Origin of the sequence: Pseudomonas sp. Leaf15 (genome assembly GCF_001421425.1) — a bacterium.
Lineage (GTDB): Bacteria > Pseudomonadota > Gammaproteobacteria > Pseudomonadales > Pseudomonadaceae > Aquipseudomonas > Aquipseudomonas salomonii.
The window spans coordinates 285375-341977 of record NZ_LMKI01000035.1 but is presented as its reverse complement, the minus strand read 5'-3'; the positions used below and the strand labels follow the sequence as shown (position 1 = coordinate 341977).

At 59.2% G+C, this 56603-nt stretch carries 52 protein-coding genes, 4 tRNA genes and 1 riboswitch (2 of these 57 cut by a window edge); of the genes, 40 read left to right on the top strand and 16 right to left on the bottom strand.

What is annotated here, in order from left to right:
* Both ASE80_RS27410 and ASE80_RS27405 read right to left on the bottom strand, forming a co-directional pair.
* On the bottom strand, nucleotides 1-1217 hold the 5' portion of the coding sequence (locus ASE80_RS27410) for a M91 family zinc metallopeptidase (protein ID WP_056861673.1). 265 nt of this gene lie to the left of the window's left edge; 1217 of the gene's 1482 nt are visible here — the first part of the coding sequence; it begins with the start codon at nucleotides 1215-1217; its stop codon lies beyond the left edge, outside the window.
* Nucleotides 1218-1363: 146 nt separating this feature from the next.
* Entirely contained in the window at nucleotides 1364-1870 is a 507-nt protein-coding gene (locus tag ASE80_RS27405) for a 6,7-dimethyl-8-ribityllumazine synthase (protein ID WP_056861672.1), read from the bottom strand.
* Between the two features lie 114 nt (nucleotides 1871-1984).
* A riboswitch (FMN riboswitch) is annotated at nucleotides 1985-2154 on the bottom strand.
* A 182-nt stretch (nucleotides 2155-2336) separates the two neighbouring features.
* On the opposite strand from ASE80_RS27405, the gene ltaE reads away from it, so the two are divergent.
* The 8 genes from ltaE to mgtE all read left to right on the top strand — a co-directional run bounded on the left by ltaE (nucleotide 2337) and on the right by mgtE (nucleotide 10078).
* Nucleotides 2337-3341, top strand: a complete 1005-nt coding sequence (ltaE, locus tag ASE80_RS27400) for a low-specificity L-threonine aldolase (protein ID WP_056861671.1) — start codon at nucleotides 2337-2339, stop codon at nucleotides 3339-3341.
* A 146-nt stretch (nucleotides 3342-3487) separates the two neighbouring features.
* On the top strand, nucleotides 3488-6106 hold the full coding sequence (alaS, locus tag ASE80_RS27395; RefSeq protein WP_056861670.1) for an alanine--tRNA ligase: 2619 nt from the start codon (nucleotides 3488-3490) through the stop codon (nucleotides 6104-6106).
* 97 nt (nucleotides 6107-6203) lie between these two features.
* A complete protein-coding gene (locus ASE80_RS27390; RefSeq protein WP_056861669.1) occupies nucleotides 6204-7445 on the top strand; it encodes an aspartate kinase in 1242 nt (413 codons plus the stop codon).
* Nucleotides 7446-7620: 175 nt separating this feature from the next.
* Nucleotides 7621-7809: a carbon storage regulator CsrA gene (gene csrA, locus ASE80_RS27385; RefSeq protein ID WP_003175645.1), complete on the top strand. Its 189-nt coding sequence runs from the start codon at nucleotides 7621-7623 to the stop codon at nucleotides 7807-7809.
* Nucleotides 7810-7871: 62 nt separating this feature from the next.
* Nucleotides 7872-7962: transfer RNA gene (locus ASE80_RS27380), tRNA-Ser, on the top strand.
* Nucleotides 7963-8069: 107 nt separating this feature from the next.
* Nucleotides 8070-8146, top strand: a tRNA-Arg gene (locus ASE80_RS27375).
* A gap of 72 nt (nucleotides 8147-8218) precedes the next feature.
* Nucleotides 8219-8295: transfer RNA gene (locus ASE80_RS27370), tRNA-Arg, on the top strand.
* A gap of 340 nt (nucleotides 8296-8635) precedes the next feature.
* Nucleotides 8636-10078 carry a magnesium transporter gene (gene mgtE / locus ASE80_RS27365; protein ID WP_017138415.1) on the top strand — a complete coding sequence of 481 codons (1443 nt, stop codon included), beginning with the start codon at nucleotides 8636-8638 and terminating at the stop codon, nucleotides 10076-10078.
* A 109-nt stretch (nucleotides 10079-10187) separates the two neighbouring features.
* Here mgtE and ASE80_RS27360 read toward each other — a convergent pair whose 3' ends face one another.
* The 3 genes from ASE80_RS27360 to ASE80_RS27350 form a co-directional block, all read right to left on the bottom strand.
* On the bottom strand, nucleotides 10188-10514 hold the full coding sequence (locus tag ASE80_RS27360; protein ID WP_003193592.1) for an Arc family DNA-binding protein: 327 nt from the start codon (nucleotides 10512-10514) through the stop codon (nucleotides 10188-10190).
* Between the two features lie 393 nt (nucleotides 10515-10907).
* Nucleotides 10908-11087, bottom strand: a complete 180-nt coding sequence (locus tag ASE80_RS27355; protein ID WP_056861668.1) for a PA3371 family protein — start codon at nucleotides 11085-11087, stop codon at nucleotides 10908-10910.
* An 11-nt stretch (nucleotides 11088-11098) separates the two neighbouring features.
* Nucleotides 11099-11326, bottom strand: a complete 228-nt coding sequence (locus tag ASE80_RS27350; protein WP_056861667.1) for a hypothetical protein — start codon at nucleotides 11324-11326, stop codon at nucleotides 11099-11101.
* Nucleotides 11327-11651: 325 nt separating this feature from the next.
* Here ASE80_RS27350 and ASE80_RS27345 point away from each other — a divergent pair.
* Together ASE80_RS27345 and ASE80_RS27340 are read left to right on the top strand one after the other, a co-directional pair.
* Nucleotides 11652-11728: transfer RNA gene (locus ASE80_RS27345), tRNA-Arg, on the top strand.
* Nucleotides 11729-12010: 282 nt separating this feature from the next.
* Complete coding sequence (locus ASE80_RS27340; protein ID WP_056861666.1) at nucleotides 12011-13402, top strand: MFS transporter; 1392 nt, start codon at nucleotides 12011-12013, stop codon at nucleotides 13400-13402.
* Nucleotides 13403-13463: 61 nt separating this feature from the next.
* Here the strand turns inward: ASE80_RS27340 and ASE80_RS27335 are convergent, their stop codons facing one another.
* From ASE80_RS27335 to flgA, 4 genes are all read right to left on the bottom strand, one after another.
* Nucleotides 13464-14213: a flagellar brake protein gene (locus ASE80_RS27335; protein ID WP_056861665.1), complete on the bottom strand. Its 750-nt coding sequence runs from the start codon at nucleotides 14211-14213 to the stop codon at nucleotides 13464-13466.
* Between the two features lie 96 nt (nucleotides 14214-14309).
* Nucleotides 14310-14780 (bottom strand): flagella synthesis protein FlgN, encoded by a 471-nt coding sequence (locus tag ASE80_RS27330; protein ID WP_017138391.1) that lies wholly within the window; start codon nucleotides 14778-14780, stop codon nucleotides 14310-14312.
* A 48-nt stretch (nucleotides 14781-14828) separates the two neighbouring features.
* The gene (gene flgM, locus ASE80_RS27325) at nucleotides 14829-15155 is read right to left on the bottom strand and encodes a flagellar biosynthesis anti-sigma factor FlgM (protein ID WP_017138390.1); all 327 of its coding nucleotides are present in this window, start codon (nucleotides 15153-15155) and stop codon (nucleotides 14829-14831) included.
* Nucleotides 15156-15311: 156 nt separating this feature from the next.
* The gene (flgA, locus tag ASE80_RS27320; RefSeq protein ID WP_056861664.1) at nucleotides 15312-16070 is read right to left on the bottom strand and encodes a flagellar basal body P-ring formation chaperone FlgA; all 759 of its coding nucleotides are present in this window, start codon (nucleotides 16068-16070) and stop codon (nucleotides 15312-15314) included.
* 95 nt (nucleotides 16071-16165) lie between these two features.
* Between flgA and ASE80_RS27315 the strand changes: the two genes are divergently transcribed.
* Together ASE80_RS27315 and cheR are read left to right on the top strand one after the other, a co-directional pair.
* Nucleotides 16166-17098, top strand: coding sequence for a chemotaxis protein CheV (locus ASE80_RS27315; protein ID WP_017138388.1), 933 nt, complete (start codon nucleotides 16166-16168; stop codon nucleotides 17096-17098).
* 44 nt (nucleotides 17099-17142) lie between these two features.
* Nucleotides 17143-17970 carry a protein-glutamate O-methyltransferase CheR gene (gene cheR / locus ASE80_RS27310; protein ID WP_017138387.1) on the top strand — a complete coding sequence of 276 codons (828 nt, stop codon included), beginning with the start codon at nucleotides 17143-17145 and terminating at the stop codon, nucleotides 17968-17970.
* Nucleotides 17971-18031: 61 nt separating this feature from the next.
* Here cheR and ASE80_RS27305 read toward each other — a convergent pair whose 3' ends face one another.
* On the bottom strand, nucleotides 18032-18814 hold the full coding sequence (locus tag ASE80_RS27305) for a hypothetical protein (RefSeq protein ID WP_133257311.1): 783 nt from the start codon (nucleotides 18812-18814) through the stop codon (nucleotides 18032-18034).
* A gap of 329 nt (nucleotides 18815-19143) precedes the next feature.
* On the opposite strand from ASE80_RS27305, the gene flgB reads away from it, so the two are divergent.
* From flgB to ASE80_RS27280, 5 genes are all read left to right on the top strand, one after another.
* The gene (gene flgB / locus ASE80_RS27300) at nucleotides 19144-19551 is read left to right on the top strand and encodes a flagellar basal body rod protein FlgB (RefSeq protein ID WP_003214246.1); all 408 of its coding nucleotides are present in this window, start codon (nucleotides 19144-19146) and stop codon (nucleotides 19549-19551) included.
* A gap of 3 nt (nucleotides 19552-19554) precedes the next feature.
* On the top strand, nucleotides 19555-20007 hold the full coding sequence (gene flgC / locus ASE80_RS27295) for a flagellar basal body rod protein FlgC (RefSeq protein WP_017138385.1): 453 nt from the start codon (nucleotides 19555-19557) through the stop codon (nucleotides 20005-20007).
* Between the two features lie 16 nt (nucleotides 20008-20023).
* On the top strand, nucleotides 20024-20755 hold the full coding sequence (gene flgD, locus ASE80_RS27290; RefSeq protein ID WP_056861662.1) for a flagellar hook assembly protein FlgD: 732 nt from the start codon (nucleotides 20024-20026) through the stop codon (nucleotides 20753-20755).
* Nucleotides 20756-20786: 31 nt separating this feature from the next.
* Nucleotides 20787-22097, top strand: coding sequence for a flagellar hook protein FlgE (gene flgE, locus ASE80_RS27285; RefSeq protein WP_056861661.1), 1311 nt, complete (start codon nucleotides 20787-20789; stop codon nucleotides 22095-22097).
* 173 nt (nucleotides 22098-22270) lie between these two features.
* Nucleotides 22271-23362: a hypothetical protein gene (locus tag ASE80_RS27280; RefSeq protein WP_056861660.1), complete on the top strand. Its 1092-nt coding sequence runs from the start codon at nucleotides 22271-22273 to the stop codon at nucleotides 23360-23362.
* Nucleotides 23363-23444: 82 nt separating this feature from the next.
* Here ASE80_RS27280 and ASE80_RS27275 read toward each other — a convergent pair whose 3' ends face one another.
* Complete coding sequence (locus ASE80_RS27275; protein WP_056861659.1) at nucleotides 23445-26339, bottom strand: ribonucleoside-diphosphate reductase subunit alpha; 2895 nt, start codon at nucleotides 26337-26339, stop codon at nucleotides 23445-23447.
* Nucleotides 26340-27059: 720 nt separating this feature from the next.
* Here ASE80_RS27275 and ASE80_RS27270 point away from each other — a divergent pair.
* Nucleotides 27060-27785, top strand: coding sequence for a response regulator (locus ASE80_RS27270; RefSeq protein WP_056861658.1), 726 nt, complete (start codon nucleotides 27060-27062; stop codon nucleotides 27783-27785).
* Nucleotides 27782-29392 carry an ATP-binding protein gene (locus ASE80_RS27265; protein ID WP_056861657.1) on the top strand — a complete coding sequence of 537 codons (1611 nt, stop codon included), beginning with the start codon at nucleotides 27782-27784 and terminating at the stop codon, nucleotides 29390-29392. Before ASE80_RS27270 ends, ASE80_RS27265 begins: the two co-directional genes overlap by 4 nt.
* An 89-nt stretch (nucleotides 29393-29481) precedes the next feature.
* On the opposite strand, the gene ASE80_RS27260 is transcribed toward ASE80_RS27265, so the two are convergent.
* Nucleotides 29482-30198 carry a 4'-phosphopantetheinyl transferase family protein gene (locus tag ASE80_RS27260; RefSeq protein WP_056861656.1) on the bottom strand — a complete coding sequence of 239 codons (717 nt, stop codon included), beginning with the start codon at nucleotides 30196-30198 and terminating at the stop codon, nucleotides 29482-29484.
* Nucleotides 30199-30336: 138 nt separating this feature from the next.
* Here ASE80_RS27260 and ASE80_RS27255 point away from each other — a divergent pair, with 138 nt between their 5' ends.
* Genes ASE80_RS27255 through ASE80_RS27245 form a run of 3 tightly spaced genes read left to right on the top strand, consistent with a single transcriptional unit; the run spans nucleotide 30337 to nucleotide 32684 of the window.
* Nucleotides 30337-30645: a hypothetical protein gene (locus ASE80_RS27255; RefSeq protein ID WP_056861655.1), complete on the top strand. Its 309-nt coding sequence runs from the start codon at nucleotides 30337-30339 to the stop codon at nucleotides 30643-30645.
* Nucleotides 30646-30663: 18 nt separating this feature from the next.
* Nucleotides 30664-31341 (top strand): response regulator, encoded by a 678-nt coding sequence (locus ASE80_RS27250; RefSeq protein ID WP_017138377.1) that lies wholly within the window; start codon nucleotides 30664-30666, stop codon nucleotides 31339-31341.
* Entirely contained in the window at nucleotides 31338-32684 is a 1347-nt protein-coding gene (locus ASE80_RS27245) for an ATP-binding protein (protein ID WP_056861654.1), read from the top strand. The genes ASE80_RS27250 and ASE80_RS27245 overlap by 4 nt, the downstream gene beginning before the upstream one ends.
* A gap of 122 nt (nucleotides 32685-32806) precedes the next feature.
* Here the strand turns inward: ASE80_RS27245 and ASE80_RS27240 are convergent, their stop codons facing one another.
* Entirely contained in the window at nucleotides 32807-33805 is a 999-nt protein-coding gene (locus ASE80_RS27240; protein ID WP_056861653.1) for an AraC family transcriptional regulator, read from the bottom strand.
* Between the two features lie 340 nt (nucleotides 33806-34145).
* On the opposite strand from ASE80_RS27240, the gene ASE80_RS27235 reads away from it, so the two are divergent.
* The 3 genes from ASE80_RS27235 (at nucleotide 34146) to ASE80_RS27225 (ending at nucleotide 37186) form a co-directional block, all read left to right on the top strand.
* On the top strand, nucleotides 34146-35477 hold the full coding sequence (locus tag ASE80_RS27235) for a dicarboxylate/amino acid:cation symporter (RefSeq protein WP_017138374.1): 1332 nt from the start codon (nucleotides 34146-34148) through the stop codon (nucleotides 35475-35477).
* A gap of 135 nt (nucleotides 35478-35612) precedes the next feature.
* Nucleotides 35613-36599 (top strand): XdhC family protein, encoded by a 987-nt coding sequence (locus ASE80_RS27230; RefSeq protein WP_056861652.1) that lies wholly within the window; start codon nucleotides 35613-35615, stop codon nucleotides 36597-36599.
* Complete coding sequence (locus ASE80_RS27225; protein WP_056861651.1) at nucleotides 36599-37186, top strand: nucleotidyltransferase family protein; 588 nt, start codon at nucleotides 36599-36601, stop codon at nucleotides 37184-37186. The genes ASE80_RS27230 and ASE80_RS27225 overlap by 1 nt, the downstream gene beginning before the upstream one ends.
* A 172-nt stretch (nucleotides 37187-37358) precedes the next feature.
* Here the strand turns inward: ASE80_RS27225 and rne are convergent, their stop codons facing one another.
* Nucleotides 37359-40574: a ribonuclease E gene (gene rne / locus ASE80_RS27220; RefSeq protein WP_056861650.1), complete on the bottom strand. Its 3216-nt coding sequence runs from the start codon at nucleotides 40572-40574 to the stop codon at nucleotides 37359-37361.
* Nucleotides 40575-41330: 756 nt separating this feature from the next.
* On the opposite strand from rne, the gene rluC reads away from it, so the two are divergent.
* Genes rluC through ASE80_RS27205 form a run of 3 tightly spaced genes read left to right on the top strand, consistent with a single transcriptional unit; the run spans nucleotide 41331 to nucleotide 43944 of the window.
* Complete coding sequence (gene rluC / locus ASE80_RS27215) at nucleotides 41331-42290, top strand: 23S rRNA pseudouridine(955/2504/2580) synthase RluC (RefSeq protein ID WP_056861649.1); 960 nt, start codon at nucleotides 41331-41333, stop codon at nucleotides 42288-42290.
* Entirely contained in the window at nucleotides 42277-42936 is a 660-nt protein-coding gene (locus ASE80_RS27210) for an HAD-IA family hydrolase (protein WP_056861648.1), read from the top strand. The genes rluC and ASE80_RS27210 overlap by 14 nt, the downstream gene beginning before the upstream one ends.
* 24 nt (nucleotides 42937-42960) lie before the next feature.
* Entirely contained in the window at nucleotides 42961-43944 is a 984-nt protein-coding gene (locus tag ASE80_RS27205) for a S49 family peptidase (protein WP_056861647.1), read from the top strand.
* Between the two features lie 135 nt (nucleotides 43945-44079).
* Here ASE80_RS27205 and ASE80_RS27200 read toward each other — a convergent pair whose 3' ends face one another.
* Complete coding sequence (locus tag ASE80_RS27200; protein ID WP_056861646.1) at nucleotides 44080-44658, bottom strand: Maf family protein; 579 nt, start codon at nucleotides 44656-44658, stop codon at nucleotides 44080-44082.
* Nucleotides 44659-44763: 105 nt separating this feature from the next.
* Between ASE80_RS27200 and ASE80_RS27195 the strand changes: the two genes are divergently transcribed.
* From ASE80_RS27195 to ASE80_RS27145, 11 genes are all read left to right on the top strand, one after another.
* Nucleotides 44764-45294, top strand: a complete 531-nt coding sequence (locus ASE80_RS27195; RefSeq protein ID WP_005790551.1) for a YceD family protein — start codon at nucleotides 44764-44766, stop codon at nucleotides 45292-45294.
* A 13-nt stretch (nucleotides 45295-45307) separates the two neighbouring features.
* Complete coding sequence (gene rpmF, locus ASE80_RS27190; RefSeq protein WP_008152339.1) at nucleotides 45308-45490, top strand: 50S ribosomal protein L32; 183 nt, start codon at nucleotides 45308-45310, stop codon at nucleotides 45488-45490.
* A gap of 4 nt (nucleotides 45491-45494) precedes the next feature.
* Nucleotides 45495-46505 carry a phosphate acyltransferase PlsX gene (gene plsX, locus ASE80_RS27185; protein WP_082463689.1) on the top strand — a complete coding sequence of 337 codons (1011 nt, stop codon included), beginning with the start codon at nucleotides 45495-45497 and terminating at the stop codon, nucleotides 46503-46505.
* Between the two features lie 126 nt (nucleotides 46506-46631).
* Nucleotides 46632-47570: an ACP S-malonyltransferase gene (gene fabD, locus ASE80_RS27180; protein ID WP_056861644.1), complete on the top strand. Its 939-nt coding sequence runs from the start codon at nucleotides 46632-46634 to the stop codon at nucleotides 47568-47570.
* Nucleotides 47571-47591: 21 nt separating this feature from the next.
* On the top strand, nucleotides 47592-48335 hold the full coding sequence (gene fabG / locus ASE80_RS27175; RefSeq protein WP_015885432.1) for a 3-oxoacyl-ACP reductase FabG: 744 nt from the start codon (nucleotides 47592-47594) through the stop codon (nucleotides 48333-48335).
* A 192-nt stretch (nucleotides 48336-48527) separates the two neighbouring features.
* On the top strand, nucleotides 48528-48764 hold the full coding sequence (acpP, locus tag ASE80_RS27170) for an acyl carrier protein (protein WP_016973676.1): 237 nt from the start codon (nucleotides 48528-48530) through the stop codon (nucleotides 48762-48764).
* A gap of 128 nt (nucleotides 48765-48892) precedes the next feature.
* Nucleotides 48893-50137, top strand: coding sequence for a beta-ketoacyl-ACP synthase II (fabF, locus tag ASE80_RS27165; RefSeq protein WP_056861643.1), 1245 nt, complete (start codon nucleotides 48893-48895; stop codon nucleotides 50135-50137).
* Nucleotides 50137-50952 carry an aminodeoxychorismate lyase gene (pabC, locus tag ASE80_RS27160; protein WP_056861642.1) on the top strand — a complete coding sequence of 272 codons (816 nt, stop codon included), beginning with the start codon at nucleotides 50137-50139 and terminating at the stop codon, nucleotides 50950-50952. The genes fabF and pabC overlap by 1 nt, the downstream gene beginning before the upstream one ends.
* A 1-nt stretch (nucleotide 50953) precedes the next feature.
* Nucleotides 50954-52090, top strand: coding sequence for an endolytic transglycosylase MltG (mltG, locus tag ASE80_RS27155; protein WP_056861641.1), 1137 nt, complete (start codon nucleotides 50954-50956; stop codon nucleotides 52088-52090).
* Between the two features lie 245 nt (nucleotides 52091-52335).
* Complete coding sequence (locus ASE80_RS27150; protein ID WP_082463688.1) at nucleotides 52336-53853, top strand: AAA family ATPase; 1518 nt, start codon at nucleotides 52336-52338, stop codon at nucleotides 53851-53853.
* A complete protein-coding gene (locus tag ASE80_RS27145) occupies nucleotides 53853-54722 on the top strand; it encodes an HNH endonuclease (RefSeq protein WP_056861639.1) in 870 nt (289 codons plus the stop codon). Before ASE80_RS27150 ends, ASE80_RS27145 begins: the two co-directional genes overlap by 1 nt.
* Nucleotides 54723-54769: 47 nt before the next feature.
* On the opposite strand, the gene ASE80_RS27140 is transcribed toward ASE80_RS27145, so the two are convergent.
* Nucleotides 54770-55546 (bottom strand): deoxynucleotide monophosphate kinase family protein, encoded by a 777-nt coding sequence (locus ASE80_RS27140; protein ID WP_056861638.1) that lies wholly within the window; start codon nucleotides 55544-55546, stop codon nucleotides 54770-54772.
* A gap of 230 nt (nucleotides 55547-55776) precedes the next feature.
* Between ASE80_RS27140 and ASE80_RS27135 the strand changes: the two genes are divergently transcribed.
* Nucleotides 55777-56603, top strand: partial view of a DNA polymerase III subunit delta' gene (locus tag ASE80_RS27135; protein WP_056861637.1) — the 5' portion only. It continues 163 nt past the right edge of the window; the window shows 827 of its 990 coding nt (coding positions 1-827); it begins with the start codon at nucleotides 55777-55779; its stop codon lies beyond the right edge, outside the window.

Below are 56603 nucleotides of genomic sequence, written 5' to 3'. Positions count from 1 at the left end.
TGGAACAGGTTAATGACACTGGGCGTGCCAGGGCGAATGTCGGTGGTGTTGTACCAGATTTTCCCACCGTAGGAAGGTCGCCCAGCTTGACCATTGTCGATAAAAGGCCAGTCGGCGCTGGCAGGGTCTGGAATGAACAGGCCGTTAGGTGCGGGATAGAACTCATGGATCGTGACCGGTAGCCCGCTGATTTTGGCGGCGCGTTCCAGTTCGGCCAGCACGCGTTGGCCGGTGGGAGAACTGAGCAGAAAGCGCAAATCGTCGTTGACCCGCTCAATGAATTGTTCGCTGCCCTGGACGCTAAGGCCGCTGTGTTCCAGTGCTTCAGGCTCCAGGTGGATGGCGTGGGACGCCAGCTCTCCGGGCGGCCAGTCGGTGGGCGTATCCGCGTGCAAGGCCAGGGCGCAATCCACCGTCAGGTCGCTTTTAAAGTTGAAATAGGTGATGTCGTTGGCTTTTAGCCCGGTGACATTCTTGCGCCCATCGCCGGTGTAAATGACGTTGCCGGCCGGCCCGGCCTTGATCCGATCATCGCCGGGGCCGCCGTTGATGACGTTGTGGCCAAGCCCGCCGTCGATACGATCATCGCCTGTGCCACCGTCGATATAGCTTGAACCATTGCCGCCGCTGATGATGTCGTTGCCCGGGCCGCCATACACGGTCATATGAATGTCCTGGTAGCCATGCACCTCATCCTCGCCTTCGCCCGCGTCAACGTGGCACGAGCCGCCGATGGCGGCGATGAAGTCGTTGCCCGCTCCGGTGTAGAGGCTCGCGTGTCTGGCGGCGCTCACCACTCGGTCTTCACCATCGCCGCTGAGGACAAACACCTGCACAATCACATCCTCTTCGATATGGATGCGATCAGCGCCGCCCTGGGTGTTCAAGACCAATGTCTGGGTGCGCCAGTTCAGAGTGACTTCGTAGCGAGACTGATTGATTTGAATACTCAGTGTCGAAAGCGCCCCGGCCGGCGGGTGGGCGGCAAAGATGTTGACCGTGTCTTGCCCGTCAAAGGTGGTCATGCACAGCTGGTCGATGGATTCATCCTTGAATAGTCTGCGCTCGATGCGCACGTTTTCGTTCTCAAGGATCAGGTGGAGTTCGATGAAGCCAGGGCCGCCAGGCCGTTCATTGGTAGGCACCCGCCCTGGGTTGGGGGTGAGTGTGTTGGCATCGATGACGTAGACGCCGTCGGCATTTGTGCTTGTATCCATGTCGCGGTTACTCCGTGTTCAAGTAAAGGAATTACCGCCTTACTTGACCGCAGGAGCGTGATGTTGAAACGGTAGATATGCACGCATCAAGCAAAACGCCCCGGCAAGCGAACTTGCCGGGGCGTTTTTGAGTGTGGCTGGATGTATCAGACAGCCAGTTTTTGCTCGCTGCGACGGATCGCACGCACCTTGTGCAGGGTGTCGGCGCAGGTGCGCGCGGCTTCCTGGCCTTTGTGCACGAAGTGCTCATAGAAGAAGGTGTGGTGCTCGCTGCCCGCGTGGAAGTGGTGCGGGGTCAGGGACACGGAGAATACCGGCACTTCGGTTTCCAGCTGAACCTGCATCAGGCCGCTGACCACCGATTGGGCGACGAATTCATGGCGGTAGATGCCACCGTCCACCACCAGCGCGGCGGCGACGATGCCGGCGTAACGGCCGGTCTTGGCCAGCAGCTTGGCGTGCAGGGGCATTTCAAAGGCGCCGCCGACTTCGAAGAAATCGATGTCCGATTCCTGGTAGCCCTGGGCGATCATTTCGGCGAGGAAGCCTTTGCGCGATTGGTCGACAATATCCTTGTGCCAGCAGGCCTGGATAAACGCGACGCGCTCGCCGTGGTGGTTTTTGCTTTTGCTGTCGATTGCGGTGGGTTGCATGTTCTGACTCCTGTTTAAGAAAAAAACAGGGCGTTATGAATCGAATGGGATTTCAAGGGTACGAACAGCGGCGTCATGCAGGCATGAGTTCAGCGCGCGGCCCTTGGGTGCCAATCCCGTTCTCTCTTCATCCGGACTATGACCGTCGGCCCCGGGATCACACCGGGTCTGCTGACCTTGTCGCCGTCCTGCGTGAGCAGTTCGAGGCGCCAAGCGCTCGCGGGCTATGCACATTGCGTGCAATTACCGCCGGTGGGGAATTGCACCCCGCCCTGAGAACGTTGCCACCAGAACCCTGGCGGCGGAGAGTTTTTAACATGCTTTTTCAGAAACTGCACGATCGCCGTATCGATAACCTATATCGGTTTGTTTGGTTGGTATTCGATTGAATGCACGTGGGGCTTGATATTGCGTGGCTTTGCCCGCAGTAATCGTCAATACGACAACAAAGTTCAGAGGCCCCCGGATGACCGTCATAGACCTGCGCAGCGACACCGTGACCCAACCCACCGCCGGCATGCTCGATGCGATGGCCACTGCCGTCAGTGGCGATGACGTCTACGGCGAAGACCCGAGCGTCAACCTCCTGGAGGCCGAGCTGGCCAAGCGCCTGGGCTTCGCTGCGGCGTTGTTTGTGCCAACGGGCACCATGAGCAACCTGCTTGCCTTGATGGCTCACTGTGAGCGCGGCGAGGAATACATCGTCGGCCAGCAGGCCCATACCTACAAATACGAAGGCGGTGGCGCGGCGGTACTCGGCTCGATCCAGCCGCAGCCGCTGGAGGTGCAAGCCGACGGTTCGCTGGACCTGGACCACGTACTGGCGGCGATCAAGCCGGATGACTTCCACTTCGCCCGCACCCGCCTGTTGGCGTTGGAGAACACCATGCAGGGCAAGGTGCTGCCGCTGGCTTACCTGGCCAAAGCGCGGGCGTTCACCCGTGAACACGGCCTGGCGTTGCACCTGGACGGCGCGCGGCTCTACAACGCGGCGGTCAAGCTCGGCGTGGATGCACGGGAGATTGCCCAGCATTTCGACTCGGTATCGGTGTGCCTGTCCAAAGGCCTAGGTGCGCCGATCGGCTCGGTGCTGTGCGGCTCCACGGCGTTGATCGCCAAGGCGCGGCGCCTGCGCAAGATGGTCGGTGGCGGCATGCGCCAAGCCGGCTCGCTGGCAGCGGCGGGCCTGTATGCCCTGGATCATCAGGTGCAGCGTCTGGCGGACGACCACGCCAACGCCCAATGGCTGGGGGATGCGCTGCGCGACGCCGGGTTTGAGGTGGAGCCGGTACAAACCAATATGGTGTACGTGCAGATTGGCGATCAGGCCCAGACGCTGAAGGCCTTTGCCGCCGAACGCGGGATCAAGTTGAGCGCCGCGCCGCGTCTGCGCATGGTCACTCACCTGGACGTCAGCCGGGCGCAGATGGAGCACGTGGTGCAGACATTTGTCGAGTTTTCCCGAAAATGATCGTGCAGACCGTCTAATTGACTGTTTCTATCACATAAACACGCTGTACCACCGGCAAAGGGCCGATATAATGCGGCCCTTTGCCGTCGCTCCGTCTGATGATGTTGCGCACTGGCCTTTGGCCGCAGACTCCGTGGAAGAACCTAATGAAAAGCGCAGAAATCCGTGAAGCCTTCCTTCGCTTCTTCGAAGAGCAAGGCCACACCCGTGTAGCCTCCAGCTCCTTGATCCCAGGCAATGACCCAACCCTGCTGTTCACCAACGCGGGGATGAACCAGTTCAAGGACTGCTTCCTGGGCCAGGAAAAGCGCGCCTACACCCGCGCCACCAGCAGCCAGAAGTGCGTACGCGCCGGCGGCAAGAACAGCGACCTGGAAAACGTCGGTTATACCGCCCGCCACCACACCTTCTTCGAGATGCTGGGTAACTTCAGCTTCGGCGACTATTTCAAGAAAGATGCGATTACCTTCGCCTGGACCTTCCTGACCGGCGTGCTGAAGCTGCCCAAGGAAAAGCTCTGGGTTACGGTCTATGCGACCGACGACGAAGCCTATGACATCTGGACCCAGCAAATCGGTGTGCCCGTCGAGCGCATGATTCGCATCGGCGACAACAAAGGCGCGCCTTACGCTTCCGACAACTTCTGGACCATGGGCGATACCGGCCCGTGCGGCCCGTGCACCGAGATTTTCTATGATCACGGCGCGGACATCTGGGGCGGCCCACCGGGCTCGCCGGAAGAAGACGGCGACCGTTACATCGAGATCTGGAACAACGTCTTCATGCAGTTCAACCGCACCGCCGATGGCGTGTTGCATCCGCTGCCGGCGCCGTCGGTGGACACCGGCATGGGCCTGGAGCGGATCAGTGCGGTGATGCAGCACGTGCATTCCAACTACGAAATCGACCTGTTCACCCACCTGCTGAGCGCCTCGGCGGCTGCCATTGGCTGCGCCAATGACAACCAGTCTTCGCTCAAGGTAGTGTCGGACCACATCCGTTCGTGCGGTTTCCTGATCGCCGACGGTGTGCTGCCGTCCAACGAAGGCCGTGGCTATGTGCTGCGCCGTATTATCCGTCGCGCCTGCCGTCACGGTAACAAGCTGGGCGCCACCGGCAGCTTCTTCTACAAGATCGTGGCCGCGCTGGTCGCCGAGATGGGCGATGCCTTCCCGGAACTCAAGCAGCAGCAGGCCAACATCGAGCGCGTGCTCAAGGCTGAAGAAGAGCAGTTCTCCAAGACCCTGGAGCACGGCCTGAAGATCCTCGAGCAGGACCTGGCTGAACTCAAAGGCACCGTGGTGCCGGGCGACGTGGTGTTCAAGCTGTATGACACCTACGGTTTCCCGATGGACCTGACCGCCGACATCGCCCGTGAGCGCGAGCTGACCGTCGATGAGGCCGGTTTTGAGCGTGAGATGGAAGCCCAGCGCGTGCGTGCTCGTTCCGCCAGCTCCTTTGGCCTGGACTACAACACCCTGGTCAAGGTCGACGTGCCCACCGAGTTCACCGGCTACGCGGCGACCGTGGGCGCGGCCAAGATCGTGGCCATCTACAAAGAAGGCAAGTCGGTCGACGTATTGAGCGAAGGCGAAGAAGCGGTAGTCGTGCTGGACCAGACCCCGTTCTACGCCGAATCCGGTGGCCAGGTGGGTGACTGCGGTTTCCTCAGTTCGACCTCCGGGCGTTTTGAAGTGCGTGACACCACCAAGACCGGCGGCGCGTTCCTGCACCACGGTGTGCTGGTGTTGGGCAACCTGACAGTTGGTGCGCCGGTTGACACTCAAGTCGATGCCGACGTGCGGCATGCAACTGCTTTGAACCATTCCGCCACTCACTTGCTGCACGCTGCGTTGCGCCAGGTATTGGGTGAGCATGTGCAGCAGAAGGGTTCGTTGGTGGACAGCCAGCGCCTGCGTTTCGACTTCAGCCACTTTGAAGCGATCAAGCCTGAGCAGATCAAGGCACTGGAAGACATCGTCAACGCCGAGATTCGCAAGAATACCCCGGTTGAAACCGAAGAAACCGACATCGAAACCGCCAGGAACAAAGGCGCCATGGCGCTGTTTGGCGAGAAGTACGGCGACGAAGTGCGCGTACTGAGCATGGGCGGCAGCTTCTCGGTGGAGCTGTGTGGCGGTATCCACGCCAACCGTACCGGCGATATCGGCCTGCTGAAAATCATCAGCGAAGGCGGTGTGGCCTCCGGTGTGCGTCGTATTGAAGCGGTCACCGGTGCTGCGGCCCTGGCCTACCTCAATGCGGCGGAAGAACAACTCAAGGAAGCGGCCGGCCTGGTCAAGGGCAGCCGTGACAACCTGATCGACAAGCTGTCGGCCGTGCTGGAGCGTAACCGCGCACTGGAAAAACAGCTGGAGCAGTTGCAGGCCAAGGCGGCGAGCGCAGCGGGCGACGATTTGTCGGCCTCCGCGCTGGACGTCAAGGGCGTGAAAGTGCTGGCTGTGCGCCTGGACGGCCAGGATGGCAAGGCGCTGTTGGCCTTGGTCGATCAGTTGAAGAACAAGCTCGGCCGCGCAGTGATCCTGCTCGGCGGTGTCCATGAGGAAAAGGTCGTTCTGGTTGCCGGTGTAACCAAAGACCTGACTGGCCAACTCAAGGCTGGTGATTTAATGAAGCAAGCCGCTGCGGCAGTGGGCGGGAAGGGCGGTGGTCGTCCGGACATGGCGCAAGGCGGTGGTGTAGACGCAGGCTCCCTGGACGCGGCCCTGGCCCTGACCGTGCCGTTTGTCGAGGCCGGCATTTAAGGCACTGTTAATGAGCCCATGGTCTAGTCATGGGCCCGTTTGAGTGCTGGAAGATTTGTTTATTGGGCGCCCCTTTACGGGCTGAGGCGGCTTAGAAATGGCTTTGATCGTACAGAAATTTGGAGGCACTTCGGTCGGTTCCGTCGAAAGAATCGAGCAGGTCGCCGACAAGGTTAAGAAATTCCGCGACGCCGGCGATGACCTGGTGGTGGTGCTGTCGGCCATGAGCGGCGAGACCAATCGCCTGATCGATCTGGCCAAGGCGATCAGTGGTGATCAACAGCCGCTGCCGCGTGAGCTGGATGTGATCGTGTCCACCGGCGAGCAGGTGACCATTGCCTTGCTGGCCATGGCGCTGAACAAGCGTGGCGTGCCGGCGGTGTCCTACACGGGCAGCCAGGTGCGCATCCTCACCGACAGCGCGCATACCAAGGCCCGCATCCTGCAGATCGATGATCAGAAAATCCGCACAGATCTGAAAGCCGGCCGTGTGGTAGTTGTAGCTGGCTTCCAGGGCGTGGACGAGCAGGGCAACATCACGACCCTCGGGCGTGGCGGTTCGGATACCACCGGTGTGGCACTGGCAGCGGCGCTCAAGGCCGATGAATGTCAGATCTATACTGATGTGGACGGCGTGTACACCACCGACCCGCGTGTGGTGTCCGTGGCCCAGCGCCTGGACAAGATCACCTTTGAAGAGATGCTGGAAATGGCCAGCCTCGGTTCCAAGGTGTTGCAGATCCGCGCGGTGGAGTTCGCCGGCAAGTACAACGTTCCGCTGCGCGTATTGCACAGCTTCAAAGAGGGTCCGGGCACCCTCATTACTATTGATGAAGAGGAATCCATGGAACAGCCGATCATTTCCGGCATCGCTTTCAACCGCGATGAAGCCAAGCTGACGATCCGTGGCGTGCCAGACACCCCGGGCGTGGCCTTCAAGATCCTCGGCCCTATCAGCGGCGCGAACATTGAAGTCGACATGATCGTGCAGAACGTTTCGCACGATAACACCACCGATTTCACCTTCACCGTGCACCGCAACGAGTACGATGCAGCCGAGCGTATCCTGCAGAACACTGCGAGCGAGATTGGCGCCCGTGAAGTGGTTGGCGATACCAAGATTGCCAAGGTGTCGATCGTGGGCGTGGGCATGCGCTCCCATGCCGGCGTTGCCAGCCGCATGTTCGAGGCGCTGGCCAAGGAAAGCATCAACATCCAGATGATCTCCACCTCGGAAATCAAAGTCTCGGTGGTGATTGAGGAGAAGTACCTGGAGCTGGCTGTACGCGCGCTGCACACCGCTTTTGAGCTGGACGCGCCGGCGCGACAGGGCGAGTAAGGCAATGCCAGGAAGGCGCGGTTTACCGCGCCTTTCATTTTTTTGTGGGGCGCATGGTCTTTTGCGTGCGCTCGACAATACTTAGGCCGTTAGGGCTATGGCCGTCAGGTCATGGGTCGAACGCCTTTTTTTTGCAGACTGTTGTTCCTGAACTGAAATGCGTGAGGTGAAAGGTATGCTGATTCTGACTCGTCGTTGCGCAGAAAGCCTGATTATCGGTGATGGCGAAATCACCGTGACTGTGCTCGGCGTCAAAGGCAATCAAGTGCGTATCGGGGTTAACGCTCCGAAAGAGGTAGCGGTCCACCGCGAGGAAATTTACCTGCGGATCAAGAAAGAGAAGGACGAAGAACCAAGCCTTTAATTTTTATCGTTTTTTATGTTTGCAAACGGGGATGAACGTGGTTAATATACGCCCCGTGTTGCGGAGAGCTGGCCGAGTGGCCGAAGGCGCTCCCCTGCTAAGGGAGTACACCTCAAAAGGGTGTCGGGGGTTCGAATCCCCCGTTCTCCGCCATTATTTGCTTAGTACGTTGCAATCTGGTTTTTTCGCTAAGTTGTTGAAATTAAACGAAAAAATAGCTTTACATAGAGATTGAACGGCCTATAATGCGCGCAACAAATGCACTCGTAGCTCAGCTGGATAGAGTACTCGGCTACGAACCGAGCGGTCACAGGTTCGAATCCTGTCGAGTGCACCATTTAAGAGTCAGTTGCAGCGATGCAGGTGACTTGGCTTCAACCAGTTGTGATCTGGTCTAAAAACACAATCTGCACTCGTAGCTCAGCTGGATAGAGTACTCGGCTACGAACCGAGCGGTCACAGGTTCGAATCCTGTCGAGTGCACCATACAAACAAAAAGCCCGCCTAGTGCGGGCTTTTTGCCGTCTGGGGTTTGTGTAGGATTTCAGCTCTTTCTTCCGGCCTCATGTGTTTTCCTTCCGGGCTGTGTCGTCGCAGTTCATAGATGCAGCCGATGCTCAGCTTTGGCTCGCAAGCGCTTGTTCTTTCCAGTTTTTTAACGTTAAAAGCGTGCGCAGCGTGTATCATTGCGCCCGTCAGCCCCGCCGGGGCTTGTGGAATACCTCCATGGACTTACCCAGTAGTTGCTCAGTACCCCGCTTTACCAATCATGAATTGACTGATTGATCCTTCCGGCGTGCCCCGCTGCTGGGAGTGGAGTTCGCCTATGACCGAAGTAGAAGTAAAGAAAACACAAGACAGCCTGCAGGATCGCCTCGCTCAAGTCATCGAGCTGCTGCAGCGTCAGCGCGTGGTCGAAGACCTCACGCACCGCCAGGAAGGTCCGCACCACGACCGCGTCGAAAACCTGGTTCACCGGCAAAACCTCGTTGAGCTGCAACGCAAGCTCGATGACCTGCACTCTGCCGACGTCGCTTATATTCTTGAAGCCTTGCCGCTGGATGATCGACTGACCCTGTGGCAGTTGGTCAAGGCCGACCGCGACGGCGACATCCTCCTCGAAGTATCCGACTCGGTTCGTGAAACCCTGATCGCCGACATGGACGATCACGAGCTCCTGGCTGCCGCCAAGGAGATGGACGCCGACGAACTGGCTGACCTGGCGCCTGAGCTGCCGCGTGATGTTGTCCATGAGTTGATGGAAGCCCTCGACAGCCAGCAGCGCGAGCGTGTGCGCTCCGCGTTGTCTTATGACGAGGATCAGGTTGGCGCACTGATGGACTTCGAGATGGTCACCATCCGCGAAGACGTCAGCCTGGAAGTGGTCCTGCGTTACCTGCGTCGCCTTAAAGAGCTGCCGGGCCATACTGACAAACTGTTCGTGGTCGACTACGAAGGCATTCTCAAGGGCGTGTTGCCGATCAAGCGTCTGCTGGTCAATGATCCGGAAAAGAAAGTCGCGGATCTGATGGCCAGCGATACGGTGAGTTTTCACCCGGATGAAGACGCCTACGAGGCCGCCCAGGCATTTGAGCGTTATGACTTGATCTCGGCGCCGGTGGTCGACAAGAACGGCAAGCTGATTGGCCGTTTGACCATCGATGAAATGGTCGACCTGATTCGTGAAGAGAGTGAAACCGAAGTCCTCAACATGGCGGGTCTGCGTGAAGAGGAAGATATTTTTGCGTCAGTCTGGCGCTCCCTGCATAACCGTTGGGCGTGGCTGGCAATCAACCTGATCACGGCGTTCATTGCTTCGCGCGTGATCGGGCTGTTCGAGGGCTCCATCGAGAAGCTTGTCGCCCTTGCGGCGTTGATGCCGATCGTGGCGGGTATTGGGGGCAACTCCGGTAACCAGACCATCACCATGATTGTGCGTGCCATGGCGCTGGACCAGGTCAGTACGGCCAATTCCTCGCGCCTGTTGCGCAAAGAGTTGGCCGTGGGCCTGATCAACGGTTTGGTGTGGGGCGGCGTGATCGGTGTGGTGGCTTACTTGCTGTATGGCAGTTGGTCACTGGGCGTGGTGATGACGGCAGCCATGACCCTCAACCTGCTGTTGGCGGCGTTGATGGGCGTGTTGATCCCCATGACGCTGGCACGTCTGGGGCGTGACCCGGCCATGGGTGCCAGTGTGATGATCACGGCCATGACCGACAGCGGTGGCTTCTTCATCTTCCTGGGCCTGGCGACGATCTTTCTGCTCTGATCCCTTGTGGGAGTGGGCACGCCCGCTCCCACGCTGCCCTCTGCCGTGCCCCTCAAATTTCACGCAAAAAAAAGCCAGCATAGCGCTGGCTTCGGCTTTCAGTTGAATATCAATTGGCTTCTGCGGCCGCCTCAACGTCGTGCGCGATAAGCGAGACGAGAGCATTTTGCTGGCGGTGGGAGAGCTGACGAAAACGCTGCAGCAGTTCGCGTTCGTGCAGTGACAGCTCAGGGCTGTCCAGGCGCATGCTCAACTCTTCGCCCAGCGCACCTTCCTGAATAAGGCTCTGCTCCAGGCGCGCGATGATTTCGGAGTTCATGCTGCGGTGATGATTGCGAGCCACCTCGGCAATGCGTTCCCGCATTCCGTCTGGCAGACGTACGACGAACTTGTCAGCCGTACGGCTGGAATAAATTGCCTGTTTCAATGGGCGCATATATTTAACCGGTTAGTTCAGGGGAGCGGTTTTTGGAATTGGCCGCAAGATGAGTGTTAAGACAAGGCTCACGACCAAAGTTCAACCCGAATTGCAAAGAGGCCGCATCATGCCTCAGATTTGACAGTTCCTTGGCGTCAATTCTGTGACAAATATTGAACTGCCTAAAGGCGTAATGCCAGCACTCATTTGTATTTTTGCGGACTGGTTGGAAAACTTTCAAACGGGTCATTCCGCAACGGAACTTCCCGTAAGTCCAGGCCAGCACAGGGGATGAGGCCGCACATCCTAAAGCAAAGTGGCCTTTTGCCCTTATCTTTAAGACTAGTGGCAATTTGCCGATTTGCGAGGGCGGGGCGACATAAGGTCGAAGGGGGAGGTACAGCGCAGGGGTCAGCGCAAAACTGGATCGAATTTGATTTTGCGGCCCATGAAAAGCGTCAACAGGAGCAGGCTCGTGAATACTACCGCAGCAACAGTTGCAGCGGTTTGCCCATCTTCAGAGGTGGCGCCCAGGCCCAGAACGCCAGTGGCGATAGTCAGGCACAAAAACAGCCAGGCGGATTTGCTCATGAATGGCTTCCTTAGAAAACCCAATGTTCGGATGCCGGCGCAGTCTGGGTGCCTTGGGTCAGGCGTACCGGCGATTGCGCGTTGGGCGTCATCACCGCCAATTGCGGGCGTTGTTGCAGGTGGTGCGGTACGGCCTGGCTGATCTGTGCAGGATCATTAATGCCGGTCGATTGGAAATGAAACATCACCAGTGCAGCCAGGGCTATGGTGTTGAGGGCTAACAGAAGGGCACTGTTCATGGTCATGTTCTCCGCTAAACGCCGTGGCTGAATGGGGTTGTAGGAGAAGTATTGCAGGTCCCGTGCCAATCTATTATTTCAATAAAATCAATGGGTTGAGTCTACTCGAAAGCATCGCCAGGTTGCAATTTGCAATGATGGCATTTTGGGGTAGTGCATTTTGCACGACAGCGTCCAGGTCCCGTCGTTGCTGGGCAAAGCAGGCCTCGGCCGAACAAGGATCGCCCTACACTCAAAAAGCCCACGGACGACATGACAAAACCCACCTCGGCCGTTAACATGCACGCCGTCCGTCGCAGTGCCCAGTGCCCGATGGCTGTCATTTGTCCCAGTAGCTCAATTGGATAGAGCATCCCCCTCCTAAGGGGAAGGTTGGCCGTTCGAACCGGCCCTGGGACACCATCTTCAAAAGCCCTGCACAGGTTGTCCTGGCAGGGCTTTTTTGTGCGCGCCGGCAACACCGGTCGAACCTTGCCGCCTATCAGGGTTCACAGCAGGGGCGCCGTGTGTTTCGCGTACTTTTGTACGTTGCATATGTACCTTGCATGCGACCAGGCAGCGTCTGAACGATTAAGCAAAAATATTCCCCGGAAAACGGCCCGCTGCTTCTGTCCGCTCCCGGCAACCCCGGACTATCATGCTGATAGCCCTGTCCCTCACTTCAAGGAGCCGCTCGGAACGCCGATGCGCCAGATCTGGAAATCTTTTCGAGCCCTTTATTTCGCCTCCTTGATGATGTTGATCGGGTCCGGCCTGCTCAGCACTTACCTTGCCTTGCGTCTGGCAGCCGACCACGTCGACAGCCTGTGGGTGGGTGCCTTGATGGCGGCCAACTACTTCGGCCTGGTGCTGGGCGGCAAGATCGGCCATCGGCTTATCGCCCGCGTCGGGCATATTCGCGCGTATGCCACCTGTGCCGGGATTGTCGGCGCGGCGGTGTTGGGCCATGGCCTGATCAACTGGCTGCCGGCCTGGATTGTGCTGCGGATGATCGTGGGCCTGGGGATGATGTGCCAGTACATGGTCATCGAAAGCTGGCTCAATGAGCAGGCGGACGCCAAGCAGCGTGGCGTAGTGTTCAGCGGTTACATGATCGCGTCCTATCTCGGGCTGGTGCTGGGTCAGTTGATCCTGGTCATGCACCCTGAGCTTGGCCTTGAGTTGCTCATGCTGGTGGCGTTGTGCTTTGCCTTGTGCCTGGTGCCGGTGGCCATGACCCGACGCATTCACCCGGCGCCGCTGCACCCGGCGCCCATGGAGCCGCGCTTCTTTATCAAGCGTGTGCCGCAGTCGCTGAGCACGGTGCTGGGCGCGGGGCTGATCGTCGGCTCGTTCTACGGCCTGGCGCCGCTGTATGCCTCGCAGCAAGGCTTGAGCACCGAGCAGGTCGGTCTGTTCATGGGTAGCTGCATTTTTGCCGGTCTGTTGGTTCAGTGGCCATTGGGCTGGTTGTCGGACCGCTATGACCGCGCCTTGCTGATTCGCTGTTTCGCCTTGTGCCTGGCCGTGGCGGCGTTGCCGTTGGCCGTAATGACCCAGGTGCCGCTGGAAGTACTGTTTGTGGCCGGCTTCCTGTGTTCCCTGGTGCAGTTCTGCCTGTATCCCTTGGCGGTGGCGTTCTCCAATGACCATGTGGAAGGTGATCGCCGCGTGTCGCTGACGGCCATGTTGCTGGTGACCTACGGCATCGGCGCGAGTGTCGGGCCGCTGTTGGCGGGTGTGGTGATGAAGCTGTTCGGCAGCCACATGCTGTATGCGTTTTTCAGCCTGTGTGCATTGATCCTGGTATGGCGGATCCGGCCGAAGGCGGTAACCAACCTGCATCAGGTAGACGACGCGCCACTGCATCACGTGGCGATGCCTGACAGTATGTCCAGCTCGCCGCTGGTGGCGTGCCTCGACCCGCGGGTGGATGAGGCGGTGGTGCAGGAGCAAATGCAGAACGTTGTGCCTGAGCCGGAACCTGAAACCGAAACTGACCCGCAACAACCCGCGGATGAACCCGCTTTTGAAGGGCCGCCGGAACCTCTGGGGCCGGACGAGCATCCTCATGACTTGAGCAGGGCACGCCCCTGAAAGCAAAAACGGGCAGATCCCATCAGGATCTGCCCGTTTTTATTGACGCGGCCTTTATGGTTTAAAAGTCGTCGTCCTTGTCAAAGCGCCGCGCTTCGCGCTGCAACTGGTACACAAAACGTTCAACCTGGCGCTGTACCAAGCCGCTCATGTTGTGAAAGCGCACGCCGGCGAAGGTGGTGTTGATCTTGTCTTCGAAGTGCAGGTAACGCAGTTCCACCGAGGTGGTCATGCTGCCGAAGGGCAGGGCGGCGATAAAGCGGTCATAGACCTGGCCCAGTTGCAGGCGATCGGCGATGTCGCCTTCAAAACGCAGCTTGCAGCCGGTGGCGGAGATGTCCAGCAGCTTGCCGCTGATCGGTGCCTTGAGCTTTTCGCCACCCAGCTCGATGCTGACCAGTTGGGCCAGCTTCAATGCGGCGCGAAAAGCATTGCGACGCTGATGGTAGACCACCTCGTCGGGCATGCTGCCGGTGTAGATGCGGTGGCCGCCTTTTTCACTGATGGTCAGCGTGCCGTTGCTTTCCCAGGCGATTCGCACGCCATCATGGAAACCTTCAATGCGGAACGGTTCGCCATTCTCAAGGTAGCGTTCACCGTCGCGGGGGATCATTTCGTCGAGGGCGAGTGTTTTGCTGTCCCGGTCAATATCCACCAAATAGCTTTGGAACCGCTGGCTGCGTTCATGAAAAGTGATGATCAGCGGGTCATGGCTTTCTTGCAGCATCCGCAACGTGCTGGCGATTTCCAGAGGCGTGGTGAGCACCTTGGGTGGCTGCGGAGCATCTTCCGCATTAAGGGCATTGAACACGGTTCTTCCATCTCCAGGCAAAATACGACTACACGCAAGAACCGGCATTTTGCCAGTATGTAGCGCGCCTTGGATAGGGCGCGCTGTAAACCGGTGTCAGGCTTGGCTGCGGGTGCTTGGCTTGACCAGGCGCGAGGTGGAACCCTGGGCGTTGTAAAGCGCCGGGGGCTCTCCGCCGTGGAGTATGCGCAACTGGTTGGCGGTCGTAGCCTGCTGCAGCTGGATCGACTGGCCGTTGAGCAGGTTGGCTTCCTGGCACTGGGCCAGTAATTGATTGAGTGCGGTGCTCTGCGCCAGCAACTGATCGCCTACCGAGGAGTGGCTGGCCAGTTGTGCCAGGCCATCATGATCAGCCGGCAGGCCGAGGCTGATGAGAATTTCGCTGCGCTTCTTGCCATGCTGCTCCAGCAGCACGATCAGCGACTGTTTGCGCGCCAGGATTTCCTCCAGCAAGCGCATATCCCGGCCATAGAGGGCCAGGGATTCTTCTTTGAGCAGCTCGAGCAGAAGTTGCGTCGGCGCCAGATCATCAATGATCAGTTCAAGCAAATGTTCGTCGTGGTGCATGGCTGGCCTTGGGTTTTAAGCGTCCACAAGCCCTGCGCAGGCCTTTGCCTAGCGCTCGGCTTCGAAGTTAAGCAGCTTGCTGGCTACACGGTTGCTGTCGACTTTATAGCTGCCATCAGCGATTGCCTGCTTCAATTCGGCCACGCGGGCTTTATTGACAACGGGTTGATCGCGCAGCGAGTCAGTGACCTTCTGCAACTGTTGAGCCTCATTGCTCAGGTGTACCGATTCCCCGCTCTGGCTGGCGCTGGCCTGTTCTGCCTTGGCGGCAGGTGCTGGCTGGGACTTGGCTTCTACGCCGTCCTTTGCCCCGCTGGTGCGCGTATTGCCCGGCAAAGCCTGGGTGTTATTTAAACGACTGAAATCAATGACCATGTTAAAAAAACCTCTGGGTATTTGGACGCTTGCCATGTTTTCGGCCATACCCGGACAAACTTTAGGCCCGATTGACAATAAACCTGTACAGGTCGACATCCCACGCACAGTGTAGGAAAACCTGGCGTTTCACACCAGCGATCTCACAGCGGTGATCTATAGCGCCACCTCAACCTGGCCCGGCGCGGTCACCTGCGCCTTGATCACACGGTTGGAATTGAGGTTCTTGACCCGGATCTGCTCGCTCATCCCGCCGTTGGACAGCGCCTCCCCCGGCATTTTTACCATCAGCCCGCCGCTGCTGGCGGAAATCACCACCTGGTCGCCCTTGCGAATCACCTCAGCCTGTTCCAGATGCACCAGCGTAATGACCTGGTCGGTGACCATTGGTCGGGTCAGTTTCTGCCCGATGGCTTGGTCCACAGCGGTGAGGTAGCCCTGATTGATCAGGCTGATGTCGCGTTCACGCAGGGCCACGTCTTCAAAACCAATGATGCCGGTGCGTTTGAGCGGGCGTGTGACCACAACCACATCGCGGAACAGTTTGACCTGCGCCGGCACAAACACGGTCCAGGGTGAGGCGCCCTCGCAGCGCACTTTTACCGTCACGCGGCCGATGGGCTGGGCCGGGCTTTCGAGGCTGGCCGTCAATTCCTTGTCGCACATAGGCATGCGCAGGCGCGGGTCCAGTTGGTTGACCTGGATTTCGTAACGCCCCGGCGTTTGGGTGGTCGCCAGATAATCTTCTACAGTGAACTCAAGAAAGCCTTGGGTGACGCCGATAAGGAGATCAGGCAAGGTGACATTATCTGCGCGAGCCGTGGTGCCCGAGCCCAAGGCAAGCAAAGCCATCGATGCGCAGAGCAATCTGCGATACCGTGGGATGCGTCGGAAAACTGTCGTTTTAAGGTTCATAGACCAATAAATAGCAAAGCCCGTGCCGTTTAGTGTTGGGTGAGCGTCGTTGCCCTTGTAGGTATAGCCAAAGGTTTTAGCGTAGGAGTCAAGGCATGGCAGGAGTAATGGACTCAGTAAACCAGCGCACACAGCTGGTAGGGCAGAATCGCCTGGAACTGTTGCTTTTCCGCCTGGACGGCAAGCAGCTGTACGGCATCAATGTGTTTAAAGTGCGGGAAGTGCTGCAGTGCCCCAAGCTGACCATATTGCCTAAATCCAGCCCGGTGGTCTGCGGCGTAGCGAATATCCGAGGCGCGACCATTCCGATTCTCGACCTGGCCATGGCCACCGGTTCCTCGGGTTTGCAGGACCGCGAAAGCCCCTTTGTGATCATCACCGAATACAACACCAAGACCCAGGGTTTCCTGGTGCGCTCGGTGGAACGCATCGTCAACATGAACTGGGAGGAGATCCATCCGCCGCCCAAGGGCACCGGGCGCGATCACTACCTCACGGCGGTGACGCGGGTCGACAACCAGTTGGTCGAAATCATCGACGTGGAAAAGATCCTCGCCGAAGTCGCCCCCACCTCGGAAACCATTTCGGTTGGCGTGGTAGACGCCGAAACCGCGCACAAGGCAGTTTCACTGCGTGTGCTGACGGTGGATGACTCTTCGGTGGCGCGCAAGCAGGTCAGCCGTTGCCTGCAAACCGTCGGCGTGGAAGTGGTGGCTTTGAACGATGGTCGCCAGGCCTTGGATTACCTGCGCAAGCTGGTGGACGAAGGCAAGAAGCCGGAAGAAGAGTTCCTGATGATGATCTCCGACATTGAAATGCCGGAAATGGACGGCTATACCCTCACGGCCGAGATACGTAACGACCCACGCATGCAAAAATTGCATATCATCCTGCATACTTCCTTGTCGGGCGTATTCAATCAGGCGATGGTCAAGAAGGTCGGTGCCGATGACTTCCTGGCCAAATTCCGCCCTGACGACCTGGCATCCCGGGTAGTCGACCGGATCAAGGCAGCAGATCACGGCTAGGGGGATTTCCTCCTGGCGGTCACACGATTTAAGAGGCGGTATCATTGTCTACGGGTAATTTGGATTTCGAACAGTTCCGGGTCTTCCTGGAAAAAGCCTGTGGCATATTGCTCGGTGAAAACAAGCAGTACCTGGTATCCAGCCGTCTCAATAAACTGATGGAGCAGCAGGGCATCAAGTCCCTGGGCGAGTTGGTGCAGCGCATCCAGGGCCAGCCGCGCAGTGGGCTTAAGGAAATGGTGGTAGATGCCATGACCACCAACGAAACCTTGTGGTTTCGTGATACCTACCCCTTTGAAGTGCTCAAGAACAAAGTGCTGCCGGAGGCCATCAAGGCCAGCCCCGGCCAGCGCCTGCGCATCTGGTCGGCCGCTTGTTCTTCGGGGCAGGAACCGTACTCGATCTCGATGTCGATCGATGAGTTCGAGCGCACGAACATGGGCCAATTGAAGGCCGGCGCGCAGATTGTCGCCACCGATTTGTCCGGTACCATGCTCACCAACTGCAAGACCGGCGAGTACGACAGCCTGGCCCTGGGCCGTGGTTTGTCCCAGGAGCGCCTGCAACGCTTCTTCGACCCCAAAGGGGCCGGGCGCTGGGCGGTCAAGGCGCCGATCAAGAGCCGCGTGGAGTTTCGCTCGTTCAACCTGCTCGACAGCTATGCCAGCCTGGGCAAGTTCGACATGGTGTTCTGCCGCAATGTGCTGATCTACTTCTCGGCAGAGGTGAAGAAGGACATCCTGCTGCGCATTCACGGTACGCTCAAGCGTGGTGGTTATTTGTTCCTGGGAGCGTCCGAAGCGCTCAACGGGCTACCCGATCACTACCAGATGGTGCAGTGCAGCCCCGGCATCATTTACCAGGCTAAGTAACGTTGGCTTGGGCATAAAAATAACGGGAACCTCCGCAAGGGGTTCCCGTTTTTTATGCGTTTTAAGGCTTGGGTGTCATCACGATTCTGCTCACGGTGAGACGATGAAACCCGCTGGGCACCGCGTCGTTGAGAATACCGAGGTGCACAGAGCCTGTCGTTTTAGCCGTGTATATCCCGGCCCCGATTTGTAGGAAACCCGTAAGGAAGTTCCGCACAGGGGGGCCGATTGGGGCGCCATTGATTGTCATGTACAGGACCGAGGGGTCTTGCGTGTCACCGCTCACCTCGAAGTGACAGTCATAGGTTGTCCCAGCAATCACCGGGACTGCGCGGGTGATGATGTGGGATTTGCCGGGCATGCTGTCTTTCAAGTTGATCACCATACCCTCATTGGGTTTGAAGCTCAGTTTCCCGCCAACGTAGCCTCCCTGGGCTACCCAGCCTTGAGGATTGCCATTCGTTAAATCCCATACTGTGCCTGGGGTTGGGATAACGATGGGGCGTCTATTGATCGTCACCTGCGCGTTCGGCGCAGGGTATTGTGCCCCGTCACGGGTGACGTACAGCTGTAAAGTCACCGTATTGCCTTCGTTGGCCTCAACCGGTCCCTTGGGCATCACGAGGTTAAGCAGGGGGGTATCTTTTTCTATTCTGAAGCTCTGGTTGTGCACGCCGCCAGGGACGGTGCTCCTCAAATAGCAATTGATAAAGTCGCCTTTCACATAGGCGAATATGGAACTCAACTTTACGCAATCGGTGTTCACCAAGGCGAGGTCCAGGTTTGGGAGAGGTGTTGCTGAATCGTCTTGCAGATCGAAACGAAGGGGTGGGATGTTCAGCATGGTGAGCCTCTGCATTACGCATTAAAGGATGTCTCCTGATAAGACATCCATTCAAGCAGTTCCGGCTACTGTCAGAAATAACAGTGCGGACCAATGGTCGAAAGACACCTGGTGCCCTCGGCGCATCCTTCCCTGCCGTTGTCGCTGCCCGGTAAAGCGGCAACCGCCGTTGCCGCTTTACTGGCGCCACGCGGAAGCCCATTGCCGCTTTTCTGGCATTGCCGCCGGCAAACCTTGCGCAACCCCTTGAATTACGGGCCTCCAGCGAATTGGCATGCGACTTGCTATAACCCAGATACGAAAAGCAGGTCAGCCTAAAGGTTTCCGCCATGAGCATCAGCTTCGATAAAGCGCTCGGTATCCACGAACAAGCCCTGGGCTTTCGCGCCCAGCGTGCCGAAGTCCTGGCCAACAACATTGCCAACGCCGACACCCCGAACTACAAGGCTCGGGACCTGGACTTTTCCGCCGTGCTCGCCGCGCAGCAGGACAAGACTAAAAACGGCACCTTCGCCTTGAACATGACCAACAGCCGTCATATCGAAGCGCAGGGTCTGGGCAATGGTGACGAGTCGCTGCTGTATCGCACGCCGATGCAGCCCTCGATCGACCAGAACACCGTCGACGCCCAGCTGGAGCAATCGGCCTATGCCGAGAACTCGGTGAACTTTCAGGCCAGCTTCACCCTGCTTAACAGCAAATTCAAAGGGCTGATGTCAGCCCTGCGCGGAGAGTAAGCCATGTCCCTCGCCAGTGTTTTCAATATTGCCGGCAGTGGCATGAGCGCGCAGACCACGCGTTTGAACACCGTCGCCAGTAACATCGCCAACGCCGAGACCGTGTCTTCGAGCATTGACCAGACTTACCGCGCCCGTCACCCGGTGTTTGCCACCATGTTCCAGGGTGGCCAGGCCGGCCAGAGCGGCAGCGGTGATTCGCTGTTCCAGAATCAGGATGCGGCCGGCCAAGGCGTGCAGGTGCTCGGCGTGGTCGAGGACCAGAGCAACCTGGAAGCCCGCTACGAACCGAACCACCCCGCCGCGAACGAAAAGGGCTATGTGTACTACCCCAACGTCAACGTGGTCGAGGAAATGGCCGACATGATTTCCGCCAGCCGCTCGTTTCAGACCAACGCGGAAATGATGAACACCGCCAAAACCATGATGCAGAAGGTCCTGACCCTGGGTCAGTGATAAGGGGCGCCAAATAATGGCCATTGTTGATACCACTTCTACACCCAACTCGGCGGTTCAGGACCTGTTCAACTCCAAGGTCAAGACTGCTACAGATAACAGCGGCCTTGAGGGTGCCGCCAAGGCGGCCACGGGCAACCAGGCGCTGGGCAAGGACGCGTTCCTGCAACTGCTGGTGACCCAGCTGAAAAACCAGAACCCGCTTTCGCCTCAAGACAACGGCGCCTTCGTGGCGCAGCTGGCCCAGTTCAGCAGCCTGGAAGGCATCAACACCCTGAACGACTCGGTGAATGCGATCTCCAGCAACTTCAGCTCTTCCCAGGCGCTGCAGGCGTCGTCGCTGGTCGGGCGTTCGATCATCACCCAGACCGACAAGGCCATGGTGGATACCAGCAAAAGCATGACCGGCTCGGTGGCGGTGACGGCAGCGACGGGCAACGTCTCGGTGAAAATCACCGACAAAGACGGCAACGTGGTGCGCACCATCGACATGGGCGCCCAAAGCGCCGGCGATTCAAGCTTTATCTGGGATGGCAAGAACGACAATGGCGAAGTCGCCCCCGCCGGCACTTACACCTTCGCGGCCAGCACCAAGAATGACAACGGCGACGCGGTTGCCCTGTTGACGTCGCTGCCGGCAACGGTCACCAGCGTGACGTTGAGCAAGACCGGCGGCGAAATGCTGCTCAACCTTGCAGGCGGCATGGGCAGCGTCAAGCTGTCGCAAATTCAGACTATCGGTACATAGAGCCGGCTAAATACGGCAGAAGGAGAGAAACATGTCTTTTAACATCGGCCTTAGCGGCCTCTATGCGGCCAACAAACAACTGGACGTGACCGGCAACAACATTGCCAACGTTGCGACCACCGGTTTCAAAGCGTCCCGTGCGGAATTTTCCGACATCTATGCAGCGTCCAAGCTGGGCACCGGCCAGAACAGTGTCGGCAGCGGCGTGAACCTGGCGGCAGTGTCTCAGCAGTTCACCCAGGGTGACGTCAACAACACCGGCGGCTTGCTGGACATGGCGATTCAGGGCGGCGGCTTCTTCGTGCAGAAGGGCAGTGACGGTTCGCTGGAATACACCCGCAGCGGCACCTTCCGTGCGGACAAAGACGGCTTTATCACCAACAACACCGGCACCTCGCGCCTGCAAGGCTACGCAGCGGACGCCGATGGCAACATCATCAAAGGCGCGCTGACCGACCTGCAATTGAACCTGTCGAATCTGCCGCCCAAGGCGTCCACCAAAGTGGACTCCACCAGTAACCTGAACTCTTCCTCGCCGGTGATCGACCAGGCGGCCCACCCGTTCGATCCAACCGAGTCCAGCTCGTTCAGCACCCAGTACAACACCACGTTGTATGACACGCAGGGTAACGCGCACCCGATGGTGCAGTACCTGGTCAAGACCGACTCCAACACCTGGAAGTCCTACACCCTGATCGACGGCCGTAACCCTGACGGTTCGGCGCCTACCGGCACAGGCTCGACGCCACCGGTGGCATCGACGTTGAGCTTTGACGGCTCCGGCAAACTCACCGGGATTGTGACCGGCACCACCTCCAGCACCACCTTGCAGCTGACCGGCTGGGTGCCGGGTACCGTGACCAATGGTGTGTGGACCAAAAACGGCGCGAATGCCAACCCTGGCGGGATTGCCATCAACATGGGCAACATCACCCAGTACAACTCGGCCACCTACCGTAACCCACCGGTCACCGATGGCTACGCCACCGGCCAGATCACCGGCCTGAACATCGACGGTAACGGCGTGCTGTTCGCCACTTTCAGTAACCAGCAGAGCAAGTCCATTGGTCAGCTCTCCCTGGCCAGCTTCAACAACGAACAGGGCCTGCAGCCGTCGGGTGGCACCACCTGGAAAGAGACCTTCGCCTCGGGCCAGCCGGGTTACGACGCCCCGCAATCCGGCACCTTGGGTTCGATCGTGTCCAAGTCCCTGGAAAACTCTAACGTCAACCTGACCAACGAGCTGGTGGACCTGATCAAGGCCCAGAGCAACTACCAGGCGAACGCCAAGACCATCTCCACCCAAAGCACCATCATGCAGACCATCATTCAGATGACCTGACGCAGCTGCGAACAAGAGCCCCTCCTGCGAGGGGCTTTTTTTTGCGTGTTATTTGACCGGAAACAATTCCGACTTTGCGCGAGATTGCCAGCTGACAGGCTTTTGTTGGAACCGACCACGCCGTTTTTTCCACTTATCGGGCTTAAAGGTATGGGTTCTTACGGGGGTTGGATATGTGGGATCTGTCGGTGTCTGGCCATGGGGCTGGAGGTGTGCGTTATGACGTGGGCGGTGCGGGGCGAAATCTGGGGGGCGTAAGCCGTGCAGAGGAAAAAAAGGATGACGTAGAGGTCGATAAAAACGCCGTCGCCCAGATGCTCAAACAGCTGGATGAGGCCGAAAAGGGCAATAAAAACCAAACTGCCCAGGACTTGCGCGACAAGCTCAATGAGAAGCGCAAGGAGCTGGGTGAGGAGAAGTTCAAGGAGATCCTTGAGGCGTTGAAGAAAGACGCCTCCAGCGATTTGCTCGCGTTGTTGAAGAAGCTGTTTCCGGATTTTTTCCCGGATGAGCCGTCACCGGCGCCTGCGCCGGCACCTCAGCCGTCACCTGGTGGTGGTGGTGGTGGTGGTGGTGGTGGTGGTGGCAGGGTAAATCCGAAGAATTTCGGCGGCAGCGAGCCCATGAGTAATCTGCCGATTACCGAAGGCTCCAAGCATTTCAACTACAAGCCTGATGCAAGCAACCCAGGTAAAAAACCGAACAATATCTGGAGTGGGTTCAGCCAAGGCCCTGACGGCAATTGCGTCACCGTGTCGGCGATAAAGGGCGCGATGATGAAGTTTGGTCAAAAACCTACCGACGTCTTCAAGGAGGTGAAAGAGACGGGAGAGGGTTACCACGTAAAAATGCGAGACGGTTTCGAGCTTACTTTATCTAAAGGCGAGTTAAGGCAAGCAGCCGCTTACGCGCAGTTCAAGGGCGATAATCCGGGCATGATTACCGATGCAAACTTCATGTATGCCGCGAGCGCCAAGCGCGCTCAAATAGAGGGCAATGGCCATGATGACAACGCCAATGCTGCCAAACAGAGTTTCGCTCATGCGATGCAAAGTTTGAACAATGGCGAAATGGGTTGGGAGGCGCTGGACCGGCTAGGGCTGAAAGACCACTACAGGCAGTCTTCGAGTTCCGAGCTGGCAAGTGGCAAGCTGGGTGTTGTGGATTATGGCGGCCATTCAATGGCGGTGATTGGCGGACGCATAGAATTGTGGGGTGGGCGCGGTGGCCGGCCCCAGGAAGGCCTCGCCTACGCATTCACGTAGCAAAAAAAACCGATAAACCCAAATGCAGCCAGGTTTATCGGTTTTTTACATCCTGGGCGTTCAAGCCCAGGACTCACTCAGCTTATTGGCAAGCTTCGCAATCCGGCTCATCAATCGCGCAAGCCTTTGGCACTGGCGCCGGGCCGGCTGGAGCAGCCAGCACCGAATCATCACCGTGGTTGCCGCTGGAAACGGCGTTCAGCTTACCGGTGTTGATGGTCGACTTCTCGGTGCTGGTCGCGGCCAGGGCACGGAGGTAGTAAGTGGTTTTCAGGCCACGGTACCAGGCCATGCGGTAGGTCACGTCAAGCTTCTTGCCCGAGGCACCGGCGATGTACAGGTTCAGCGACTGCGCCTGGTCGATCCACTTCTGACGACGGCTGGCGGCGTCAACGATCCACTTGGTGTCCACTTCGAAGGCCGTCGCGTAGAGCTCTTTGAGTTCTTGCGGGATGCGCTCGATCTGCTGCACCGAACCGTCGTAGTACTTCAGGTCGTTGATCATGACCGAGTCCCACAGGCCGCGAGCCTTGAGGTCGCGAACCAGGTACGGGTTGATCACGGTGAATTCGCCCGACAGGTTCGATTTCACGTACAGGTTCTGGTAAGTCGGTTCGATCGACTGCGATACGCCAGTGATGTTGGCGATGGTCGCGGTCGGTGCGATGGCCATGATGTTGGAGTTACGAATACCTTTCTGCACACGGGCACGTACCGGCGCCCAGTCCAGGCTTTCGTTGAGGTCAACGTCGATGTACTTCTGGCCACGCTGCTCGATCAGGATCTGTTGCGAATCCAGCGGCAGGATGCCTTTGGACCACAGCGAACCCTGGAACGTCTCGTAGGCGCCGCGCTCGTCGGCCAGGTCGCAGGAAGCCTGGATCGCGTAGTAGCTGACCGCTTCCATGGACTTGTCGGCGAACTCGACCGCAGCGTCCGAACCGTACGGAATGTGCTGCAGGTACAAGGCGTCCTGGAAGCCCATGATGCCCAGGCCGACCGGACGGTGCTTGAAGTTGGAGTTCTGCGCCTGTGGCACCGAGTAGTAGTTGATGTCGATCACGTTATCGAGCATGCGAACGGCGGTGTTGACGGTGCGTTCCAGCTTGGCGGTGTCCAGCTTGCCGTTGACGATGTGGTTCGGCAGGTTGATCGAGCCCAGGTTGCAAACGGCGATCTCGTCCTTGTTGGTGTTCAAGGTGATCTCGGTGCACAGGTTCGAACTGTGGACCACGCCCACGTGCTGCTGCGGGCTGCGCAGGTTGCACGGGTCTTTGAAGGTCAGCCATGGGTGGCCGGTTTCAAACAGCATGGACAGCATTTTGCGCCACAGGTCTTTGGCCTGGATGGTCTTGAACAGCTTGATCTTGCCTGGGTACTGGGACAGGGCTTCGTAGTACTCGTAACGCTCTTCGAAGGCCTTGCCGGTCAGGTCGTGCAGGTCCGGCACTTCGGATGGCGAGAACAGGGTCCACGGGCCGTCATCGAAGACACGCTTCATGAACAGGTCAGGGATCCAGTTGGCGGTGTTCATGTCGTGGGTACGACGACGATCATCACCGGTGTTCTTGCGCAGCTCGATGAACTCTTCAATGTCCATGTGCCAGGTTTCCAGGTACGCACACACGGCGCCTTTGCGCTTGCCGCCCTGGTTGACCGCAACGGCGGTGTCGTTGACCACTTTCAGGAACGGTACAACGCCCTGGGATTTGCCGTTGGTGCCCTTGATGTAAGAACCCAAGGCACGCACAGGCGTCCAGTCGTTGCCCAGGCCGCCAGCGAATTTGGACAACATGGCGTTGTCGTGGATCGCGTGGTAGATGCCCGACAGGTCATCCGGCACGGTGGTCAGGTAGCAGCTCGACAGCTGTGGACGCAGGGTGCCGGCGTTGAACAGGGTTGGGGTCGACGACATGTAGTCGAAGGACGACAACAGGTTGTAGAACTCGATGGCACGGTCTTCTTTGTGCTTCTCTTCAATCGCCAGGCCCATGGCCACGCGCATGAAGAACACTTGCGGCAGTTCGAAGCGCACACCGTCCTTGTGGATGAAGTAACGGTCGTACAGGGTTTGCAGGCCCAGGTAGGTGAACTGCTGGTCGCGCTCGTGGTTGATCGCCTTGCCGAGTTTTTCCAGGTCGAAGGTGGCCAGGATCGGGTTCAGCAATTCGAATTCGATACCCTTGGCGATGTAGGCCGGCAGGGCCTTGGCGTACAGGTCAGCCATCTCGTGGTGGGTGGCGCTGTCGGCCACGCCCAGGAAGCCCAGGCCTTCAGCACGCAGGGTGTCCATCAGCAGGCGCGCGGTCACGAACGAGTAGTTCGGCTCACGTTCAACCAGGGTACGGGCGGTCATCACCAGGGCGGTGTTGACGTCGGTCAGGGCCACGCCGTCGTACAGGTTCTTCAGGGTTTCGCGCTGGATCAGGTCACCGTCGACTTCTTCCAGGCCTTCGCAGGCCTCGGTGATGATGGTGTTCAGGCGGCCCAGGTCCAGCGGAGCAAAGCTGCCGTCGGCCAGGGTAATGCGGATCGACGGGTGAGCTTGCACGGCCGCTTCTTCAGCCGGGGAGCGCACGGCACGTTCCTTGGAACGGGCGTCACGGTAGATCACGTAGTCGCGCGCCACTTTCTGCTCGCCGGCACGCATCAGGGCCAGTTCAACCTGGTCCTGGATTTCTTCGATGTGGATGGTGCCGCCCGACGGCATGCGACGCTTGAAGGTCGCGGTAACCTGTTCGGTCAGGCGGGCAACGGTGTCGTGGATGCGCGACGAGGCAGCAGCGGTGCCGCCTTCAACTGCAAGAAACGCTTTGGTGATGGCGACGGTGATTTTGTCATCGGTGTAAGGAACGACAGTGCCGTTACGCTTGATCACGCGCAGTTGGCCAGGTGCGGTGGCGGACAGATCCAGGTTCGAATCAGCGGCCTGCGGCACGGAGCCCTGCGGGTTCTCGCGAGTTGTGTCGGTTTGCATGGGGGGTTGTCTCCACATTCTATATTTATTTGGGCACCATCACGGTGCCCACCGTTCCGTCCTGAAGCACTTACAACAGGCCTGGGCCTGGCATAACAACTTCGGGACAGGAGGAAGGGAGCTCATCGCGCCGCTTCCATGCCGAAGTCTTCGGTTCGGGGCTTGAAAGAGCCCTTGGCCGTATTCCTGCCGGGTGACAGTTGCTCGCTCCAAGCACTGCAACACCCGTACCGTTTTCTGCCAATTTGGCGGGGAAAACGGTTGCCATCCGCGTGCGCGGTTTGGGCTTTTAAAAAATGCTTTGGTTCAACCAAACAGGAGCAAGAAAGCGCTTGAGTTTCTTGTCTGATTTGTGTTTGGTTTTTCGCTTAAAACCCTACATGTAGGGTTTTTTTAGCGCCGAGGTACAAGATAATGCGTTTTGGGGGGCTTAGCAACGCACTACCTGTGGATAACGCTGTGGGTAAAATGTGTATGAAACGTGGAACGCCCGTGTAGGCCGCAGTGTTGCTGGATTACGCCGTTTGTCACCGAATATTCCAAGGCAAAAACCGCCGGTTGGATTTTTGAGGGCGCGAACCCTATCACAAAAAAACGCGATCACCGAATGGATTTCCAGGCGTGTACTGGAGGGCTGGCCCATGGCTACAATCGGCCCATCATACAGAGAGGCCACATTGTGCTTCCCGCACATGACAATAATGAGAAGCGAGGTAGCGCATGGCACAGGAAGCCTGGCAGATATTGATCGTCGAAGACGACGAGCGATTGGCCGAGTTGACCCGTGATTACCTGCAGAGCAACGGCTTGCAGGTGTCCGTGGAGAGCGACGGTGCCCAGGCGGCGGCGCGCATCATCGCCGAACAACCGGACCTGGTGATCCTCGACCTGATGCTGCCTGGCGAAGACGGCCTGAGCATCTGCCGCAATGTCCGTGAGCGCTACGACGGCGTGATCCTGATGCTGACCGCGCGCACCGACGATATGGATCAGGTGCAAGGCCTGGACATGGGCGCCGACGACTACGTGTGCAAACCGGTGCGCCCGCGCTTGTTGCTGGCGCGTATCCAGGCGTTGTTGCGGCGCAGCGAGTCGGCGATACCCGCCGCCGTGGAAAACCTGCGGCGCCTGCAGTTCGGCCCGCTGGTGGTGGACAACGCCCTGCGCGAAGCCTGGCTGCACGAGGGCAGCATCGAGCTGACCAGCGCCGAGTTCGACCTGTTGTGGCTGCTGGTGGCGAATGCCGGGCGCATTTTGTCCCGCGAAGAAATCTTTATCGCCTTGCGCGGGATTGGCTACGACGGCCAGGACCGCTCCATTGATGTGCGCATCTCGCGTATTCGGCCCAAGATCGGCGACGACCCGATTCACCCACGGCTGATCAAGACCATTCGCAGCAAAGGCTACTTGTTCGTCCCTGAAGCTGCCGCCGACATGCCGCTGTGAACTCGATCTTCCTGCGTATCTACGGCGGCATGTGCACGGCGCTGGTCCTGGTGGCGTTGCTCGGCGTGCTGGCCCTGCACCTGCTTAATGAGGTGCGCAGCGGCCAGTACCGTGAGCGCCTGGCCCACGGCACCTTTGCGCTGATGGGCGACAACCTGCAACCGATGAGCGCAATCGAGCGCCAGCGTGCCCTGGCGGTGTGGGAGCGCTTGCTCGGCATTCCCCTGGAACTGCGTCCCTTGGCGGACGCGCAGTTGGACCTGACCCAGCGCAATCGCCTGCAACGTGGCCAGGTGCTGGTGGAGCAGACCGGCCCGCATGCCGCGCGTGTACTGCGCCTGGTCAGCGAACAGTCGCAGCTTGTGCTCACCGGTGAAGTGCAGCAGATCAGCGAGCAGCTGGCGCGTGCGACGATTTACCTGCTGGCTGACGAACTGGTGCGCTTCCCGGTGGCCGAGCAGCCGCAACGCCTGGCGGATATAAAAGAGGCCAAGGGCTTTGGTTTTGAGATGCACCTGATGACGCTGGATCAGGCGGACATGGATGACGACCAGCGCCGTCGCGTTGCGGAAGGCGATACGGTGATGGCCCTGGGCAAGGGCGGCGACTCCATCCGCGTATTCGCCGGCATGGTCGGCACGCCGTGGGTGCTGGAAATCGGCCCGCTGTATCAAATGAACCCGTACCCGCCGCAGTGGCTGATCCTGATCGCGTTGATCAGCCTCACGCTGATCGGGTTGATCGTGTACCTCTTGGTGCGTCAGCTCGAACGGCGCCTCAAAGGCCTGGAAGCAGCGGCCACGCGCATCGCCAAAGGCAACCTGGAAGTGCGTGTGCCGGCGCGTGGCGCCGATTCGGTAGGGCGTTTGGCCGCCGCCTTTAATGGTATGGCCGAGCACTTGCAGCAATTGCTGGCGATTCAGCGCGAGCTGGTGCGCGCGGTCTCCCACGAATTGCGCACCCCGGTGGCGCGCCTGCGCTTTGGCCTGGAGATGATCGGCGACGCCGCCACCCCAGAGGCGCGGCGTAAATATATGGAAGGCATGGACAGCGATATCCAGGACCTCGACGGCCTGGTCGACGAAATGCTCACCTACGCCCGCCTGGAGCAAGGCGCGCCGGAGCTGAATTTCCAGCGGGTCGACCTCGATGCCTTGCTCGATCAGGTGATCGGCGAATTATCGCCACTGCGCCCGCAGGTCAGTGTTGCCCGGGGTATCTGCCTGTCCTCGGCGCATTGGGATGACGCCTGGGTCGACGCCGAGCCGCGCTACCTGCACCGTGCCCTGCAAAATTTGGTCGGCAATGCGATGCGCCATGCCCAGGGTCGGGTGCTGATCAGTTATCAAGTGGGCCAGGTGCGCTGCCGCATCGATGTGGAAGATGACGGGCCGGGTGTGCCGGAAAGCGCCTGGGAGCGGATCTTCACGCCATTTTTGCGTCTGGACGACAGCCGCACGCGAGCGTCAGGCGGGCATGGTCTGGGTTTGTCGATTGTGCGGCGGATTATCTATTGGCACGGCGGGCGGGCGTTGATCAGCAAGAGCAACAACCTGGGTGGGGCGTGTTTCAGCTTGAGTTGGCCCAGGGATCAGGACAAGACTTGAGACCGCCATCGCAGGCAAGCCAGCTCCCACATTTTGAATGTATCCGCACATCAAAGGTGGGAGCCGGGCTTGCCCGCGATAGCGACCTGTCAGGCGCCGACAGCCACCAGACTCAACAACTGCTCCCCCTCCACCGCAAACTGCCCCTCCAGCTCCTTGCCATAACACCATTCAGCCGACAGATCCGTCAGCAACCGTAACCGCACGCGCCCGGCCTGTGACCACTCAAGCACCTCGGCATGCTCAAAGTAGAAGCGCTTTTGCACAATCGGATACAGCGCTTTGAACAGGCTCTCCTTGGCCGAAAACGTCAGCGTCACCAGCAGGGCAACCTGCTCGCGTGGCCCCAGTGCCATGCGCTGCAATTCGTCGGGCGTCAGAATCTCCCCAGCCAAACGCTCCGCCCGCTCCAATGACAGCAGGTTCTCCAGGTCCATCCCCAGCCCGCGCCATTTCGCCTTGTGCCCGACAATGGCCGCTGCATGCCCGGTGCTGTGGGTGATGGAGCCGCTGATATGCCCAGGCCACACCGGCGCACGGTCGTCGCCGATGGCCGGTACGCAATCCAGTTGGTCAAGCTGTTGCAACGCTGCACGGGCGCACAGGCGACCGGCTAGGAACTCCGCCTGGCGTTTGGCCACCGAGCGCTGGATGCTGGCCGGCGGCGGCACGGCGCTGCGCTGGAAGTCATCGGCGAGCAACAAGGCCGGGTCGAATCGCGTGCTCAAGAACACCGTGCCCGGCAGCGGGATGGGCAGTGGACAATGGGCATCGAGTGGGGTGCAGCAAGCGGGTAGAGGCGTCATGCGCGGTATTTTGCGTCAGTTGGCGCGCCAGTGCATAGCCCGCAGCGGTTCAGGCCAGGTTCAGAGCCCGTTCAGGGGGAGTTCAGGGGCGCCTGCGTAGTCTGGCCTTAACAGCCAAAACGCGTAGAGGTAAGCCCCATGACTGCGATCAAAAAGCTGATTCTGGCCTTAAGCATGCTCGGTGCCACTGCTGGGGTTCAGGCTTCGGACGGTGCTTTTGCCGGTTTCGGCAGCGAGAAAACCAGGAAATCCAGCAACCTGATCCAGCGTGTGAGCTTCGAAGAGGTGGGCGGCCAGGCCGCGCCGTGGGGCCAGTCTTTGGGCATGACCACGCCGCAACCTGCCTACCGTGCTGGCTACGAACACCTGACGGGCCAATACAATGGCATTAAACTGCGCCCGCAAGACTTGCAGGGCCGCTATGATATTCCCCTGTCGGACAGTTGAATTGCCTTGGAGAGCCTTATGAAATTGCTGGTCGTGGAAGATGAGGCGCTGCTGCGCCATCACCTGTTCACCCGCCTGACCGACAGCGGCCATGTGGTCGAAGCTGTGGCCAATGCCGAGGAAGCCCTGTACCAGACCGGCCAATTCAACCACGACCTGGCGATTATCGACCTGGGCCTGCCCGGCATGGGCGGCCTGGACCTGATCCGCCAACTGCGCAGCCAGGCCAAAACCTTTCCGATCCTGATCCTCACCGCGCGCGGCAACTGGCAGGACAAGGTCGAAGGCCTGGCTGCCGGTGCCGACGATTACGTGGTCAAGCCGTTCCAGTTCGAAGAACTGGAGGCGCGCATGAACGCCTTGCTGCGCCGCTCCAGCGGGTTCACCCAGTCGACCATCGTCGCCGGGCCGTTGCTGCTGGACCTCAACCGCAAGCAAGCCTCGCTGGATGAGCAACCGCTGGCGCTGACGGCCTACGAGTACCGGATTCTCGAATACCTGATGCGTCACCATCAGCAAGTGGTCGCCAAGGACCGCCTGATGGAACAGCTCTACCCCGATGACGACGAGCGTGATCCGAACGTGATCGAAGTGCTGGTGGGCCGCCTGCGCCGCAAGCTGGAAGGCCCGGCCGGGTTCAAGCCGATCGACACCGTGCGTGGCCTGGGCTACCTGTTCAATGAGCGCTGCCGTTGATTCGCTCGCTACGTGTGCGCTTGATGCTCGCGGCCACCACCCTGGCCGTGCTGTTTATGCTGGGCTTGTTGCCCGCCATGCAAGGCGCGTTCAGCCTGGCGCTGCAGGATTCCATCGAGCAGCGCCTGGCCTCGGACGTGACTACGCTGATTTCCGCCGCGCGGGTCGAAAACAACCGTCTGTTGATGCCGGCGCAGTTGCCGGACGAACGCTTCAACCTCACTGACAGCCGCCTGCTCGGTTATATCTACGACCGTGAAGGCCACCTGGTCTGGCGCTCGCGGGCGACCCAGGAAGAAAACATCAACTACAAGCCGCGCTACGACGGGCGCGGTAATGAATTTGCGCGGATTCGCGAAGCCAACGGCCAGGAGTTCTTCGTGTATGACGTCGAGGTCAAGCTGCTGGGCGGCAAGAGCGCGGCGTTCAGTATCGTCGCGCTGCAACCGGTGCGTGAATACCAACTGACCCTCGAAGGCCTGCAGGAAAACCTCTACCTGGGTTTCGGCGCGGCCTTGCTGGTCTTGCTGACGCTGTTGTGGCTGGGGCTGACCTGGGGCTTGCAAGCCTTGCGCCGCCTGAGCCAGGAACTTGACCAGATCGAAGGCGGCACCCGCGAAAGCCTCACCGAAGAACACCCGCGCGAGCTGTTGCGCCTGACCGGCTCGCTCAACCGTTTGCTGCACAGCGAGCGCGAGCAACGGGCGCGTTACCGCGACTCCCTCGACGACCTGGCCCACAGCCTGAAAACCCCGCTGGCGGTGTTGCAGGGCGTGAGCGAAGACATGGCCCAGCGCCCGGAAGAACGCGGCCAGGCCTGGGTGCTGCAATCGCAGATCGAACGCATGAGCCAGCAGATCGGCTACCAATTGCAGCGCGCTAGCCTGCGTAAAAGTGGCCTGGTGCGTCACCAGGTGCGCCTGGAACCGGTGCTGCAAAGCCTGTGTGACACGCTGGGCAAGGTTTACCGCGACAAGCGCGTGACCGTGACCTTTGAGTTGCCGCCCGAGTGTGATGTGCCGATCGAGAAGGGCGCACTGCTTGAAATGCTCGGTAACCTGCTGGAAAACGCTTATCGCCTGTGCCTGAGTGAAGTGCGCATCAGCCTGACGGAGAACCTTGAAGGCACTGAGCTGTGCATCGAAGATGACGGCCCTGGCGTACCGCCGGATCAGCGTGCGCGGATTCTGCAAAGGGGTGAGCGGCTGGACCGTCAGCATCCGGGGCAGGGCATTGGCCTGGCGGTGGTCAAGGACATCATTGAAAGCTACAGCGCGCGGCTGACCCTTGGGGATTCGCCGTTGGGTGGCGCGGCGTTCAAGATTCACTTTCCGGCGGCTTGATCTTTATTGCCCTTACAGGCCCCATCGCAGGTAAGCCAGCTCCCACCTTTTTGATTGTGTGAACCCGATCAACTGTGGGAGCCGGGCTTGCCCGCGATGAGGCCAGCCCAGGCACTGCCCCTCTAATTCTCCTGCGCGCGGTAAGCCCCCGGCGTCAGCCCCGTCCACTTCTTGAACGCCCGATGAAACGCCGACGGTTCCGAAAACCCCAACTGCTCGGCAATCTCCTGCAACGACAAATCCGCCCGCCCCAAGTGATAAATGGCGATGTCCCGCCGCAACTCATCCTTGAGCGCCTGAAAGCTGGTGCCTTCCTCGCGCAAATGCCGGCGCAGGGTTTGCGGGCTGATGTGCAGGTGCTGGGCGACGGCCTCCAGGTCGGGCCAGGGCGTGCGGTCGCGGCTGAGCAGGCGGCGCAGCTGGCTGCTTAAGCTGTCGCCTTCATCCGGCCGCGACAACAGGTCAGCGGGTGAGCGCTCGAGAAAGTGCTTGAGGGTGCGCTCGTCCTGTAACAACGGCAGGCTCAGGTATCGGGCGGGAAACACCAGGCTGCTGTTTGGCGCGCCAAATACCTGAGGGCAGGGGAACAGCAGGTCGTATTCGCCCGCATGGGCCGGCATCGGGTAGCTGAATGTGGCCTGCTGCAGCCGGATGCGCTGGCCGATCAGCCAACTGCCCAGGCGATGCCAGATCACCAGCAGGCACTCGCTGAGAAAGTGGTCCGGGTCCCACAGCTGCGAATCGTCCAGGCTCAAACGGGCCAAGTCGCCTTCTCTGGTCAGCTGCCAGCGCGGACCCTGCGGGAATAGGCTATAAAATAATAAGCCGCGTTCCAGAGCTTTCTCCAGGGTGCGGCAGTGAATCAGTGCGTGGCACATCATGGCGAAGGTGCCGCGCTTGCTCGGGCCTTCGGCAAACCCCAGGTATTCGTCGTCCAGCCCCAGCCACAGCATTTGCAACAACCGGGTAAATTGCTCGGGGGCGATGCGGGCGCGGGGTTCGCTCAGCAGTTCCGGGGTGATGCCCACTTGCAGCAGCAGGCCCGAATAGTCGTAACCCGCGCGGCGCGCACCGCCCAGAGCAGCGCGGGCGTAGTGACTGGCGATGGTGCGTTCACGCATGTGAGGGCCTCGTCCATGGAGTGGCGGATGTTAGCCATCACCGGGTGGGGCGACAAGGCGGATATCCGCCAAATTGTAGGACGAGATGGGGTGAGTGGGCGGAATTCCGCCACCTCATCCACAGTGGCGAGGGGCGTGGTGTGGGTCCTCGGCCCTGATGTCTAAAGGCCTTCAGGCGATTTGAGCAAAGTGGCACGGCGTTTGCGATTAGGATTACAGCGCAGGAATGTTCCTACAGGCCTCGCAAACAACAAATCCCTCCAGTGCAGGAGGGTTCGCAATTCAAGTGTCGTGGGCAATGGCGGATCTTTGCCACACGGTGCGATTGAGGAACTTTGCAATGACGACTCGTCAGCCAATCTACAAATCCCTGTATTTCCAGGTGATCGTCGCAATCGTTATCGGTATTTTGCTCGGTCACTTCTACCCACAGACCGGCGTGGCCCTCAAGCCACTGGGTGACGGCTTTATCAAGCTGATCAAAATGGTCATTGCCCCGATCATCTTCTGCACCGTTGTCAGCGGCATCGCCGGCATGCAAAGCATGAAATCGGTGGGCAAAACCGGCGGCTACGCGCTGCTGTACTTCGAAGTTGTTTCCACCATTGCCCTGCTGATCGGCCTGATCGTCGTTAACGTTGTGCAACCGGGCGCCGGCATGCACATCGACGTGGCGACCCTGGACGCCTCTAAAGTCGCGGCCTATGTGACCGCCGGTGCAGACCAGAGCGTGGTTGGCTTTATCCTCAATGTGATCCCGAACACCATCGTCGGCGCTTTCGCCAACGGCGACATCCTGCAAGTGCTGATGTTCTCGGTGATCTTCGGTTTTGCCCTGCATCGCCTGGGTGCCTACGGCAAGCCGGTGCTGGACTTCATTGATCGCTTTGCCCACGTGATGTTCAACATCATCAACATGATCATGAAGCTCGCGCCAATCGGTGCCCTGGGCGCCATGGCGTTCACCATCGGCGCCTACGGTGTAGGTTCCCTGGTGCAGTTGGGCCAGCTGATGATCTGCTTCTACATCACCTGCATCCTGTTCGTGGTGGTGGTGCTGGGCGCCATCTGCCGCGCCCACGGTTTCAGCGTGTTGAAGCTGGTTCGCTACATCCGTGAAGAGCTGTTGATCGTACTGGGTACTTCCTCCTCCGAATCCGCACTGCCACGCATGCTGATCAAGATGGAGCGTCTGGGCGCGAAGAAATCCGTAGTAGGCCTGGTGATCCCGACCGGCTACTCCTTCAACCTCGACGGTACTTCGATCTACCTGACCATGGCTGCCGTGTTCATCGCCCAGGCGACTGACACCCACATGGACATCACCCACCAGATCACCCTGTTACTGGTGCTGCTGCTGTCCTCCAAAGGCGCTGCAGGCGTGACCGGTTCGGGCTTTATCGTACTGGCTGCCACCCTGTCTGCCGTAGGCCACCTGCCGGTTGCCGGCCTGGCGCTGATCCTGGGTATCGACCGCTTCATGTCCGAAGCCCGCGCACTGACCAACCTGGTGGGTAACGCGGTTGCCACCATCGTTGTGGCCAAGTGGGTAAAAGAACTGGACACCGACAAGCTGCACAGCGAGTTGGCGTCCGGCGGCACCGGTATTTCCGATACCCGTCCGGAAGATGACCTGGGTGTGGCCGAAGGCCCTGCGCCTGCTATCAAGTAAATTGCCCAGGGTGTGAACAACACCCAAAGCCTGCAAACGCCCCGACTGGTTCGGGGCGTTTGCGTTTCTGACGTGGCGCTTGGGGTTTTGCTTGCTTTAAAGTAAGTAAATACTTCATCCGCTGTAGGAGACCTGATGGACAGTGTGGATCTGAATGTCCTGCGCAGTGTGCTCGAATGGCGCCGTGCCGGGCACCGAGTAGTGTTGTACAGCGTGGTTCAGACCTGGGGCAGCGCGCCACGCCCGCCGGGAGCGATGCTGGCCTTGCGTGGCGATGGTGTGGTGATCGGCTCGGTGTCGGGCGGTTGCATCGAGGACGACTTGATCGCGCGCTTGCAGGACGGCCGCTTGCCGGAGGACGGCCCGCCGGTGCAGTTGGTGACCTACGGCGTCACCCGCGATGAGGCGGCGCGTTTTGGCCTGCCGTGCGGCGGCACGTTGCGCCTGACTGAGGAGCGCGTGGATGAGTTCGGCTGGGTCGCGCAATTGCTGGCGCGCTGTGAAGACCATCAGATTGTCGCGCGTGAGCTGGACCTGAGCAGTGGCAAGGTCACCTTGAGCGGCGCGGCCAAGACCGATGTCGTGACCTTTGATGGCGAGCGCCTGCGGGCCATCTACGGCCCGCGTTGGCGTTTGCTGCTGATCGGCGCCGGGCAGCTGTCGCGCTACGTGGCTGAAATGGCGCGCCTGCTGGATTTCGAAGTGCTGATCTGCGACCCGCGTGAAGAATTCGTCTACGGCTGGGAAGAGCAGCATGGCCGCTTCGTGCCCGGCATGCCGGATGAGGCGGTGCTGAATATCCAGACGGATGAGCGCACGGCCATCGTCTGCCTGACGCACGACCCTCGATTGGATGATATGGCGCTGCTGACGGCGCTGAATTCATCGGCGTTCTACATTGGCGCCCTCGGTTCGCGGGTCAATACGCAGAAGCGCCGGGAAACCCTGGCGGCGCTGGGGTTGTCGGCGGAGGCGATCGCGCGTCTGCATGGGCCGATCGGTCTGCATATCGGCAGTCATACGCCGGCGGAAATTGCTCTGTCACTGATGGCGGAAATTGTCGCGATCAAGAATGGTGTGGCACCGATGCAGAAGAAACCGTTGCCGGTGGAAGCTGAGTAATGGTGGCGGCGATTGTGCTGGCGGCGGGGCAGGGCAGTCGCTTTCGCGCTGCGGCCGGTGCTGATCAAGACAAGTTGCTGGCGGATTGCATCGGGCTTGACGGCGTAATGCGGCCAGTGATCGAGCAGGTGCTGTTGAATTTGCCGGCGCGCGTGGTACGGCGTTGGCTGGTCACTTCGGCGGATCGCCTGGCCGTTATTCGCTTGGCCAAGGCATATGGCTGTGAAGTCTTGCTGCTGGACTCGCCAGGTATGGGCGACAGCATCGCGGCGGCCGTCGCAGCCAGTGCTTCGGCGGATGGCTGGTTGGTGGTGTTGGGGGATATGCCGTTTATTCAGCCGTCGACCCTTGAGCGGGTGATTGATGCGGTCCAGGACGAGGGCATCAGTGTGCCGGTGCAGGCGGGTAAGTACGGGCATCCAGTGGCTTTTGGCCGGGCGCTTGGGCCGCGACTGATGGCGTTGAGCGGTGATCGGGGTGCAAAGCCGTTATTTACCAAGGCTGTGGTGCGGGAAGTGCCGGTGGAGGATCCCGGTGTGCTGTGGGATGTGGACGTACCGCAGATGCTAAGTTTCAGCACAGACTAACTGTGGGAGCCGGGCTTGCCCGCGAAAGCGGTGCATCAGCCACCAGATTTATTGGCTGACACTCTGCATTCGCGAGCAAGCCCGCTCCCACATTCGATCTCCTGCTGCTTCCAAACCGCATAAAAAAGCCCCGCCTGATCACTCAGGCGGGGCTTTTTAGTGGCCGATGGAATCAGACGAGGGGTTTAGGCTCGTGCTCTTCTTCCAGGGCCTTGTGCTCAACCACGGCTTCAACAACCGGGGCTGGTGCCTCGAACGCTTCGGCAGCCGGTGCGGCAGCGGCTGCAGCAGCGGCGGCTTCAGCTTCCTTGCGACGACGACGCACTTCACGTGGGTCGTTCGGCGCACGGCCGTTTTCGGTCAGGGCACTGGCAGGCGCGGCTTCAACCACGGGCGCTGCGACTTCGGCAACCACGGGGGCTTCAACAACTACGGGCGCTTCAACCACGGGTGCAGGCTCAACCACTGGAGTTGGCTCGGCAACCACTTCGGCAACCGGTGCAGGCGCTTCTTCTACCACAGGGGCAGGTGCTGGCGCTTCAACCGGTGCAGCGGGTTCGGCAGTCCACTGGAAGGCGGTCTGTTCTTCGCGAACTTCACGCACTGCCGGGGCAGCTTCTTCGACAACCGGCGCTTCAACTACGGCTTCAACCACTGGCTGAGGCTCGGCAACCGGTGCAGGCTCTACGGCAGCCACTTCGACTTCTGGCTGAACGTCGCGCACTTCACGCACTTCGCGTACTGGCGAGGCAACTTCCACTTCCGGAACCACTGGGGCTTCGATCGGGGTAGTGGCTTCGACGACTGGCGTTTCAACAACCGGCGCTTCTACAGTCGCTGTTTCTTCAACAGCAGCGGTAGCGCGTTCAGCTTGCTCATGCGCCTGGGCTTCAGCCGGTGCGCTGATCACGCTGCTGGCAACGGCGGCGGTCACCGCCAGGCCTGCAGCCAGTTCGGCGCCCGTTGGCTCTGCGGTGGCCGCTTCGCCGTTCTCGCCGGTCTCTTCCGAGCCTTCGATCACATTGCCGTTGGCATCACGCTGACGCTCACGACGGTTGCTGCGACGACGCTGGCCACGGGAGCGGCGGCGTGGACGATCGCCTTCGGCGTTGTCCTGACCGTCTTCCTGCAGTTGCTCTTCACCGGTCAGCACTTCTTCTTCGCTGGTGGCAGCGGCTTGCTCGGCACGTGGTTGACGCTCTTCACGCGGTGGGCGCGGCTGGCGCTCTTCACGTGGGGCGCGTTCTTCACGCGGCTGGCGGGCCGGGCGTTCTTCGCTGGCGGCTTCGGCAGCGACGGCAGCGACTGCCGGTGCGGCGTCCAGCGGCTCGCGCAGTTCACGCACACGTTCTTCACGCTCGCCACGTGGCTTGCGGTCTTCACGCGGGGCACGCGGAGTGCGGGGTGCGCGCTCTTCGCGCGGTGCACGTTCTTCACGGGCTACGGTTGGGGTCTCTTCACGGGCTTCGCGAGGTGCACGTTCTTCACGAGGTGCACGCTCTTCGCGTGGCGCGCGTTCTTCACGCGGTGCACGTTCTTCGCGCGGCTTGCGCTCCTCGTCACGGCGACCGTTGCGGTTACGGCTCTGTTGACGGCCGTTGCGACGTTCTTCGTTACGTGCCGGGCGTTCGGTAGCAGGCTTTTCAACCACAACCGGCGCAGCAGGCTCTTCTTTGCTGGCGAACAGGCTGACCAGCGACTTCACCAGGCCTTTGAACAGGCTTGGCTCAGGCAGGGCGGCCGGTGCGGCAACCGGTGCAGCGACTTCAGCCGGGACCGGTGCGTTGGCACGCGCCGGTGCCGTCTTCACGGCGGCTTCCTGGCGAACCAGAGTACGGGTCGCAGCGGCTGGCTGGACTTCTTCCACTTCGGCAGCGGCAGCGGCGATTTCGTAGCTGGACTGGCCACTGTGGGCTTCCGGGCTGTCATCACGCAGGCGTTGCACTTCGAAGTGCGGCGTCTCGAGGTGATCGTTCGGCAGGATGACGATGCGGGCACGGGTGCGCAGTTCGATCTTGGTGATCGAGTTGCGTTTTTCGTTAAGCAGGAACGCGGCAACCGGGATCGGCACTTGCGCGCGGACTTCGGCGGTGCGGTCTTTCAGGGCTTCTTCTTCGATCAGGCGCAGGATCGCCAGGGACAGCGATTCAACGTCACGGATGATGCCGGTGCCATTGCAACGCGGGCAGACGATGCCGCTGCTCTCGCCCAGGGAAGGACGCAGGCGCTGACGGGACATTTCCAGCAGGCCGAAGCGCGAGATACGGCCAACCTGTACGCGGGCACGGTCAGCTTCCAGGCATTCGCGGACTTTTTCTTCCACGGCGCGCTGGTTCTTGGCCGGGGTCATGTCGATGAAGTCGATCACGATCAGGCCGCCGATATCACGCAGGCGCAGTTGGCGGGCGATTTCTTCGGCTGCTTCCAGGTTGGTCTGCAGCGCGGTTTCTTCGATGTCGCTGCCTTTGGTGGCACGCGCCGAGTTGATGTCGATGGACACCAGGGCTTCGGTCGGGTCGATCACGATGGAGCCGCCGGAAGGCAGTTCGACCACGCGCTGGAAGGCGGTCTCGATCTGGCTTTCGATCTGGAAACGGTTGAACAGCGGAACGCTGTCTTCGTACAGCTTGATCTTGCTGGCGTACTGCGGCATCACCTGGCGAATGAAGGTCAGGGCTTCGTCCTGGGCTTCAACGCTGTCGATCAGCACTTCGCCGATGTCCTGGCGCAGGTAGTCGCGGATGGCGCGGATGATCACGTTGCTTTCCTGGTAGATCAGGAATGGCGCGGAACGATCCAGGGAGGCTTCTTTGATAGCGGTCCACAGTTGCAGCAGGTAGTCGAGGTCCCACTGCATTTCTTCGCTGCTGCGGCCCAGGCCTGCAGTGCGCACGATAAGACCCATGTCGGCAGGGGCGATCAGGCCGTTCAGCGCTTCACGCAGTTCGTTGCGTTCTTCGCCTTCGATGCGACGGGAAATGCCGCCGGCACGCGGGTTGTTCGGCATCAGCACCAGGTAGCGGCCGGCCAGGGAGATGAAGGTGGTCAGGGCAGCGCCCTTGTTGCCACGTTCTTCTTTTTCGACCTGAACGATGACTTCCTGGCCTTCGCTCAGGACGTCCTTGATGTTCACGCGGCCTTCGGGGGCTTTCTTGAAGTATTCGCGGGAGATTTCTTTGAGGGGCAGGAAGCCGTGGCGCTCGGAGCCGAAATCGACAAAGGCAGCCTCAAGGCTTGGTTCGATGCGAGTAATACGGCCTTTATAGATGTTGGCCTTCTTTTGCTCGCGCGCACCGGATTCGATATCCAGGTCATAGAGGCGTTGGCCATCTACCAGTGCAACACGCAACTCTTCGGGTTGAGTTGCGTTAATCAGCATTCTTTTCATGTTGTACCGTCGGTTTCCGGGCTGCCGGAAACGGCGTTCGGCACACACGACTTCTCACGGTCGGTGTCAGGTGCGTCAAGAGTGGTTGGCCACTCCAGTGTCCAGCAATAACGAGCCAATTGGGCCGGTATCGCGACGGACGCGTCCTGCTTGTTAGCGGTGGTGACAAAGGCACCACTTCAACAAAAGCTAAGGTCAGGAGGAGGAATCAACCGGCGACTGTGGACGAGATGAAGCGTCTTATAAGCCTAATGCTACACGGTCCGACGGTTGTGCATCTCCACCCTACACGTATCCCTGATAATTCGGGTGCTGCCGCGCGCAGAATCCGCAGCGGGTTGGCATTTACCGTGTACTCCAATGGGGAGTCCACGCTCATGGCTAAACAAGACTAGGTGTGGGCGACTGCGCTCTCACTCAGCTCTTAACAGGCGTTGTTTCCGAAGCATTCGCCGTGGTCTGGCTCAAGACTGACTGCACTTTGTGAACTGGCCGTAAATATCGGCGCAGAACGCGAGTATTCACTCTGCTTTCTGCACTCGCTTCAGGCCTCATGTCACCTGCGCTTGTTACAATCTCGAGCCTTCCAAGGTGGCGAAAGCCCCGTAGGACGGCCTCGCGTCCTGATGAATTGCGATGGTCAGGGCCGGCAGTTTGCCGCAAGTCCTCTGTCCAGGCCGCTTTTGGCGGCGTTCGCGACTATAGCAGCAATGATTAAGTGCTTCAATTCCATAAAAAATTGTTATCATCGCCGCCATGACGACTACCGCCCCCCAGACCCCCAGCGTCCAGCTGCTCGAGGTCTCGCCGGAATATGCCGGCCAACGCATCGACAATTTTCTCCTGGCCAGGCTCAAAGGCGTGCCCAAGACCTTGATTTACCGCATCTTGCGTAAAGGTGAAGTGCGCGTGAACAAAGGCCGGATCAAGCCCGAGTACAAGCTGCAGGCGGGCGATATCGTCCGTGTGCCGCCGGTGCGCGTGCCTGAGCGTGACGAGCCGGTGCCATTGGCCCAAGGCCTGTTGCAGCGCCTGGAAGCGTCGATTGTCTTCGAAGACAACAAGCTGATCGTGATCAACAAGCCTTGCGGCATTGCGGTTCACGGCGGCAGTGGCCTGACGTTCGGGGTGATCGAAGCCTTTCGTCAGTTGCGACCCGATGCCAAGGAGCTGGAACTGGTCCACCGCTTGGACCGCGACACCTCCGGCCTGCTGATGATCGCCAAAAAACGCAGCATGTTGCGTCACCTGCACACCGCCTTGCGTGGCGATGGCGTGGACAAGCGCTACATGGCACTGGTGCGTGGCAACTGGGCCAGCTCCATCAAGAGCGTGCGTGCGCCGCTGCAGAAGAGCAACCTGCGCTCCGGCGAGCGCATGGTCGAAGTGGACGAGGAGGGCAAAGAAGCCCTGACCCTGTTCAAGGTGCTGCGCCGCTTCGGTGACTTCGCCACGATGGTCGAGGCCAAGCCGGTGACCGGGCGTACCCACCAGATTCGTGTGCACACCCTGCACGCGGGCCACTGCATCGCCGGCGACACCAAGTACGGCGATGAGGATTTCTCCAGGGAAATTCGTGACCTGGGCGGCAAGCGCCTGTTCCTGCACGCTTACATGCTCACCGTACCGCTGCCCGATGGCGGCGAGCTGAAGTTGCAGGCGCCGGTCGATGAAATGTGGGCCAAGACCGTGGAGCGTTTGAGTGTCGCACCCTGATTACAAGCTGCTGATTTTTGATTGGGACGGCACGCTGTGCAATTCCATTGGGCGCATCGTCGACTCAATGCACGCGGCGTCGACCCGTTCGGGCTTCGAGTTGTGCACGGATCTGGCGGTAAAAGGCATTATCGGCCTGGGCCTGCCCGAGGCGATCCGTACCTTGTACCCCCGGATCAGCGACGCAGAGCTGGTGACCTTTCGCGACCATTACGCCGATCACTACATAGCGCTGGAGGCCACGCCTTCGCCGCTGTTTGACGGCGTAAAGCAAGCTCTGGAGGCGTTTCGCGCCGAGGGTTATCACCTGGCCGTGGCCACCGGCAAGGCCCGTCGCGGGCTGGATCGGGTGCTCAAGGCCCACGGGTTTGAAGATTATTTCGATATCACCCGTGCAGCGGATGAAACCGCTAGCAAACCTCACCCTCTGATGCTGGAGCAGATCCTGGCGCATTGCGGTGTAGCGCCGCGTCAGGCGTTGATGGTGGGTGACGCTTCCTTCGACCTGATGATGGCGCGCAATGCCGGCATGGACAGCGTGGCGGTCAGCTACGGTGCCCAGGCTGCCGAAGCCTTGCAGGCATACGAGCCCAGGCTGACGATTGATCATTTTTCTGAACTGCAGGCCTGGCTCAGTCGGGCCTGATAAGTCTTTGCTGGGGTTAATGGCATGAGTGACGAGTGGAAAGCGCCCGAAAAGGCCGAAAGCGGTGATGATAAAAGCTGGAAGCTGTTGGAGAAGACCCTGCTGGCCAGTGTCCAGGAGCAACGCCGTGCGCGTCGCTGGGGGATTTTCTTCAAGTTGCTGACGTTTATCTGGCTTATCGCCATGCTGGCCTTGTTCAGCCCGCTGATGGACATGGAAAAAAGCGCGACCCGTGGCAACAACTACACCGCCTTGATCGACGTGCGCGGGGTGATTGCCGACAAGGAGTCCGCCAGCGCCGATAATATCGTCGGCGGCCTGCGAGCTGCGTTCGAAGACCCCAAGGTCAAGGGCGTGATCCTGCGCATCAACAGCCCGGGCGGCAGCCCTGTGCAGTCTGGCTATGTGTATGACGAGATTCGCCGTCTGCGCGGCCTGCACCCGGACATCAAGCTGTACGCGGTGATTTCTGACCTGGGCGCCTCGGGAGCCTATTACATCGCCAGCGCCGCTGACCAGATCTATGCCGACAAGGCCAGTCTCGTGGGTTCCATTGGTGTGACAGCGGCCGGTTACGGCTTTGTCGGCACCATGGAGAAGTTGGGGGTGGAGCGTCGCACCTACACCTCGGGTGAGCACAAGTCGTTCCTCGATCCGTTCCAGCCACAAAAGGCCGATGAAACCCAGTTCTGGCAGGGCGTGCTTGACACCACCCATCGTCAGTTCATCGCCAGCGTTAAACAGGGGCGTGGCGATCGTCTGAAGGACAAGGACCATCCTGAGCTGTTCTCCGGCCTGGTGTGGTCCGGTGAGCAGGCACTGCCGTTGGGTTTGATCGACGGTCTGGGCAGTGCCAGTTCCGTGGCGCGCGATGTGATTGGCGAGAAGGAACTGGTGGACTTCACTGTCCAGGAATCGCCGTTTGATCGCTTCTCCAAGAAGCTGGGTGCCAGTGTGGCGGAGAAGCTGGCCTACTACATGGGCTTCCAAGGCCCGACACTGCGCTGAAATCTCAGCTTCGTCGTAGTTCAAAAATGTGGGAGCTGGCTTGCCTGCGATAGCGGTGGGCCAGTCACTTTTAATGTCGACTGATCCACCGCTATCGCAGGCAAGCCAGCTCCCACATTTTGTTTTGGGGTGGGCCTAGGGGATTTGCACGCCTTCAGCCAGCAGCATATCCACCAGTCGAATCAGCGGCAGGCCGACCAGGCTGGTCGCATCCGGCCCTTCGGTGCTCTGGAACAGGCTCACACCCAGCCCTTCGGCCTTGAAGCTGCCTGCGCAGTCATAAGGCTGTTCGATGCGCAGATAACGCTCAATGCGTTCCATGTCCAATGCGCGCATCTGTACGGTAAATGGCACACAATCTACCTGGCAGTGGCCCGTCTCACTGTTGAGCAGTGCCAGGCCGGTCAAAAAACTCACCCGTTTGCCGCTGGCGGCCAGTAATTGCTCGCGGGCGTTTTCAAAGGTGTGGGGTTTGCCGATAATGCGGCCATCGAGTGCGGCCACCTGATCGGAGCCGATAATCAAATGCCCTGGATGACTGGCGGCGAGGGCGCGGGCTTTCTCTTGCGCCAGGCGCTTGACCAGCTCAACCGCCGATTCATTTGCGCGATGGCTTTCGTCGATATCCGGCGAGCTGCAGATGAACGGTAGGTGCAGGCGGGCCAGCAATTCCCGGCGATAAACCGAGCTGGAAGCGAGTAATAAAGGCAGCATGGGTGTCTCCTCGAGGCAGCCGTCGATTCTAGCGGGGCGACCAGCTGACGCACAGGGCTGAATTTCCTTTGACATGGCTGGGTGCATCCCTATAATGCTGCGCCTATGTTGAATGACCCGATTCCACCTCACGTTGACCCGCGCAAATTGGCTGATCGTGGCACCACCCTTCAAGGTGAAGTGCTGCTGGCCGATTTGGAGAGACTCTGCGACCCGCTTTCCGACACTGTCGGTACGGTGCAGGCTAAATTCGTTTTTGAACGAGATGAACGTAAGTCTGTGGTAATCCACAGCTTTATCGACACCGAAGTCAAAATGGTTTGCCAGCGTTGTCTTGAGCTGGTCACCCTGCCGATCCACAGCGAATGCAGTTATGCTGTGGTGAAAGAGGGTGCGAATACCCAGTCGTTGCCGAAAGGTTATGACGTGCTGGAACTGGGCGAAGATCCATTGGATCTGCATGCACTGATCGAGGAGGAGCTTTTGCTCGCCTTGCCCATTGTGCCTGCTCATCATCCGGAAGAATGCCAGCAGCCGGAGGGCCTTGATGACGAGGCCGAGCCGAGCGAGGACGAGGTAACGCGGTCCAACCCGTTCAGTGTATTGGCGCAGTTAAAGCGTGACCCAAACGTTTAGGAGTTAATCAATTATGGCTGTTCAGCAGAACAAAAAATCCCGCTCTGCCCGTGACATGCGTCGTTCGCACGATGCCCTGACGGCAAGCACTCTGTCCGTAGAAAAAACCACCGGTGAAATTCACCTGCGTCACCACGTATCGCCAGAAGGCGTATACCGTGGCCGTAAAGTGATCGACAAGGGCGCTGACGAGTAATCACTTGTCTGCTCAAGTCATCGCGATTGACGCAATGGGCGGGGACTTCGGTCCCCGCAGCATTGTTCAGGCTTGCATTGCCAGCCTGTCCGCTACGCCCTCGCTGCACCTGACCCTCGTCGGTCAACATTCCCTACTTGAAGAACTGATTGCCAGCCATCCGGCGGTGGATCGCGCGCGCCTGACCGTTACTGCGGCCAGCGAAACCATCGGCATGGACGAAAAGCCCGCGGCAGCCTTGCGTGGCAAGCCCGACTCTTCAATGCGGGTGGCCCTTGAGTTGTTGCGTGATGGCAAGGTGCAAGCCTGTGTCAGTGCCGGCAATACCGGGGCGTTGATGGCGTTGTCGCGGCATGTGCTCAAGACGTTGCCGGGGATTGATCGGCCGGCCATGGTTGCGGCGATTCCGACGCAGAAAGGCTATTGCCAACTGCTGGACCTGGGTGCAAACGTCGATTGCAGTGCCGAGCACCTGCTCCAGTTCGCGGTGATGGGCTCAGTGGCCGCTGAGGCGTTGGGTGTGGCCCGGCCGCGCGTGGCGTTGCTCAATATCGGCACCGAGGACATCAAGGGCAACCAGCAGGTCAAGCTGGCTGCCACCTTGTTGCAAGGTGCGCGGGGCTTGAACTACATCGGTTTTGTCGAAGGTGACGGCTTGTATCGGGGCGAGGCGGATGTGGTGGTGTGCGACGGGTTTGTCGGCAATATCCTGCTCAAGTCCAGCGAAGGCCTGGCGACCATGATCGCCACGCGTATCGAAGCCTTGTTCAAGCAGAACCTGGCCTCACGCATGGTCGGCGCGCTGGCGTTACCGTTGATGCGCCGCCTGCAGGCAGACCTTGCGCCAGCACGGCATAATGGCGCGAGTTTTCTGGGGCTGCAGGGCATTGTGGTAAAAAGCCACGGCTCGGCCGGTGTGCAGGGCTTTCAAAGTGCGATTGCGCGAGCGTTGATCGAGATCCAGGAAAACCTGCCGCAACGTTTGCACGGGCGTCTTGAGGATCTGTTGCCTTAGGCGAATCGGCCCGGGAGTGCTTAAATGTGACCGGCCAGTTCAATTGACCATCCAATCTGTCAGTTTCGTTCGCGCCCACCGTCGGTGCGAGCATTTTTGACGACCAGATCATTAGGGGCTTGTTACATGTCTACATCCCTCGCATTCGTCTTTCCAGGGCAGGGTTCGCAGTCCCTCGGTATGTTGGCCGAGCTGGGCGCGCAACATCCGCTGATCCTGGAAACCTTCAAGGAAGCTTCCGATGCCCTGGGTTACGACCTGTGGGCACTGACCCAGCAAGGGCCGGAAGAGCAACTCAATCAAACCGATAAAACCCAGCCGGCGATCCTGACCGCCTCGATCGCCCTGTGGCGCTTGTGGCTGGCCGAAGGCGGCGCGCGCCCGGCTTACGTGGCCGGTCACAGCCTGGGCGAGTACAGCGCCTTGGTGGCCGCCGGTAGCCTGACCCTCGCTGAAGCGGTCAAGCTGGTCGAGCGCCGTGGTCAGCTGATGCAGGAAGCTGTTCCAGCCGGGCAGGGCGGCATGGCCGCTATCCTCGGCCTGGACGACGCTGTGGTGATCCAAGCCTGCGCCGAAGCGGCCCAGGGCGAAGTGGTCAGCGCGGTGAACTTCAATTCCCCGGGCCAGGTGGTCATCGCCGGCGCCAAGGCCGCTGTCGATCGCGCCATTGAGGGCTGCAAGGCCCGTGGTGCCAAACGCGCCTTGCCGTTGCCGGTGAGCGTGCCGTCGCACTGCGAGCTGATGCGCCCGGCTGCCGAGCGCTTTGCCGAGTCCATCGCCGCCATCAATTGGCAGGCGCCGCAGATCCCGCTGGTGCAGAACGTCAGTGCGGCCGTTGCCGCCGACCTCGACACCCTCAAGCGCGACCTGCTGGAGCAGCTTTACAAGCCGGTACGCTGGGTTGAGTCGGTACAGACCCTGGCTGCCAATGGTGCCACTGAGTTGGTCGAGTGCGGCCCGGGCAAAGTCCTGGCCGGCCTGAACAAGCGCTGCGCCGATGGCGTGTCGACTGCCAACCTCAATACCCCGGATGCCTTCGCTGCCGCGCGTGCGGCACTGGCCTGAAACCCTTTAGGAGAAGCCTGCATGAGTCTGCAAGGTAAAGTTGCACTGGTTACTGGCGCAAGCCGTGGCATTGGCCAGGCGATCGCCCTGGAACTGGGCCGTCAAGGCGCCGTTGTGATCGGCACCGCCACTTCCGCTTCGGGCGCTGAGCGTATTGCTGCGACCTTGAAGGAAAACGGCGTGCAAGGCACCGGTCTTGAGCTGAATGTGACCAGCGATGAATCTGTTGCTGCTGTGCTGGCTGAGATCACTGCACAGTTCGGTGCACCGGCTATTCTGGTGAACAACGCCGGTATCACCCGTGACAACCTGATGATGCGCATGAAAGACGACGAGTGGTACGACGTGGTCGATACCAACCTGAACAGTCTGTTTCGCCTGTCCAAGGGTGTTTTGCGCGGCATGACCAAGGCGCGTTGGGGCCGAATTATCAATATTGGCTCCGTAGTGGGTGCCATGGGCAACGCAGGCCAAGTAAACTATGCAGCGGCCAAGGCCGGTCTGGAGGGTTTCAGCCGTGCATTGGCCCGTGAAGTCGGTTCGCGTTCGATTACGGTCAACTCGGTGGCCCCAGGGTTCATCGACACCGATATGACCCGCGAACTGCCGGAAGCACAGCGTGAAGCGTTGCTGACCCAGATTCCGCTGGGCCGTCTGGGCCAGGCTCAAGAGATCGCAAATGTGGTCACTTTCCTGGCATCCGACGGTGCGGCATACGTGACTGGGGCTACAATCCCGGTGAACGGCGGGATGTACATGAGTTAAATTGTGACGGATCGCTTCAAAAAAATGTCATACGAGCTGTCTAAAATCCGTTATAAAGCTGCAACTTAATTTATAGGCAGGTGGCCGGTCGGGTACGAGGGTGAAGCTTTCAGTTGAAAAACTGAAAAGGCTTTCTATACACTTACCCACTGGCCAGCTGCCTGAATTTGTCCATTAGGAGTTAAACAAGGTATGAGCACCATCGAAGAGCGCGTCAAGAAAATCGTTGCCGAGCAACTGGGCGTTAAAGAAGAAGAAGTGACCAACTCCGCTTCCTTCGTTGAAGACCTGGGTGCCGATTCCCTTGACACCGTTGAGCTGGTGATGGCTCTGGAAGAGGAATTCGAGACCGAAATCCCGGACGAAGAAGCTGAAAAAATCACTACTGTTCAAGCTGCTATCGACTACGTTACTGCCCACCAGGCGTAATAGTTTGTAGTCGTCGCTTGCTGTCAGGGAAAAACCGCACTGCTGTAACGGCGTGCGGTTTTTTCTTTAAGCGGTGATGAAAAATAAGCTGCGAAGCAAAGTGTCGTCATTAGAAAAAGGAGAGTGCTGTGTCGCGTAGACGCGTCGTAGTCACCGGTATGGGTATGTTGTCGCCACTGGGTACAGATGTGCCGAGCAGTTGGCAGGGCATTCTGGCTGGCCACAGTGGTATTGGTCTGATCGAACACACGGACCTTTCTGCCTATTCCACCCGTTTTGGCGGCTCGGTAAAGGGCTTCAATGTCGAGGAATATCTCTCGGTCAAAGAATCCCGCAAGCTCGACCTGTTCATTCAATACGGCCTGGCAGCCGGTTTTCAGGCGGTGCGTAATGCCGGCCTGGAAGTCACCGACGCCAACCGTGAGCGCATCGGCGTGGCCATGGGTTCGGGTATTGGCGGTTTGACCAATATCGAAGAAACCAGCCGCACGCTGCACGATTCCGGCCCCCGTCGAATTTCGCCGTTCTTCGTGCCGGGCTCGATCATCAATATGATTTCCGGTTTCCTGTCGATCCATCTGGGCGCACAGGGCCCCAACTACGCCATTGCCACGGCGTGCACCACCGGCACGCATTGCATCGGCATGGCGGCGCGTAATATCGCCTATGACGAAGCCGACGTGATGATCGCCGGTGGCGCCGAGATGGCCGCCTGCGGCCTCGGCATGGGCGGCTTCGGCGCGTCCCGTGCGCTGTCGACGCGCAATGACGAGCCGACCCGGGCCAGCCGTCCGTGGGACAAGGGCCGTGACGGCTTTGTACTGGCTGACGGTGCTGGTGCGCTGGTACTCGAGGAGCTGGAGCACGCCAAGGCGCGCGGTGCCACTATTTACGCCGAGCTGATCGGCTTCGGTATGAGCGGTGACGCGTACCACATGACCTCGCCGCCGTCTGACGGTGCCGGTGCTGCACGTTGCATCACCAACGCCTTGCGCGATGCGAAGGTCAACGCCAACCAGGTGCAGTACATCAATGCTCACGGCACATCGACCCCGACGGGCGACCTGGCGGAAGCCGAAGCCATCAAGTCGGTGTTCGGTGAGCACGCCTACAAGCTGGCGGTCAGTTCCACCAAGTCCATGACCGGCCACCTGTTGGGTGCGGCGGGCGCGGTCGAGGCGATCTTCAGCGTCATGGCCATCAAGGATCAGGTCGCTCCGCCGACCATCAACCTCGATGAACCGGACGAGGGCTGCGACCTCAACTTCGTGCCTCACGAAGCGCAACCGATGCCGATCGACGTGGTGATCTCCAACTCGTTCGGTTTCGGTGGCACCAACGGTTCCCTGGTGTTCCGCCGGTTCGCCGAGTGATGCACAGCTGGGTCGACGGTCAGCCAGCGGACAGCGTGCCCCTGAAAGATCGTGGCCTGGCGTATGGCGATGGCCTGTTTGAGACCATCGCCGTCAAGGCCGGGCAACCGGTGCTGCTCGACCGTCACCTGCAACGCCTTGAAGAGGGGTGCAGGCGCCTCGCCTTGATTGCGGATCAAACCCTGATCCGCAGCGAAGTGCTGGCTTACGCCGCTGCCATGGGTAATGGCGTACTCAAATTGATCCTCACCCGTGGCGACAGCCTGCGCGGCTATGGCATCAACCCTGGCGTCCCTGTGCGCCGTATCTTGCAGGGCAATCCGCCCGCTGCTTATCCCCTGGCCCATGCAACCGATGGCATTCGCCTGTTTGCGTGCGCCACACGCTTGGCCGAGCAGCCTTTGCTGGCGGGCCTCAAGCACCTGAATCGTCTTGAACAAGTGATCGCCCGCGCCGAATGGCAGGATACCGAACATGCCGAAGGCTTGATGCTGGACAGGTCCGGTCGCGTCATCGAAGGCGTGTTCAGCAACCTGTTCCTGGTGCGCAATGGCTTGTTACTAACCGCTGATCTGAATCGTTGCGGGGTTGCCGGCGTCATGCGCGCGGAGATTCTGGCGCAGGCGCAAACCCTGGGCATCCCGGTGGCCGTGGCCGACATCAGCATGGACCAGTTGCAACAGGCCGACGAAGTTTTCGTGTGCAACAGCGTTTATGGCATTTGGCCCGTACGTGGTTGCGCCGGGATGAGCTGGTCGGTTGGGCCGCTCACCCGTAAACTGCAGGGCATTGTTCGCGCGCTATTGGGATTTTGAGTTGATACGAAAACTGGTTTTACTGCTGCAGATCGGCCTGGTCTCGGCAGGCTTGCTACTGGGCTTTTCAGCCTGGAAGCTCGACTCTGCGCTGAAGCAGCCCCTGAATCTGACCCAGGAACAATTGCTCGATGTTCCCGCCGGGGCGACCCCGACGGGCACCTTCAATCGCCTTGAAACCGAAGGCGTGCTGGAGGGCGCCTTCTGGTTGCGCCTCTACTGGCGCTTCAACCTCGACGGCCAGCCGCTGCACAGCGGCGAATACCGCATGACCCCAGGCCTCACGGCCGAAGGCCTGATCGGCCTGTGGCAGCGCGGCGAAGTGGTGCAATACAGCCTGACGTTGGTGGAAGGCTGGAACTTTCGTCAGGTGCGTTCAGCGTTGGCCAAACACGAAAAGATCGTGCAGACCCTGTCGGGCCTGAGCGACGGCGAAGTGATGGATAAGCTCGGCCACCCTGGCGTATTTCCCGAAGGGCGGTTCTTTCCTGACACCTATCGCTTCGTGCGCGGCATGACCGATGTCGAATTCCTGAAAAAAGCCTACAACCGCCTGGACGAGGTACTGGCCCAGGAATGGAGCCAGCGCGCCGCCGATGCGCCGTACACCGACCCTTACCAGGCCCTGATCATGGCCTCCCTGGTAGAAAAGGAAACCGGTGTGCCGCAAGAGCGCGGGCAGATCGCCGGCGTGTTCGTGCGTCGCTTGAAAATCGGCATGCTGCTGCAGACCGACCCTACGGTGATCTACGGCCTGGGCGAGCGCTACACCGGCAAGCTGACCCGCGCGCACCTCAAGGAAGCCAATCCCTATAACACCTACATGATTGCCGGCCTGCCGCCGACGCCAATCGCCATGGTCGGCCGCGAGGCGATCCATGCGGCGTTGAACCCGGTGGCCGGCAGTAGCCTGTACTTCGTCGCCCGAGGCGATGGCAGCCATATTTTCTCCGATGACCTGGATGCGCATAATGCCGCCGTGCGTGAGTTCCAACTCAAGCGCCGCGCCGATTATCGCTCCAGCCCGGCACCGGCGGTAAAACCGCCGGAAGATGCGACGCCGCCGACCGATGCCGCGCCGGTTGAAAAACCCGCCGAGCCTGCGTCAGAAGCGACGGCACCACAAAATCCGCAATGACCCCCCCCCCCCAGCTAAGGACAGCGTTGTAAGACTGGCAAGGAGCCATTTCTGAATCAGAACAGACTTTAAGTGACCTGGATCGACACGCTCGATCCAGGCCCAACTTGCGCATGCATTTGCGTTACAAACCCTCGCGCCTGGCGCGGGTGGTCTGTCACCAGCAGGCGTGGTTAAGCTCCGAGCTTCGTTCAGACACTCCGATGCTTGTCATATTTTCATATCTTCGATAGTGAGCGCTTTTTATGCTGAACTCTTTCACTGTTTCAAATGCGTCACTGGATGCGGAAGTAACGCTTCGTTCTGATCCGGATTCAACATTTGGAACATGGATATCAGTGTTGATTGGCAAGAACGGCAGCAGAAAGAGTTACTTTTTACGGCAAATTCTGGAAGCTGCTCTGGGCGGAGGGACGGACGCGGATGCCAAGCGCCGTAAACTGGATATTTCGCCTTCCGGGTGGGAGAGATCGGTTCCCCAGTCATTGATATGTATTTCTGGAACACCTCTGGATCGTTTCCCGAGAACTCGAAATATGGCGCTGGGTGTTCAGAAAAAAATTGAGGGCAAGCGCTTTTTGTATCTCGGGCAAAGAGCAACCAATGGCATGGCGGGCATTAGCCAAAGTCAGCGTACGCTGATGGCCGCTCTGTTTTTAAATTCTGATCCGAGCGGGAATGGAAAGCACCTGTTCGAGAGTGTTTTCAATAGTATTGGGTTTAGAGCGGAATTAGGTATTTCTTTAAGGTTGGGGAAAACCTTATTATCGCATTATAAAACCTGGCTGAGTGCTAGGGTGCATGTTCAGCACATGGCGAAAGATGTGATTGAGGACTATGCCAAAAAGATCGTGTCGGACTATCTTGAGAGTGCGCCCATCGAAGAGCATGCGCCAAGGATAAGGGCAGTATTAATGCGTATTGCCCATTTTGATTTTCGGATTAATGGTATTTTCAAGTTGTTAAGGTGGTTTAACAGCGAAAGTGAGCGCCCAGCGTTACGGTTTGAAGACGGTGTTATTGGCTTTGTAACGAACCCTTGGCACGACTGGGGGCTGGATGAGTTAGAAACGTTTATACGTATGGGTTTGATCGAAATTGATAAGGTTACGTTCTTAAAATGTAATGTTAGTTCCGACTCGTCATCCCCCAGCAATACGGTCACTGGTGACGACATTCAATTGTCCGGTGAAGATTTGAGCTCCGGACAGTGGGGATGGATTGCGGGGTTTGCAGGGTTGTGTGCCCACATCGATAAAAACAGCCTTGTGCTGGTGGATGAACCAGAAAACAGCCTGCATCCGATATGGCAGCAGAAGTATGTTCCAGTTTTAAATAGTATTCTTCGCGAGTTCCCGGGTTCGCAGGCTATCGTGGTGACACATTCACCTATGATTGCGTCGGGTGTCGACCCGCAATGGGGTGGGGTTGAAGCCCTGATTGATCATGGCGTCAATGAGAAAGGTCAGCAGGTAGTCAGGTCGGAACCGGCCGGCAGTACATTCGGGTGGAGAGCTTCGGATGTGTACGAGGAGGCTTTTGGGTTGACGTCTTCGCGTGCGCCTTCGTTTACGCGCATGGCCGACATTGCGCTCGCGCTGATTCGGAGCAGGAAAATTATCGGAAATGATGAGTATGACGTCTTTAAACGAGAACTTACTCTGGATTTAAATTCGTTACCGCTTGCAGACCCGCTCAGAAATGTTCTGGCAAGTATCATCAAAGACCTTGAGTCGCGTTTTATGGCTCGGGAGAATAATTGATGTTTGAAACGATTTCGCCCGACGACTTGGACGAGGCACTGCTCAAGGCGGTGCGAAGGCACCAGGGAAAGGCGTGGTCGTCAAACGCCGATGTTGTAAGTTTTCGCACGCGTTTGCTGGAATTACAAAACTTCCGTTGTGCTTATTGTCAGGGCTTGATTGATCTTGATGAAGTCGGTCATCGAGAGCTTGATCATATATTCCCCAAGTCTGCAACCGAAAACTGCTCTGAGGTCAAAGGGCAAAGCAATGAATTTGAGGAGCGGCAACACACGTTTGGGTATCCGCAGTTTACCTATGAGCCTTTGAATATTATTGTGGCGTGCAAGATTTGTAACTCGTACAAAAAAAACTTTGATCCGTTACTCAATCGAACTGTCCAGTTGGTGGGCGATGACTATCCCGCAGCCAATTCTATATTGTGGTTTTATCCTTATGTGCATCACTACTCACAGCATATCGAGCGCAGTGATAACTGGACCTACACTCAGCTGAGTACCCAGGGAGAAGTCGTCATCAAGGTCTGTAAGCTCGATCAGGCAAGTGTGCTTGCATCGCGTTTTTCGGCGCGGGCCCTTATAAGGGCGAAGCAGTCTGAGAACCTTAGAAGCGCGGCGATGGTGATGGCTGCTGATATCAATGATGGGCTGATCAGCCGCAATCATGCGATTGACGCGCTGGTACTGGCTCTGGAGGTGAACCAGGAAGTCGCGGTCGAGATTGTGCAGTTGTGGCTGGATTATGTAACCGGCGGCAGTGTTGACGCGATTGCAAAGTTTGAAGAGTTGCTGATGTCGGTGGTGGGCGAAGAGTCATTCGACATCGATCGAGCGCAGGCGTCGATCGAGAACAGTTTAGAGGCCTTGTAAGCCGCATCGCCGTCGTCGATGCGGCTTAATTACAGGGCCGTCAGGTGTCAGGCCTGCAACTGATGGGATTGCTCAGCCTGGAACGCTAGTTGGTCGCTCCAGGCTTTTTCCACAGCAGCCCGCAGTTCCTCAAGGCCCTGATTGTTTAGAATCAACACATCTTCCGCTGCTTGCACAATGCCATGCTCAGAAGAGTGAGCCTTAACTTTTGGCAGATCAGGGCGCTTGATATGCCAGATCTTCCCGTTGTGGCTACGCAAAAAGGCAGCTTCATTTTCGAAGCGGATGTCCTTGATGATGATGGTCCTGGCATCCGCCGGGATCTGGCTACGATGTTTCAACGCAGTCACCGGGCGCTGGCTTCGCAACTGCTCAAAGTCGGGATATGCCGCATGAGCATGGTGTTTGAGCAAGTTGATCGCACTGCGCGGCGTGAGACCCCACTGTGTGTCCAGCGTGTCCAACTGCACAGGGTCGCTCACCTGTGCGGCTGTGAAGTCAAAGAATGCCTGGGCCGCCAAGGCGAAAGGCGCGTCTTCGCCAGCAAGCGCTGCACCGTCGACAGCGTCGGCTGTGCGATCGACCGACCGATTAATCTCCTGCTCGGCTCTCATTAACCAGTGCTCTGGGTTATGATGCCGCATCCATTCAGTACCGACTGCCTGGAAGAATTCGCGCGGGGATTTGCCCCACAGCGCTATTGGCTTCTCTTTGAGATCGTCGTTCCAGGTTTCAGCATCGGTAAGTCCGAACAGAGCTTGGCATCCCACCTTGAGCGGGTCAGCCAAGGCAAACGCTGTGACGTGGGGATGGGTCAGCAACATGGATGCCACTGTGTCTTTTCCGGATCTGGCGAGTGCTGCTAGGCCAATGATTGTTCTCACTACGGTCTCTCGGTTTCTGCTCTAACCCTTTAGTTTATGGGCCATTGCTATGGTTTACGTTTTCCTCAAAGGAACATACCACACGTTGTTTAGGTTTTTAGCGAAGGGAAAACACGATTTGACCTATGCCTGCCAGTACGGTGGACACGACCTGTTCCTGGAGCGCGCCCGTGGCTGAAGCCTACCCGTGGCAGGACAGCCTATGGCAGCAATTGGCCGGGCGCGCCCAGCATGCCCATGCCTATTTGCTGCACGGCCCCATCGGCATCGGCAAGCGCGCCCTGGCCGAGCGCCTGATGGCCAGCCTGCTGTGCAAGCAACCGGTCAACCTGCAAGCCTGCGGTGAGTGCAAATCCTGCCTGCTGCTCAAGGCCGGCAGCCACCCCGACAACTACCTGCTCGCACCTGAAGAGGCCGACAAGGCGATCAAGGTCGACCAGGTGCGTGACCTTGTCAGCTTCGTGGTGCAGACCGCGCAGATGGGCGGGCGCAAGGTGGTACTGATCGAGCCGGTGGAGGCGATGAACATCAACGCCGCCAACGCCTTGCTCAAGAGCCTGGAAGAGCCGTCGGGCGACACCGTGCTGTTGCTGGTCAGCCATCAGTCCAGCCGTTTGCTGCCGACTATCCGCAGCCGTTGCGTGCAGCAGGCCTGTCCGCTGCCGAGCGAGGCCATGAGCCTGCAATGGCTGGCGCAGGCGCTGCCGGAATGTTCTGCCGACGAGCGGGTCGAGTTGCTGACCCTGGCTGCCGGTTCACCCCTGGCGGCGGTGAAGCTGCAGGCCCAAGGCGTGCGTGAGCAAAGGGCGCAGGTGGTGGACGGCGTCAAGAAGCTGCTCAAACAGGAACAATCCGCCACGCAACTGGCCGAAGGCGCCTGGAAGGATATTCCGTTGCTGCTGCTGTTCGACTGGTTCTGCGACTGGTCGAGCCTGATCCTGCGCTACCAGTTGACCCAGGACGAAAACGGCCTGGGCCTGCCGGATATGCGCAAAGT

Bases quoted from the DNA above. Each gene is read 5' to 3' on its own strand.
- ASE80_RS27315 (WP_017138388.1), top strand. From the start codon at position 16,166: ATGGCAGGAGTAATGGACTCAGTAAACCAGCGCACACAGCTGGTAGGG.
- pabC (WP_056861642.1), top strand. From the start codon at position 50,137: ATGCACAGCTGGGTCGACGGTCAGCCAGCGGACAGCGTGCCCCTGAAA.
- ASE80_RS27260 (WP_056861656.1), bottom strand. From the start codon at position 30,198: ATGACGCCTCTACCCGCTTGCTGCACCCCACTCGATGCCCATTGTCCA.
- ASE80_RS27255 (WP_056861655.1), top strand. From the start codon at position 30,337: ATGACTGCGATCAAAAAGCTGATTCTGGCCTTAAGCATGCTCGGTGCC.
- csrA (WP_003175645.1), top strand. From the start codon at position 7,621: ATGCTGATTCTGACTCGTCGTTGCGCAGAAAGCCTGATTATCGGTGAT.
- flgC (WP_017138385.1), top strand. From the start codon at position 19,555: ATGTCCCTCGCCAGTGTTTTCAATATTGCCGGCAGTGGCATGAGCGCG.
- acpP (WP_016973676.1), top strand. From the start codon at position 48,528: ATGAGCACCATCGAAGAGCGCGTCAAGAAAATCGTTGCCGAGCAACTG.
- ASE80_RS27390 (WP_056861669.1), top strand. From the start codon at position 6,204: ATGGCTTTGATCGTACAGAAATTTGGAGGCACTTCGGTCGGTTCCGTC.
- ASE80_RS27225 (WP_056861651.1), top strand. From the start codon at position 36,599: ATGGTGGCGGCGATTGTGCTGGCGGCGGGGCAGGGCAGTCGCTTTCGC.
- ASE80_RS27405 (WP_056861672.1), bottom strand. From the start codon at position 1,870: ATGCAACCCACCGCAATCGACAGCAAAAGCAAAAACCACCACGGCGAG.
- ASE80_RS27235 (WP_017138374.1), top strand. From the start codon at position 34,146: ATGACGACTCGTCAGCCAATCTACAAATCCCTGTATTTCCAGGTGATC.
- ASE80_RS27355 (WP_056861668.1), bottom strand. From the start codon at position 11,087: ATGAGCAAATCCGCCTGGCTGTTTTTGTGCCTGACTATCGCCACTGGC.
- ASE80_RS27280 (WP_056861660.1), top strand. From the start codon at position 22,271: ATGTGGGATCTGTCGGTGTCTGGCCATGGGGCTGGAGGTGTGCGTTAT.
- flgB (WP_003214246.1), top strand. From the start codon at position 19,144: ATGAGCATCAGCTTCGATAAAGCGCTCGGTATCCACGAACAAGCCCTG.
- rne (WP_056861650.1), bottom strand. From the start codon at position 40,574: ATGAAAAGAATGCTGATTAACGCAACTCAACCCGAAGAGTTGCGTGTT.
- flgD (WP_056861662.1), top strand. From the start codon at position 20,024: ATGGCCATTGTTGATACCACTTCTACACCCAACTCGGCGGTTCAGGAC.
- rpmF (WP_008152339.1), top strand. From the start codon at position 45,308: ATGGCTGTTCAGCAGAACAAAAAATCCCGCTCTGCCCGTGACATGCGT.
- fabD (WP_056861644.1), top strand. From the start codon at position 46,632: ATGTCTACATCCCTCGCATTCGTCTTTCCAGGGCAGGGTTCGCAGTCC.
- flgM (WP_017138390.1), bottom strand. From the start codon at position 15,155: ATGGTCATTGATTTCAGTCGTTTAAATAACACCCAGGCTTTGCCGGGC.
- ASE80_RS27350 (WP_056861667.1), bottom strand. From the start codon at position 11,326: ATGAACAGTGCCCTTCTGTTAGCCCTCAACACCATAGCCCTGGCTGCA.
- fabG (WP_015885432.1), top strand. From the start codon at position 47,592: ATGAGTCTGCAAGGTAAAGTTGCACTGGTTACTGGCGCAAGCCGTGGC.
- ASE80_RS27275 (WP_056861659.1), bottom strand. From the start codon at position 26,339: ATGCAAACCGACACAACTCGCGAGAACCCGCAGGGCTCCGTGCCGCAG.
- flgE (WP_056861661.1), top strand. From the start codon at position 20,787: ATGTCTTTTAACATCGGCCTTAGCGGCCTCTATGCGGCCAACAAACAA.
- alaS (WP_056861670.1), top strand. From the start codon at position 3,488: ATGAAAAGCGCAGAAATCCGTGAAGCCTTCCTTCGCTTCTTCGAAGAG.
- rluC (WP_056861649.1), top strand. From the start codon at position 41,331: ATGACGACTACCGCCCCCCAGACCCCCAGCGTCCAGCTGCTCGAGGTC.
- ASE80_RS27140 (WP_056861638.1), bottom strand. From the start codon at position 55,546: ATGTTGCTGACCCATCCCCACGTCACAGCGTTTGCCTTGGCTGACCCG.
- ASE80_RS27200 (WP_056861646.1), bottom strand. From the start codon at position 44,658: ATGCTGCCTTTATTACTCGCTTCCAGCTCGGTTTATCGCCGGGAATTG.
- ltaE (WP_056861671.1), top strand. From the start codon at position 2,337: ATGACCGTCATAGACCTGCGCAGCGACACCGTGACCCAACCCACCGCC.
- ASE80_RS27205 (WP_056861647.1), top strand. From the start codon at position 42,961: ATGAGTGACGAGTGGAAAGCGCCCGAAAAGGCCGAAAGCGGTGATGAT.
- ASE80_RS27250 (WP_017138377.1), top strand. From the start codon at position 30,664: ATGAAATTGCTGGTCGTGGAAGATGAGGCGCTGCTGCGCCATCACCTG.
- ASE80_RS27270 (WP_056861658.1), top strand. From the start codon at position 27,060: ATGGCACAGGAAGCCTGGCAGATATTGATCGTCGAAGACGACGAGCGA.
- ASE80_RS27330 (WP_017138391.1), bottom strand. From the start codon at position 14,780: ATGCACCACGACGAACATTTGCTTGAACTGATCATTGATGATCTGGCG.
- ASE80_RS27195 (WP_005790551.1), top strand. From the start codon at position 44,764: ATGTTGAATGACCCGATTCCACCTCACGTTGACCCGCGCAAATTGGCT.
- ASE80_RS27360 (WP_003193592.1), bottom strand. From the start codon at position 10,514: ATGCGCCCATTGAAACAGGCAATTTATTCCAGCCGTACGGCTGACAAG.
- ASE80_RS27145 (WP_056861639.1), top strand. From the start codon at position 53,853: ATGTTTGAAACGATTTCGCCCGACGACTTGGACGAGGCACTGCTCAAG.
- ASE80_RS27305 (WP_133257311.1), bottom strand. From the start codon at position 18,814: ATGCTGAACATCCCACCCCTTCGTTTCGATCTGCAAGACGATTCAGCA.
- mgtE (WP_017138415.1), top strand. From the start codon at position 8,636: ATGACCGAAGTAGAAGTAAAGAAAACACAAGACAGCCTGCAGGATCGC.
- flgA (WP_056861664.1), bottom strand. From the start codon at position 16,070: ATGAACCTTAAAACGACAGTTTTCCGACGCATCCCACGGTATCGCAGA.
- ASE80_RS27240 (WP_056861653.1), bottom strand. From the start codon at position 33,805: ATGCGTGAACGCACCATCGCCAGTCACTACGCCCGCGCTGCTCTGGGC.
- ASE80_RS27340 (WP_056861666.1), top strand. From the start codon at position 12,011: ATGCGCCAGATCTGGAAATCTTTTCGAGCCCTTTATTTCGCCTCCTTG.
- ASE80_RS27230 (WP_056861652.1), top strand. From the start codon at position 35,613: ATGGACAGTGTGGATCTGAATGTCCTGCGCAGTGTGCTCGAATGGCGC.
- ASE80_RS27150 (WP_082463688.1), top strand. From the start codon at position 52,336: ATGCTGAACTCTTTCACTGTTTCAAATGCGTCACTGGATGCGGAAGTA.